The sequence below is a fragment of the Cellulomonas phragmiteti genome, assembly GCF_016862775.1.
Taxonomy (GTDB): domain Bacteria; phylum Actinomycetota; class Actinomycetes; order Actinomycetales; family Cellulomonadaceae; genus Cellulomonas; species Cellulomonas phragmiteti.
Genome location: NZ_BONP01000017.1, coordinates 1 through 57,671, shown reverse-complemented (window position 1 = coordinate 57,671; position 57,671 = coordinate 1). Strand labels below are relative to the sequence as shown.

Here is a 57,671-nt window from a genome sequence, read left to right as displayed (position 1 = left end):
GGACGGCTGGGGCGCCGAGCTCGCGGCGGACGCCGTCGCCTGGCTGGTCCGCGCCGCGGACGTCCCGCCGGAGGCGGGAGCGGTGCTCGTCGGATGGGGCTCGGACGCCGTCCCGCTCGACCGCTCGACGACGACGGAAGGACTCTTGGCGGTCAACGCGGCGTGGTGAGGCGGGCGACCCGTGCCAGCGTGCTCGGCGCCACGTCGCACAGGTCCGCCGGCGATGCGGTGCTGACGGCACGGGAACGGTGGCCCAGCGCGGGTCGGGCCGCCGCGCGTCCCAGCCGGCGTCGAACGGCCAACCGGCCTCGCGTGCGTCCTGGAGCAGCCGTGCGCCCATCCTGCGCACGTGGGCAGCATGGGTCTCGGTCGAGCGGCGGCACTGCACCAGGCGAGGCGCGGCCGGCTTCCGTGATCGACTGCACGTATGGCCGACGAGGAGTTCAGGGATCCCCAGCTCGCTTCGATCTACGACGCTCTCGACCCCGACCGGGACGACCTCGACGCCTACGTCGCGCTGGCCGCCGAGCTCGGCGCGCGGCGCGTGCTCGACGTCGGCTGCGGCACCGGGACCTTCGCGCTCCTGCTCGCCGGGCGTGGGTACGACGTCATCGGCGTCGACCCGGCCGCAGCGTCCCTCGCGGTGGCACGCAGCAAGCCGGGGGCCGCCCGGGTGCGGTGGGTCGAGGGCACTGCCGGCAGCGTCCGCGTGACCGACCGGGACCTGGTGACGATGACGGCGAACACCGCGCAGTCCATCGCCGATCCGGCCGGGTGGACCGACACGTTGCACGCCTGTCACCGCGCCCTGCGGCCCGGGGGGCACGTCGTGCTCGAGACCCGGCGCCCCGAGGACCGGGCGTGGGAGCGGTGGACCCGGACAGCGACCCGGGCCACCACCGAGGTGGAGAACGTCGGTGAGGTGACCCGCTGGGTCGAGGTGGTGGCCGTCGACGGTGCACTGGTGACGTTCCGCTGGACCTTCGTGCTCACCGCTCAGGGTGCGACGCTGACCTCGACGTCCACCTTGCGCTTCCGTACCCAGGAGGAGGTGGAGGACGACCTGCGCCGTGCCGGCCTCGTCACGGTCGAGGTCCGGGACGCGCCCGACCGTCCTGGCCGCGAGATGGTGGTCGTGGCTCGCCGCGCACCGTGACGTCGCACCCTCCCGACCGGTGATCGACGCTCCTCGATGCGCGTCGTGGGCCGTGCCGAGGTGCGGCACACTCGGCTCGTCACGCCGCACGACGACGCACCGGGAGGCAGCCGACGTGGATCTCGACGTCCCCGAGCCGTCCGACAGGACCCGGATCAGCACCGGTCTGAGGCCGTACCTGTGGGCTCTCGGACTGACCTGGGCTCTCCCGGCCGTGCTCGTCCTCGTCGGCTGGGTGGTCCTGTCGCTCACCGAGGACGCCCCCGCGTGCCCGGACCCGACCAACTGCCTCGGCATCGAACCCGCGAACGGGATGCTCCTCGTCGCCGCGGTGTTCCTGATGCCCGTGTGCGCGGTGGCCGGCCTGCTCGCGGTCGCCGTCATCGCCGTGCGGAAGGCGGCGCGACGCCGCCAGGCGTCCTAGCGTCGACACGTCCCCCGCCTGCCTCGTCGAGGGCGGCGCGCTCGACCAGCTCGCACCGCCGTGCTGGCCAGGTCGCGGACGTCGCGACCGTGCGCCATGATCCGGGTGCCCCCAAACCGGGACGCATCGGACTCTCCGGCAGGCCTGCCGGACCCTCCCCCTGGAGTGCCCATGCTCGCGATCGTCGCTGCCGTGATCTTCGGCCTCGCCCTGCTCCTCGATCTCCTCGAGGCGAACCTCGGGGACGCCTTCACCCCGCAGACGCTGATGTTCGCCGGCCTGTTCTGCCTCGCCCTGCACCTGGGTGGGGTCGGCGGCGCGTCACCGGTCAACGGCGGCTGGCGGGGGCGTGGGGGGCGTACCCGCCGACGGTAGGCCCGTACCACCCACTCGTGTCATCCCGCAGGAGTGCACCAGGAGGCCACGACGCGATCCACGCGTTCGTGGCCTCGTGCGTGCGGAGGACGATGGCCCTCCCTCGTCGGCCACGCGGTCCGGAGGCACCGACGGGCGCTGGACGTCGTGGCTCGACACCCACCCGCGCGACGAGACCGTGTCAACCGACCTGCAGCAGTCCCCAGGCGCCGACGCGCGTGGTGGCGACGTCAGCGGGTACGCGGGCTGCGGGGCGTGCCGCTCACCGGGCGGACGCGATCGCGGCGATCAGCAGGCGCACCAGCTCGTCGCCGTCGACCGTCCACTTCTCCTTCGACAGGTGCCCGCTGACCTCCAAGCCGGCGATCCCGTGCGCGCTCGACATCAGCAGGGCGGCGTAGCTCAGGGCCTGCGAGGGCCCGACCACGTCGGCGACGATGTCGAGGAAGGCGCGCTGCAGGCGGCCCGCGGCCTGCGCGGCCTGCGGCTCGTCCGCGGGGGTGCTGAACATCAGCGCGTAGAGGTGCGGCCGGCGACGAGCGACCCCGACGAGCGTCGAGACCGCGCCCTCGAGCCGGGCCGCCGGGGTGGGACCTGGTGCCGCGCGCAACCGTTCCACCTCCTGCGCGAGCGACGTCCAGGCGTCGATCGCCAGCCGGGCCAGCAGCGCCTCCTTGTTCTCGAAGTGCCCGTAGGGGGCTCCGCGCGAGACGCCGACGCGCGCGGCGACGGCGCGCAGCGTGACGGCGTCCGGGCCTCCTGTGTCGAGCAGGTCCGACGCGGCAGCGAGAAGCGCCGTGCGGGTCGTCGCAGCAGCCTCGGCTCGCGTCACCATGCCAGAGACTCTACTTGACACTGTCACATGAAAGGTCCATGGTCGTTCACATGACATCGTCATATGAAACCGCGACCGACACCCCCGACCTCGGCACCGCCGCCCTCCGGCGGCTGCAGGACCACGCCGACATCAGCGCGGTCCAGCTCCGCTACGCGACCGGCACGGACACCCACGACTGGGACCTCTTCCGCAGCTGCTTCACGGACGAGGTCGAGGTCGACTTCAGCGACGGCTTCGGCCAGCCGGTCGCCCGGGTCAGCGCGGACGACTGGGTGAGCGGGACCGCGCCGCGGATGGAGTCGTTCGCGGCGACCCAGCACATGATCACGAACCTGGTGATCACGTTCGACGACGACGACCACGCCACCTGCGTCGCCTACGTCCGCGCCAGCCACCACCGGCCGAACAGCACCGGTGACAGCGACCAGACGGTCTACGGCTACTACACGAACCGCTTCGAGAGGACGCAGAGCGGATGGCGGATCGCCAGGGTCAAGCTGACGGCGCTGTGGATGACCGGCAACTTCGGCATCTTCCAGGCCGCGCTCTCCTAGGTCGACGTCACGGCGTCCGTACTGTCGGGGCATGGCAGAGCTCGGGCGCGTCACGTGGCCGCCTGGACCGATCGCAACCGCTCGGCTCCTGCTCCGCCCGGCCGAGCCGCGCGATCGCGCGGCTCGGCCTCCGGGGGCACGCTCTGGCGGTGGTTGCCGTGTCGACAGTCACGACGCCGACCACCACACCCGGGCTGCGGGTGGGGACCGGTCCACGGCCGGGCGCACAGTCCGTTCATGTCGCTGCAGAGCAGGGAGCCGACGATGAGGTGGTCCGCCGAGGCTCGTCTGGCCGAGCTCGGGATCGTCCTGCCGGGAGTGAGCTCGCCGCAGGCTGCCTACACGAACTGCGTGCAGGTGGGATCGCTGCTCTTCGTCGCGGGCAAGGGGCCGAGCGACCCGCACACCGCGGGGAAGCTCGGCCGTGAGCACACGACCGCCGACGGGACGGCGCTGGCTCGAGGCGTCGGCCTGGAGGTGCTCGCCGTCGTGCGCGAGTTCCTCGGCTCGCTGGACCGGATCACGCGCGTGGTGCGGGTCCAGGCGTTCGTGAACGCGACCGAGGACTACGCGGAGCACCACCTCGTGCTGGACGGGCTGTCCACGCTCTTCGTCGACGTCTTCGGTGACGCGGGCGTCCACACCCGGTCGGTCCTGGGCGCGGTCTCGCTACGAGGCGGTCTGCCGATCATCACCGAGTGCCTCTTCGAGATCACCGGGTAGGAGCACCCTGCGGCCGGCGGCGGCACAGGTCCGCCCGCCGTCGAGATGCGTCGCGCGGCGGGCGGCTCGACGCGACCGACGCGTGATCAGGGCGACCCGTGCGCATTCCGCTGCTCTGACCACTGCGCGACGACGTGCAGGTGACGACGTGCAGGTGACGACCCGCTGACGTCTTCCCCCGTCGTGCCACGCCCAGACCGCGCGGGCGTCCTCCGGCAGCTGCACACCGTGCTCCGCGGTGGTCGCGTCGATCTGCTCGGGCAGCGGGCCCGGGCGATGGGACGATGGCGCGATGGTTCTCGACGACCGGCCAGATGCCGCCGCGCAGGAGCTGGAAGGCGGCAACGTCAACGCCGTGGTGCGCGTCGGTGACACCGTCCGGCGGACGGCCGGCCCGTGGACACCGGCCGTGCACGCCCTGCTGGCGTGGGTGCGGGAGCGCGGCGTCACGTCCGTCCCGGCGCCGCTCGGGCTCGACGACGAGGGTCGGGAGATCCTGAGCTGGGTGCCCGGCGAGGTTGCCGGATGGCCCGTACCCGACTGGCTCTGGACGGAGCAGACCCGGGCACAGGCCGGGGCGATGCTGCGTGCCGTCCACGACGCCACCATCGGGTTCGACCTCACGGGCCGCGTCTGGCGGTCTCCGACGCACCACCCGGTCGAGGTCGTCTGCCTGAACGACGTCGCGCCGTACAACATGGTCTTCGACGGGTCGGAGCTGATCGGCTTGATCGATGTCGACATGGCGTCGCCCGGTCCCCGAGCGTGGGACCTTGCCTACCTCGCCTACCGGCTGTGCGGCTGGTGCGAGGACATGCCGGCTCCGGACGACGCCACCCCGCTCACCCGCGTCGCCCATCTGCTGTCGAGCTACGGGGAGGACGCCGCTCCTCCGATCGAGGACGTCCTGTCCACCATCGTCACGCGGCTGCACGACCTGGCGGACTGGACCGACGACCACGCACGCGTCGCCGGCCGGCCCGACCTGCACGACCACGCCGCGATGTACCGGCGCGACGCGACGCGACTGCTCGAGCAGCAGGCCGAACCGGGACACGTCGGGTAGTCGAGCCATCCGGCCCCGAGGTCCACAGAACCCTGCATCTCGACAGGGATCTCGACAGCTGTGCTCAGTGGGTGCCGGCTGGTCGCTCGTCCCCGCGGGTGTGCGGACGGACTGCCGTCAGCGGGACCGACGCGTGATCAGGGCGACCAGCTCCCGGCTGCAGCCCAGCGCGTCCGCGATCGCGGAATAGCTCCAGCGGGCGGTGTCCTCGGCGCGGAGCTGGAGGACGAGGCGGTCGCGCTCCGCCCGGTACCGCGCGGCGACCTCGTCCGCCTCGACAGCCTTGCGGTGGAGCTCGCGGGCGCGGGCGGCCCGCGGGTCCGAGGTGCCCCGGGGGGACGGCCGCAGGGGTGTGCCGGGAGGAGCGGACGCTTGCCCCACGGTCGCCGGTCGCCCAGACGCCGACCGTGGGGCGGCACCGTGGTCGGTGCCGCCCCCGGCCGGCGCGTCGGGCCCGTGCAGGCCTCTAGAGGCCACGCGCGAACTCCGTGATGAGCGAGGGCACCGCGCCGTCGAAGCCGACGACGTCGAGCATCCCCGCGTCCGACGGGTCGGCGATCGAGAAGCCCGTCGCCGTCATGCCGACGACCACGAGCCGCGCGTCGATCCCCGACCGCCGCCGGTACTCGGCGAGGGCCTGGTGCGGGTGCACCTTGCCCGCCCAGGTCTCGTTGTCCGTGTAGACCACGAACGTGTCGACCTCGGCGCCCTGCTCGGTCGCCCACACCATCGGCAGCGCGCAGTCGGTCCCGGACATCGGCATCGCGTCGACCACGCGCAGGGCGTCGTCGAGCCGCTGCCGCGGCGAGATCGCGAGCGGCCGCAGCGCGCTGTCGTGCCAGCCGCCGCCGCCCGACCGCGTGGTGAACCCGACGGCGGAGGCCGCCGGCTCCGTCGCGAGCTGCACCAGGGCCAGCGCGGCGGACGCCTCGCGGGCCGTGATCGGCATGCCCGAGATCGGCGCCGTCATCGACCCGGAGACGTCGACCGCCAGCAGCGTGCGCTTGCCGGAGGGCTCGACGGACCCGAACGCCGCGTAGAACGCGGCGTCGAGGGCGTCGGTCACCTTCCGGCTCGGCGACCACTCGCCGGCGCCGCGGGCCGACCGCCCGGAGGCGTACGTCCGCTGCGCCACGAGCACGTTGACCGGGTGGACGCGCGCCGACCGCAGCCGGCCGGGGTCGACCAGCTGCGCGACGACCTCGTCGGTCCGGCCCCCGAGGTCCGGGAGCATGCCGAGCCGCGTGAGCCGGGGCAGCTGGCGCATCAGCGCCGTCTGCGGCACGCCGACGTCGAGCAGCGCGTCCCAGACCGCCGCCTCGCCCAGCGCCGCGTCGGGGAGCATCTCCCACGACAGCCGGTGCCGCTGGACGAGGTCGACCCACACCGCGGTCTGCGTGGCGGCCTGCGCCGCCACGAAGCCCTCGACGAGTGTCGGCGTCGCGTCGCCGACCGAGCCCCGGACGATCCAGTCGAACGTCGCCCGCAGCTCCGGCGAGGCCGTCGTCGGGTGTGCCAGGCGCAGCAGGTCGCGGTGCGACCAGCCCTCGCGCTGGCGGTACTTGACCGCCTGGTACGCGAGGGCGTCGGCGTCCTTGGACGTGTACCAGCCGCCGACGGCGCGACGCAGGCCCCGGCCCCAGCCGCGGAACTGCTCGACGTAGCCCGCGAACAGGAACAGGTGCGTCCCGGTCCGGGCCACGGCCGGCAGCGCCGCGAGCGCGAGCTGTGCCGACTCCGGCACCGACGCGGCGTACGCCAGGGCGAACAGCGCGGGGTTCTGGCGCGGGGCGGCGCCACGGACGGACACGTCGACGATGGTCCTGACCAGCGTCTCGGGGTCCTCGTGGGCCATCCGCCCGACGACCTCGGCGTTCTCCCGGGCCAGCTCGCGCGGCGCGGCGTAGTACGTACCGCCGTCCACGCCGAGGGTCAGGAAGCGCCGCAGCCGGGCGACGTCGTCGAGCACGAACGCGTAGCCACCGGCGGCGTTCAGCTCCTGGCGGGTGTCGGCGCGCTCGCTCTGCGGCGTGCGCCGCAGTCCGAGCGTGCGCAGCACGTCCATCGGTCGTTCCTCTCGGTCGGTCGTCGGGGCGGTGGCGGGCGTGGTGCGCGCACCGGGTGGACCCGGCGAACCGGGCTGCCCTCCTCGCGAGGGCGTCCTGAGAGAGAGGAGAACCGATCCGCTCCGGCCCGCCACCGCTCCGACGTGGGTGGAGCGGGCGACCCGCACTGCCATCACCAGGTCACCGAAGACACTCCGGCCCGCTCCGGGGAGGCTCGGGTGGGCGTGTGATGACGCCGGAGTCCTGCTCTGCCATCTGAGCTACGTCACCGAGGTGACGGCGGGACTCGAACCCGCGACCTGGCCATTAACAGTGGTAACCGACAGTCTCCGGCCCACCCGATTCTCCCCGTGTGCTGTTGTCGTCGAGGACTGTAGGGGTCTACACAGGGCGGCTGCTAGCGCTTTTTCGACGGTGTCACCGAGGCGGGTCAGCGAACCGCGTGCACGGGGGCCCGGGCGGGCGTGGGGTGGCCGCCGGAGAGCGACCGCCCCTGACGGGACGGTGCGCAGCCCGCTGCTCTTCCGACTGAGCTACGACGTCGAGACGCCGGAGGGACTCGAACCCTCGACCCGCGGAACCAGGTAACCGATGACCTTCGGCCCGCCCGGGCCGAGGCGACAGTATGCCGTCCACGGGGGGCGCGGCGCGCGCATTGACCCCGGACGTGCGCCGGGGGGGCGGGCACGGCCGCCCCCCCGGCGGCCACGCGGCGATTTCCTGGGTACCTGCCCGCGTGACGGCCCACTCCACCCGGCGCGAAACGCCGAGCGGCCCCGCGAGCCACCGACCTGCGCCGTCGGCTGGGATGAGCCGGTTTGGCGAGCGGGTTTTCGCCAGCAGGCCGCCGGGATTTCGCCGATGTGGTTGCCGAAATGGTCGCGGACGACTTTTGTGCGCGTGGCCGAGTTCCAGCGGACGACGAACGTACCGCGGCGGCGGTAGAGCTCGACGAGGTAGTCCGCGGCGCACTCGACCTCCTCGGTCTTGCGCGGGATGTCCGCGTGGCGCGAGCGCTCGTACTCGCCGATGACAGTCCCGTCCAGGGTGATCTCCAGGCGGAAGAGCGTGTCGGACATCGGCTGAGCCTCAACCATGAGGGCCGTGGCGCTCCGATCGGTTCTCGATCTATGTCCGCCTCGACAGCCGTAGTCTGATTATCGGTGCCGTTCAGTCGAACCATCTGTTGCCCTGCTTGGCGGAGATCGCTCTGGCTCTTGCTGGGACTCCGTACATACGATCTCGGGTTCGGATGTTTGAAGTGCGGTCGCTCACCGCGACACGTGGCAGCCGGCGTCCGCAACCGTGCGTGCGACCGACGGGACGTGGCACGGGTGGTGCCACGTCCCGTCGGGCTGCCGTCAGCCGCGGACGTCGACGAGGACGCCCAGCGTGGGAGCCGGGTTGGCTCCGCTTGTCGTGTCGAGCAGCACCGCGGCCGCGACGTCCGGTCCGCCGCGCGCCGGGTCCCATACCTGGATGCGGGTACGGGCGGGGAATCCGTCGACCAGCGTGATGCGCTGCCGGTAGCCCGTGCGGCCGTTGACCAGGACGCGGGACTCGACGACCGCGGTCGCCCCCGTGACCTCGAGGCGCTCGACACGTTCGCCGACCACGGTGAGCCTTGCGTTGGTCGCGCGGACCACGCTGGCGCCGAGCGGACCGCTGTGCCCGGGCACGGTTCGGGCGTCGACCGCGACGTGCACGATGTCGGACTTCTTCGCCCCGGTGGTGCGCAGAACGCCGGCGGCCGTGGCGCTGGCCCGTGAGGTGGTCGCCCCCTGGACCGTCACGGTGCCGGCCGGGGAGGTCGCGGAGCCGTCGGGGCCCACGACCGTCACGCTCACCTCGTAGGTCCCCGGGGCGGTGTACACGTGGGTGCCGACGACGGCTGGTGTCTCACCTGCGGTCACGACCCCGTCGCTGACGGCGCCGTCGCCCCACGACCACTGCGCGGTCATGTTGCCGCCGTCGCCCGCGGTCGTGGAGAAGGTGAGCGACGCCGCGACATCGGTCCCTACGGTGACCGGTGACCTGGGCAGCGAGGGTGCCGTGGTCAGCTCCGGTGCACCTCCGACGACCTCGAGGTACGTCTCGTAGGTCGCCTCGGGCTCGGGGTCGACGGTCTCCTCCGGCAGGTCGAGCATGGAACCTGGCATGCCGATCGCGCCGCCGGTGAACACCAGGTTGCGCCAGTCGTTGTGGCCCTGCAGGACGTCCCGATCGCCGTCGCGGTTGATGCTGGTGGCCACGCTGGGCTCGATGGTGCCGTCGCAGTCCCAGTCGATCGGCTGGGACTTCAGCGCCGTGAGCGAGTTGCCCTGCCCGTTGCAGCGGTACTTCGGGCGCAGCCCGAGGTCTGCCGTGATCCCGATGCCGACGTTCTCGTCGAGGTCGTTCTCGTCGAGGTCTGCCAGGCGCGTGAACGAGTAGTCGAACACCGGGCCTGGATAGCCCGTGGGGAGCCTGAACTGGTGGTCGTAGTTCATGACCGACAGGTAGTTCGGCTTGCCGTTGACGTGGTCGTCGCCGCCGTGCCCGAGCCCGAGGTTGTGCCCGAGCTCGTGCATGAACGTGCCGGCGCCGTACCCGGGGGAGGTGATGTTCCCGAGGCTGACGATGAAGTCGCTGCCGCCCTCAAGCACTCCGCGGGACCGGCCACTGGAGTAGCCCTGACCCTGGGGGACTTCCTCCATGCGGTGGACCCAGAGGTTGTAGTGGAAGATCGCGGCGCGTGCCGGGTCGAAGTTGTCCATCTTGACGGCGTCGAAGGCACGCCAGCTGTAGCTGTTGCTCAGGAAGCCGTTGGAGCCGAAGTGCTCGCTGTGCGGGATCTGGTCGGCCTGGCTGAGCTCGCCCCACACTGCGCCAGGCTTGCCGTAGGTCAGGGGTGCGAAACGTCCGTAGTCGACGTGCAGCTGGATCCCGGACCGCGCGAAGCTGTCGACGATCGCGGCGATCTCGGCCGGACGTGGGGCGTGCGAGTGCGTGGCGTCGGACATGTAGTCGATCTCGACGAACACGTCCTTGACGAGCGGGTCCGCACCCATCGCCGGCAGGTCGACGGACCACTGCTCGCCGCCGACGGTCATGGCGAAGCCGTTCTCCTCCCACTCGTCGAGCAGGCCGTCGCCGTCGGAGTCCTCAGAGGAGCCGAACCGGCACAGCGCGTCCTCGGAGAAGAAGACGTTGTCGATGAACGCGGCCGAGTCGAGCACGGAGTCCCCGAGGTCCTGAATGGTGAGGAACACGGTCACCTCACGCCCGCCGAGCACCGGCGCCGCCGACCGCAGCCGCGCGGTGGCGCCGTCGTAGGTGCTCGCGGTCGACTCCTGCAGGTCGAACGCGGCGTTGACCGTCAGCGGGTTGCCCTGCGAGTCGCGCGCGAAGTTGCCCGGGGCGTCGACCGCCCCGTCGACGATCCACATGTCGCCGCTGCCGAGCTGAGCGGTGAACGCGTCGTTGAACGAGCCGCCCACGAAGTCGGGGTACTCGTCGGACAGGAACGCCACGTCCATCGCGAGGCAGCGCGCGTCCTGGGGCGCCTGGAGCACGAGCTCGATCTGGACCTTGTCGTTGCCCTGCTCGTTGTCGAGCCCATCGAGGACGGTGCTGGCACCGCTGGGCGACGGCGGCAGCATCGCGTGCGAGGCGTCACCGGTCGAGAGCACGAGGAAGGTGCTGCCCCGGCTCGGGAACGGCAGGGGGTCGCCCGCGGCGGCGGCCTGCACTGTGGGGGCACCGGGGGCCATGAAGACGACTGGGCCGTCGGGGTCCGGGTCCGGTGCCGCGATCGGCACGCCGTCGGAGATCGCGACGCCGCGCGGGTCGGACTCCCCGATGGACGCGCTGACGAACCACGCCGGCGGGATGTCGAGGGCCGCGGCGATCTCGGCGCCTGACGGTGCGGAGGCGGCCGCAGTACGTGCGGCGGAGGGCCCGGACGGAGGTGTGTCGGGCGTGGGGCGGGCCGGTGCCTGACCTGCCGGTGGTGTCGGGTCGCTGGCAGGTGGTGCCGGGTCCCCGGCCGGTGGTGACGGGTCGGGGGTCGCCGCGCCGGCGGGCAGCGCGGAAAGCAGGACGGCGAGCGTCGCCGAGGTGGCCACGGCGAGCCATGGTCGTGCGGGCATGCTGGTTCCTCTCGTGGGCGTGCGTCACCCACCGGACGGGTGCCGGTCGGGTCGTGCGGGTGGCAGGTGGCGGGGTCGGGGCGTCAGTCCTGGCGGGGGGTGGCCGCCGCCGGCGGGTCGCACACGAACGGCGGGCAGAGCTCGCTCTCGCCGCCGCACTCGGGCTCGACGACCGTCACCCAGTACTCGTAGGCGACCCCGGGCTGCTCGGCGGGACGGGTGTCGACGTAGGTGAAGTCGTCGTCGAGGCGCTCGATCTCCTCGACCCGCTGCCACTGCGCGGTGCCGGAGGGGCGGCGGTGGACGACGTACGTGCCCGGTCCGCCGAACGTCGCTGCGGCGTCCCACGTGACGAGCACGCCCTCGGGGGTCTGCTCGACGTCGACCCAGTTGACCTGGTGGACGGCGTCGCAGTAGTCCTCGATCGTGGCTTCTTCGTCGCTGCTCGGGGCTGCGACGGGTGGCCGGGTCTCAGGTGTGTCCCCTGTGCCGTCCGGTCCGCACGCCGCAACGACGGCAACGACGAGCAGGGCGAGCGCGGTACCGACCGCTGGCCGCATGCTGCCCCCTTGCTCGCGCTGCTGCTGCGCTGTCGGCTGGACCGTAGCCCGGTGCCGTTGCGCGAGTCCGGCGTTTCATGGTGAACCACCCGAACAGCGCAGTGCGCGAAGGGGTCTGCTGCACGAGTAGGTGACACCGAACCTGTAGCGCCGAGGGGGTCAACTGAGCACCTCGCGCGATCACGCTACGCCGGATCGTCCGACCGTCTCTCCGCCCGGCGCGGCGCGCTGGGCCCGTGCTGACAGTCCGTTGCCATGTTGGTGTGCGCCGATTGCCTGCCCACGGTCGCGAAGCCTGCGGGCTGGTGGCAGTCAGGCACCCGCGAGGGGTGCACGCCCCGACGGACAGCACGCCGCGGGCTGCCGATCGTTCACTCGCCGCGAGGTCGCCGACAGCCTACGAAACGTATCTGCACGATTGCGAAAACTAGGCTGCACGTCGACACGGGGCTACATCTGCATATCCACGAAACGCGAGTAGTGCCCCTGGAACGCGACGGTGATGGTGTCCGTCGGGCCGTTACGGTGCTTCGCCACGATCAGGTCCGCCTCCCCCGCACGCGGGGACTCCTTCTCGTACGCGTCCTCACGGTGCAGCAGGATGACCATGTCGGCGTCCTGCTCGATGCTGTTGTGGACGGCGATCCCGTTGGCGATGAAGTTGTGGGTGCCGACGACGGTGGCGTCGAACACCTGCTGCTCACCCATCGGCTCGATCGCCACGACCTCGTCCCACAGCAGGTCGTTGACCGCGTCCACGTCGAGGTCGGCGCGGTCGAGCACGTCGACGACCTGCGCGAGCGGGGCGCGGCCGTCGTCGAGTGTCTGGACGGCCGCAGCCGTCAGGACCGTGCGGACCTCGTCCCACATGCGGACGGGCTCCGCGGCCGTGCCGACGTCACGCGTCCGGACCCTCGCGAGCAGCTCATCGGCGGCGTGGGCGTGCCGGCCGTCGACGCCGATCTCCTGCAACAGGCGCCGGAGGTCGTCCTTCTCCACGACGTCGAGCCGCGGGCCCTGGGCCGTCGCGCGCAGCCGCGTGGAGATGCCGAACCGCAGCAGGAGTCGGCTCACCCCGTCGAGCACGCGACGGTCGTCGGCGGGCAGGCTCACGCGGCCTGTGGCGCCGTGGAGGACCACGGCGCCGTTGGCCGTCAGTAGCGTCCGCACGAACAGGGCGATCTGCGGCTTGGGCAGGTGGAACACCGATGCGGGTAGCCGCTCGCCCAGCTCGGTCCACACCTCGTCGTCCCACACGGCAGCACCGGGCGCCGTGCGTCCCGCCACCATGCGCGCGAGCATCGTGACGTCCCGGTCCTCCCACGCGGTCGTCATCTCCGGCCCCGGCACGTGCCGCGGCACACCCAGCCGCGACCCGATCTCCAGCTCTCCCAGCGGCGTCCACCCCTCGTACGTGAGGAACGGGTGGTTGGCGGTCGCGGTGACCTCCTTGCCCGACGCGAGCCGCAGCAAGTACACCGGCTTGACGCCCGTCGGGAAGACGTGGGTCAGGTGACGGCGCACGTACTGCAGCCGGTCGTCGAGCGCCCAGATCGGCACGTCCTTATGCCCCAGGGCGTACATCTCCCCCAGCGTCGTCTCCGCGCCGGTGTCGGCGCGCAGCACCCGGGTGTCCTCGGTGAGGCAGCCCGACTCACGCAGGTCGCTCATCTGCGGCTTCTTGTCGGTCCGCTGCTCGGGCCCACGGTTCAGCTGCGAGATCGCGATGACGGGGACCTCGATCTCCTTGGCGAGCAGCTTGAGCGCACGCGAGAACTCCGAGACCTCCTGCTGGCGGGACTCGACGCGCTTGCCGGACGTCATCAGCTGGAGGTAGTCGATGACGACGAGCTTGAGGTCGTGTCGCTGCTTGAGCCGCCGGCACTTGGCGCGGATCTCCATGAGCGACATGTTCGGGGAGTCGTCGATGAACAGCGGCGCCTCGCTGATGCGGCCCATCGTGGCCGCGATCTTGGCCCAGTCGTCCTCGCCCATCGCGCCGGTGCGCAGCTTCTGCAGGTGCACGCGCGCCTCGGCGGAGAGCAGACGCATCGTGATCTCGTTGCGGCTCATCTCGAGGGAGAACACCACGGCAGCCATGTTGTGCTTGATGGCGGACGACCGGACGATGTCGATGCCGAGCGTGGAGTTGTGGGTCGGGATCATCGACTCGCCCGCCAGGTACAGGTGCGTCGGGTGCGCGATCTCCACGCACCGCACCGGCACGGACTTCACCGGCTCCACCGACACGACGAACCGCTGGTGCAGCCGCGGCGTCGAGGGACGCCGCCGCTCCTTGTGGACGAGCTTCTTGCGCTCGAGTGCGAACACGTCGTCGTCCGTCGTGAACGTGATCGTGAAGCACGTCGACGACGCGGCGGACCGGCCGCGCACCGGCTTCACCGACCACCCTGTCCGGTACCCGAGCGAGTGCACGAGCTCCCGCACGTCCCGGGCGAGCCGCTCGTGGGTGACCGCGAACTGCACCGACCCGGTCGGGTTCACCGTGCCGTCGGTGTCGAGCAGTCCGGCCAGCAGGTCGCGACGCTGCGCCTCGCTCCCCCGCAGGTACTCGGCGGGGATGTGCTTGTCACCGAGCACCCCGATGGTGCGGAGCTGTGCCTGCACCGTGCCGACCCGGTCGTGGCAGTCCTGGCACCGGACGAGGCCGGTGGTCTCGATGCCACAGTCCGGGCACGTCGGGACGGCGACCGGGCCCGAGAGCGTCTTGACCCGCCCTCCGCAGGAGCGTCCACAGGTCCGGACCTGCGAGCGCGCCGGCGTGAACTCGGTCCCGCACACCTCGCACGCGCGCACGGCGACAGCCTCACGCGGGAGACGCACCGTGTAGAGGTCCGCTGCGCGCGTGTGGCCGGCGGCCCGGACCTCGTACCCCCGCCCCTCGATCCGCATCGCGATCTCCGGGTCCGCGCTGGTGAACCGCGCCGACGCCGCGTTCCCATCGCCGAGCCACACGCCGAGCACGTACGGGTCGACCAGCAGGGCCCGGTCGGGCAGGGACAGCGGTGCGGCCGTCGCCACGGAGTGGTTGGCCCGGGCGTCGGCCGTCGCGCACCGCACGGTCGCTGCCAGCTCCTCGGTGGTCCGCACCGCGCCGTCGTCGCCCACGCGCCGCTCGGCGCGCGTGCGCGTGACCCACTGGTGCTGGGCGTCGGCGACGATCGTGGACCCGTCGTCGAACGTCACGCGGTAGCAGGGACGGTCGACCATCACGTCGGTGGCGGCCACGACGCGCGTAACGGTGCCGTCGGCGGCGAGCAGGTGGTCGCCCACCTGCACCTCACCCATCGTCGTCCACCCCGTGGGCGTGGGCAGCGGGGTGTCGAGCGCGAGCGCCTTGCCGATGGCAGGCCGCGCCGCCAGCACGATCATCTGCCCCGGGTGCAGCCCGTTGGTCAGCCGGTCGAGGTCGGAGAACCCCGTCGGCACGCCCACCATGCCCTCACCGCGGTGCCCGGCGGCCTCGATCTCGTCGACGGTCCCGCCGATGACCTCGGACAGCGGCAGGTAGTCCTCGGACGCCCGCCGCTCGGTGACCGCGTACACCTCGGCCTGGGCGTTGTTGACGAGCTCGTCGACGTCGCCGCCGTCGGTCGCGTAGCCGAGCTGGACGATGCGCGTGCCGGCCTCGACGAGCTTGCGCAGGATGGCGCGCTCGCGCACGATCCGCGCGTAGAAGCCGGCGTTGGCGGCGGTCGGGACGCCCGCGATGAGGGTGTGCAGGTAGGCGGCGCCGCCGATGCGGCCCATCTCGCCGCGCTTGGTCAGCTCGTCGGCGACGGTGATGGCGTCGGCAGGCTCCCCCCGGCCGTACAGGTCGAGGATCGCGTCGTAGATTGCCTCGTGCGCGGGGCGGTAGAAGTCGGTGCCCTTGATCTGCTCGATGACGTCGGCGATGGCGTCCTTGCTGATCATCATGCCGCCGAGCACGGACCGCTCGGCCTCGAGGTCCTGCGGCGGGGTGCGGTCGAACCCGGCGCCACCGCTGCTGCGCCCGGTGTCCGGCGGCGCCCCGTACTCGAGGTCCTCGATGGTCACCTGTCACCCACTCCTGCTGGTCCTACCCGGCTGAACACGTGTTCTACCGGGAACGTCTGACAGTCACCGCTCGAGCGCGCCCCGCAGGCCGACGACGCCCGGTGGGACCTGCCCTCGCGAGGCTAGGCCCCGTGCGGCCGGGACCCAAACGGGTGTGTGCACGGACCGGTGGACGACCTGTGGACAACCCCCACGGGCCTGTGTGCACAGGTTGGGGACACACCTGTGGACAGAGCGGGTGAGCGCCCCCGACGCGCCCTCCCACCGGCGCATACGCTGTGCACGTGCTGTGGAGCGAGCAAGATTCGGGTGACGTTCACCTGGTGGACGCCTGAGCCGCCCGTCGGACACCCCGCGCCCGTCGTCGTCGGGTCCGGACGTGCCCGTTGAGCCACCCGGGCGACGCCCCGCCGTCCACAGCCGCCGTCCCGGGGGTGTGGACCGGCAGATCCTCACCCTCGCCGTCCCGGCCCTGGGTGCCCTCGTCGCCGAGCCGCTGTTCGTGCTCGTCGACTCCGCGATGGTCGGTCACCTCGGCACCGAGTCCCTCGCCGGCCTGGCCCTCGCGTCCACGGTGCTCGTCACCGTCGTCGGCCTGTGCGTCTTCCTCGCCTACGCCACCACCGCCGCCGTCGCCCGCAGGGTCGGCGCCGGGGACCACCGCGGGGCCCTGCAGACCGGGGTCGACGGCATGTGGCTCGGCCTGGCCCTCGGCGCCGCCCTGGCGATCGCGACGTGGGCGGCCGCCCCCTTGCTGGTCGCTGCGCTGGGCGCCGACGGCGACGTCGCAGCCCAGGCCGTCACCTACCTGCGCTGGTCCGCGCCCGGCCTGCCCGGCATGCTCCTGGTGCTGGCCGCCACGGGCGCGCTGCGCGGCATGCTCGACACCCGCACGCCGCTGGCCGTGGCCGCCTCCGGTGCCGTCGCCAACGCGGCCCTCAACGCCGCCCTCATCTACGGCGCCGGCCTGGGCATCGCCGGCTCCGGGCTCGGCACGGCCGTCGCGCAGCTCGGCATGGCAATGTGGCTCGTCGTCGTCGTGGCGCGCGGCGCCCGCGCCGCCGGTGCCCGCCTGACGCCCGCGGCCGGCGGCATCTGGTCCAGCGCGCGCGCCGGCGTGCCGCTGCTCGTGCGCACCGCGACGCTGCGCGTGGCGATCCTGCTGACCGTGTGGACCGCCACGGGCCTCGGCCCGTCCGCGCTGGCCGGGCACCAGGTCGTCAACGCCGTCTGGGGCCTGACGGCCTTCGCCCTCGACGCCCTGGCGATCGCCGCGCAGGCGCTCGTCGGCCAGTCGCTCGGCGCCCGCGACCTCGCCCGCACCCGGGCCGTCCTGCGGCGCACCCTGCAGTGGGGGGTCGGCGCGGGCGTCGTGCTCGGCGTCCTCGTCGGGGCCCTCGCGCCGCTCTACGTGCGCGTCTTCTCCCCCGACGCCGACGTGCAGCGTGCCGCCGTGCTCGGGCTGCTCGTCGCGGCCGTGGCGCTGCCCATGGCCGGGTGGGTGTTCGTGCTCGACGGCGTCCTCATCGGCGCCGGCGACGGCCGGTTCCTCGCGTGGGCCGGCGTCGCCACGCTCGTGGCGTACGTCCCCGCGGCCCTCGCCGTGCACGCCTGGGCGCCGCCCGGGGCCACCGGGCTGGCCTGGCTGTGGGTCGCGTTCGCCGTCGTGTTCATGGCCGCGCGCGCCCTCACGACGGGCCTGCGTGCCCGCGGGGAGCGCTGGATGGTCGTCGGCGCCTGACTCGCGGGTCGCCTCACCCCTGCCCGAGCAGCACGTCCGCGAACGTGCGGGCCAGCGCCGGCAGCTCCTCGGCCAGCTCGTCCGGGCCGGGCGCGTCCGGGTGGTCGTACGGCTGCCCCGGCAGGCGCAGCGGGTCGGACCCGGCCTCCTGCGCGAACGTCGTCCCGAAGAACACCGACGACGTGAACAGGTGGGCCACGGCCGCCTCGACCGCGTCGCGCCGGCCCTCGAAGCGCCGGGCCGCGAACTCGTCGCGTGGCCACGTCGCGCGCCGCGACGTCTCGAGCAGGATCCGGCTCATCGCCTGGTCCAGCGGCACCCCGTCACGCAGCACCATCGAGGCGGCCACGTACCCGTCGAGGTCCGCGACGTACGCGGCACGGCTGAAGCCGCCGTCCTCACCGCCGATCCCGGCGCGGAACCACGGCGCCACCCGCAGCCCGGGGTCCGTCGCACGGGCACGCGCGTACTGCTCCCACAGCAGCGCCAGGTCCAGCGCCCACCCGCCCAGGTCGCCCGCCCGGCAGACCTCCACCGGGGCGTCGTCCGGGTGGGCCAGCGCCGCGCGGCAGACCGCCGCCCAGCGCGCCACGTCCACGTCGTCGTCCTCGGGCGCCAGGCCGGGGTCCACACCGCCCACCTCGGCGGCACGCTCCTCGAACGCCGCACGCGCCGCGGACGTCGCGGCCTGGGCGTCGCCCGTCAGCGACCACTCGACCAGCGGCGCGTGCCCCGGCCACGGCGGGTCCCAGCGCGCGGGCCGCTGCAGGTGGTGCAGCACGAGGTCGGCGGCACCGGCCGCGGGCGCGACGTCGTTGACGCGGGTCACCGCCAGACACTCCTCCGCCCAGTGGTGCAGCGCCGTGAGCTGCAGGTGCAGCCGGCTGAACAGGGTGGTCCCGCTCACGCTGCGGGTGGGCACCGCACGCACGCCCGACGGCCCGACGGGCTCCGCGCGGGGCGACTGGATGTTGTTGTCGTACGCGAACGTGTCCAGGCCCGGCGTCCACCGGGTCTGGATCTGGTCGTACGCCCACCCCTGCGGCAGGGGGTACCCGAGGTTGCCGCTCCACCCCCGCGAGAGGCCGGCGACGAACGGCAGCTCCCCCAGGCCCGCCGCCGTCACCCGCGAGCAGACGTGCCGCGGGCCGTACACGCCGACGCGGTACTCGCCGGGGCGTGCGGCGCCCACGCCGTCGCGCACTCCCTCGAAGAACGGCAGGACGAGCGCCGCGACGTCGCCGTCGGTGGCGTCGAAGTCGACGGGGAAGTAGATGACCGCACCGGGCACGATCCCCAGCTGCCGCGCCCGGCGCACCGCCGCGACGCCCTGGGCCCGGCCCTTCGCGCGCGTGAAGTGCTCCGGCGCGTTGTTCCACTCCTGGTAGATCGGGACGAGCCCGAGGCCCGCGGCGTGGATCGCCTCGATCTCGCCCGCCCGCAGGTGCTTGTCCTTGCCGGTGAGGTACCGTCCGACCGTCTCGTACCCCAGGTCCCGCAGCGTCGCCGCGCGCTGGCCCAGCAGCGGCACGCTGGTGTCCGCCGCCGTGCCCTGCCGGCGCGGGTCACCCGTGCTGACCAGGAGCGACGCCCACGTCGGGTAGTCCCCCACGCCCGTCACCGGCAGGCACGCGAACTCCTGGAACGCGACCACCGCGTCGCGCGTCCCACCCCCGAAGGAGCCGTCGACCGCCACGTCGTGGCCGTTGAACACCAGCGCGGACTGGAACAGCTGGACGAACCGCCGGGTCCGGTCCACGTCACCCAGCCGCACCGTCCCGGACGTCTCGAGCCCGCTCTGCGTCCCCGGCCCGACGTTGCCGTTGGCCACGCCGTCGGCCATCCCGAGCTCGTACTGGATGCCCAGGACGAGCCCGCGCTGCACGTCCCGCGAGTACACCCCGTCGCACGGCACCAGGGCGTAGTCCCGACGCCCCACGTACGCGCGGTTCAGCGCCTGCTGCGCCGCACGCACGGTCGCGCGCCCGCGCGGGACCAGCACGTAGGCGTCCATGCTCAGGACGCCCTTCATCATCGTGACGTCGACGGTACTGCGCAGGCCCAGGCCCATGTCCGTCGCCAGGCGCCCCACCGACGCGGTGAGGGTGTCGTCCCAGACCCCGTCCGCCGCGTACCCGCCGGGGTAGCCCGAGCACCACAGGCCGCCCTGCAGGATCCGCACCAGGTTCCCCCGTGCCGTCGGGCCCAGCTCCCCGACCTGCGCGACGTACGCCGCGGTGGTCGCCGGGCCGAACGCGTCGGACAGCGCCGTCAGCCCCAGCTCGTGCTGCAGGGCGCGGCGCAGCGCCCAGATCGTGCGCCAGCCCGTCTCCCCGTCCTCCGTGACGCGGACGAAGCCGGCCACGGCGCCGTACGTGCCGTTGAGCCAGACCTGCGTCCGGTGCACCCAGTGGTCGAACATCGCGGGGACCGTCAGCCTTCGCTCGGCGGGATCGGACGCGGACCGGACGCAGCGCTGTCGACGGCCAGCGCGGCACCGGTCGCCCGCGCGTGCCCGGCGACGCCCGCGGCGGCGACGACGCGCACGGAGGCCGCCGCCGGCTCCGCGACGGGCTCGACCGCCGTCGCAGCGAGGTGCACGAGCAGGACCCGGCCCGCGGCGATCTCCGGGACGGGGACGTCCAGCACCGAGGTGACCGCGCCGCGCTCCAGGCGGCCCGACAGCGGCACGGGGACGCCGTCGAGCGTCGCCTCGGCCACCGCCAGGCCGCTCACGGCACGGTCCGTCTCCACCCGCACCAGGCTGCCGGCCGGGACGGGGTGCGGCCCGACGGACTCGACCCGCACGGCCGTCGGCACCCGGGTGGGCGTCGTGGTCGACGCGGCGAAGGCTGCGCTGACCTCGACGCCCCACACCGGCCCGGGGGTGAGCGTCTCGGGTGCGCGCCACACGCGGCTGCGGCGCTCCCGGCCGCCGTCGCGGGACAGCTCGACGGTGAGGGGGACGACGCGGCCGACGTTCTCGGCCGGGTACAGGCGCCGCGGGCGCAGCGGCAGCAGGACGACGGGCCCCTCGCCGGTGCGCGCACGCGCCGCCGGGCGCGGCACCTCGACGCGCAGGGTCGCGGCGTCCCCGGCGGTCTCGACGACCCGGGCGGCGCCGGTCGACCACCCCAGGCCGTCGGCGGCGGCCACCGCCTGCGGCGTCACCTCGAGCACCCGGCGGTCGAACGTGACCGTCAGCGTGAGGACGTCACGCGCGCCGGCGTAGCCGCCGAGGCGCAGCGCGACCGGCACGTCGAAGGACCGCGCGGCCGACCAGTCCGCCTCGAACGTGACGACCGGGAGCACCCCGGCGACCTCGAGGCCGAGGCGCGACCGTCGGGACGGCAGAGGGCGCGGCGCGGCGTGGGAGGGGGTCGCCGCCGCGACACCACCGGCGGCAGCGAGCATGCCGAGCACCGTGCGGCGCCCGATCTGCTGCCTGTGGACCACGACGTCCTGCCCCCTCGGTACGGCTGCACGGCGGTCGACCGCCGTGCGCAGGCAACGTAGCCGAGCCCTCGCGGGGGTGTCCACCGCCCGTGCGCGGAGCCACGGACGGCACCGGGCACGACGACGAGGCCCCGCACCGCCGGAGCGGTACGGGGCCTCGTGAGCTCGCGCGAGCGAGGAGATCAGGCAGCGACGACCTTGACGGTCACCGCGGCCGAGACCTCGGGGTGCAGACGGACGTGCACGGTGTACTCGCCCGTCGACTTGATCGCCTGGGCGACCTCGATCTTGCGCTTGTCGACGGCCGGGGCACCGGCGGCCTTGATCGCCGCGGCGATCTCGGCCGTGGTGACGGCACCGAACAGCCGGCCCGACTCGCCGGACTTGGCCGAGACGGTGACGGCGTTGGCCTGCAGGGAGTCCCGCACGGCCTTCGCGTCGTCGAGCGTGGCGATCTCGCGCGCCTTGCGGGCACGACGGATCGCCGAGACGTCCTTCTCGGCACCCTTGGTCCACGGCGTGGCCAGGCTGCGCGGGATGAGGTAGTTACGGGCGTACCCGTCCTTCACCTCGACGATGTCGCCAGGGGCACCGAGACCGGTGACCTCGTGGGTCAGGATGATCTTCGCCATGGGTCAGTCCTTTCTCAGCGAGCCGACGACGAGTACGGCAGGAGTGCCATCTCGCGCGCGTTCTTGACGGCACGGGCGATCTGGCGCTGCTCCTGCACGGAGACACCGGTCACGCGACGCGCACGGATCTTCCCGCGGTCGGAGATGAACTTGCGGAGCAGAGCCGTGTCCTTGTAGTCGACCGTGTCGATCTTGGCGGCCTTGAGGGGGTTCTGCTTCTTCTTGGGCTTGCGGACGACGGGCTTGGCCATCGTGGTGCTCCTTCATCTGTGGAGCCCCGAGCGTTGCCGTGCTCGGGGATGGAGTGTTCAGGTGTGCGGGGCGCCGATCAGAACGGGGGCTCGTCGGAGTAGCCGCCCCCGGACCCACCACCCGTGGGCGTCGCCCACGGGTCGTCGGTCTGGGCGCCGCCACCGGACGACGAGCCGCCGCCACCGAAGCCGCCACCGCCGGAGTTGCCGCCGCCACCGCCACCGAAGCCGCCACCGCCGGACCGCTGGGTCCGCGTGACCTTGGCGGTCGCGTACCGCAGCGACGGGCCGACCTCGTCGACCTGCAGCTCGTACACGGTGCGCTTCTCGCCCTCGCGGGTCTCGTACGAGCGCTGCACGAGGCGGCCCTGCACGATGACGCGGGTGCCCTTGGTGAGGGACTCGGCGACGGACTCGGCCGCCTCCCGCCAGATCGAGCACCGGAGGAACAGCGTGTCGCCGTCCTTCCACTCGTTGGACTGGCGGTCGAACGTGCGGGGCGTGGACGCGACCGTGAAGTTCGCGACCGCGGCGCCCGACGGGGTGAAGCGCAGCTCCGGGTCCCCGGTCAGGTTCCCGATCACCGTGATGGTGGTCTCGCCGGCCATGACGGCCTCCTCGCTCGTTCGTACGGATCGGCTGCGGCGTGGTGCCGCGGATGCTGGGGCCCGACGCTAGCGGCGGGCACCGACACGCAGGTCTCAGGCCTCGCGGCGCAGGACCTTGGTGCGCAGGACGACCTCGTTGAGGCCGAGCTGACGGTCCAGCTCCTTGGCCGTGGCGGGCGACGCGGTGAAGTCGACGACGGCGTAGATGCCCTCGCCCTTCTTCTGGATGTCGTAGGCGAGGCGACGACGGCCCCACACGTCCACCTTGTCGACGGTGCCCCCGTCGGTCTTGACGACCGTCAGGTACTTGTCGAGCGACGGGGCGACGGTGCGCTCCTCGATCTCGGGGTCGAGGATGATCATGATCTCGTACTGACGCAGGCTCATACCCACCTCCTCTGGTCTTCGCGGTCACGGTCGGTCCGTGACAGGAGGGTCTCAAGCGTCTCGGCGTGCCCGGTCCCGACGAGTGTCAGGGTGGGGGGCACGACGAACCGTCCGCGAGGGACGGCGGTCGCCCAGCGTACCGGTAGACGGGCCGTCGACCGAATCGTCGGGCAGGGGCGCCCGGGCGGCAGGACCGCCCGGGCGACCGGCGTCAGGGCGCCGGGGCCTCGCCGCCGCCCTCGGCCGGCGGGGTCCCCGACGGGCTCGGTGCCGGAGCGGGGGTCGCCGGCGGCGGGGGTGGCGGCGTCGGCGAGGGCTGCGGCGCTCCCGAGGAGACCACGAGCGTGACCGTCCCGCCCGTCGGCACGGTGGCGCCCTCGCCCGGCTCGACGCGGATGACACGTCCGGTCGGAACGGTCGTCGACCGCTCGGTGACGATGCGCGGGACCAGGCCGGCCGCCTGCAGGGCGCCGGAGGCGTCGGCCTCGGTGCGCCCGCCCAGGCCGGACGGCACGACGACGTCCACGGGGACCTCGGGCTCCTCGACGGGCGGGGGCTCCTCGGTGGGCTCCTCGGTCGGCGCCGCCGTCGCGACCCGTCCGACGTTCGCCCGCGGCGGGAACGCCACCTCCGGCGCGTACCTCGGCTGCTCGAAGACCTGCTTCATGTAGTGCGCCCACAGCAGCGCGGGGTGCGAGCCACCGGTCACCTGCCGCAGGCCGTCCCACGGCGTGATCGTGTCGAGGGACTTGCCGTCCTCCCCGTTCTGGAAGAACGAGACGGACGTGGCGAGCTGCGGCGCGTAGCCGACGAACCACGCCGACTTGTTGTCCTGCGACGTGCCGGTCTTGCCGGCGAGCGGCCGGCCGACGGGCTTGACGTTGTTCCGGCCGGAGCCGCGCTCGACGACCTGGGTGAGCGCGTACGTCGTATCGGCCATGACGTCCGCCGCGAACACCTGCTCGCCCGTGGTGTCGGGCGACCAGGCCACGATGCCGTCGTCGTCCAGCACGGTCTGCACGACGTGCGGGTCACGGTGCACGCCCTGGGCGGCGAAGGTCGCGTACGCGCTGGCCATGGCCAGCGGGTGGACCATGTCGGTGCCGAGCACGTTGGACGGCACGACGGTCGGCTCGGTCGTGGCCCCCGCGGCGGCCGCGACCCGGGCCGTCTCGGCAGGGCCGACCTCGAGGTTCAGCTGGGCATACACCGTGTTCACGGAGTCGGCCGTCGCGGCGGCGAGGTCGATGGTGCCGAAGTTGTTGGAGTTGGCGTAGTTCTGCACGCGCCACGGCTTGGCCTCGCCGATGTCGAACTCCTGCGGCGAGGCGGCGTCGTACGTCGTGCCCAGGCCGATCCCCTGCTCGAGCGCCGCGACGAGCGTGAACGGCTTGTACGTGGAGCCGGCCTGGATCTTCTCGAAGGTCGCCGTGTTGCGGGCGTCGACGAGGTAGTCCGGGCCGCCGTACAGGGCGACGATGCCGCCGGTCGCCGGGTCGATCGTCACGATCGACATGCGCAGGCGCTCGTTCGGGACCTCGCCGTCGGTCAGCTCCCCGGAGTACAGGGCCTGCGCGGACTGCACCGCGAGGTCCTGGACGGTCTTGTCGATCGACGTGATGATCGACAGCCCCTTGGTGCGCAGCTCGCCCTCGGTCCAGAACTTGGTGGCCAGCAGCTCGTTCTCGACCATCTGGAGCAGGTACCCGTTGGGACCGCGGTACGTCTCGGACTTCTGGTAGAGCACCGGCTCCGGGAAGACCTGCGCGGCGCGCTCCTCGGCGGTGAGCCAGCCCATCTCGACCATGCGGTCGAGGATGATCCCCCACCGCTGCTCCGCCTTGGCGCGGTTGTTGGCGGGGTCCCAGTTGTTGGGCGACGGGATGACGGCGGCCAGCAGCGCCGACTGCGCGACCGTGAGGTCGGCGGCGTTCACGCCGAAGTACGACTGGGCGGCGGCCTGGATCCCGTACGAGTCGCGACCGAAGTAGATCGTGTTGAGGTAGCGCCCCATGATCTGCTCTTTGGACTCGTTCTGGGAGATCTTGATCGCGAGGATCGCTTCCTTCGCCTTGCCCCAGTAGTCGGTCGTCGTGTTCTGGTAGTAGCGCTCGACGTACTGCTGGGTCAGCGTCGAGCCACCCTGCGTCGGCTTGCCCTGCACGTTGTTGATGAACGCGCGCGCCATGCCCGTGAGCGAGACGCCCCGGTTGGTGAAGAACGTCTTGTCCTCGCCCGCGGCGACCGCGTACCCGATGTGCTCCGGCAGCGCGCCGTACTCGACGAGCTCGCGGCGCTGGTCCGCGAACGTGCCCATGACCTCGCCCGGGGTGCCCGGCTCGGCGCCCGCGTAGTACACGGTGGTGGTCTGGAAGCGCGCCTCCGCGAGCGCGTCCGGCGGGTGGATGAACGCGAACGCCGCGGCGCCGGCGCCCAGCACGAGGAAGACGCCGGTGATGAACGTCCCGAGGATCACGCGCCACGACGGCAGCCAGCGGTGCAGGCCCGTGTGCTCGCGGCGCGGGTAGTTCCAGAACCCGCCGCGCTCCCGGGCGGAGGAGGCGGGTCGACGCGTCGCGCGCCGGGCGCGCGACGGCGCTGCGCGGCGGTTGCTGGCTGCCAACGGGGGACCTCTCGTGCCGACGACGGTGCTGCGGCGACCCCCGGCGGTCCTGCTGGCGAGCGTGCCGGGCGGCGCTGCCGGGGCTCAGTATGGACGAACCGCCTGAGCGCGCCAGTCCCGGACGTGCCCGGGACGTCCGGATCGCGGTGTCCCTTCACACGATCGGCACCGCGCGGCGACGGCACGCCGACCTCGTCGCGACGTCGCGGTGAACGCGGCGCCGCCGGGCGGTGGACGCACGTGTTGTGCGGAACCGCGCATCCGACATAGTCTCCGGATGTATCGAGTTGATACATCGGAGCCGACAGCCGCCGGCTCCCCGGGTCGGGACCGACGAGCACGGGAGGCGAGATGCGCGGACGCACGGACGTGCTCGAGCCCGCGATCCTCGGCCTGCTCGCGGAGTCCCCCATGCACGGCTACGAGCTGCGCAAGCGCCTGAACCTGGTGCTCGGCTCGTTCCGTGCGCTGTCGTACGGCTCGCTGTACCCGTGCCTCAAGGGGCTCGCGGACCGCGGCTGGATCGTCGGCGTGGACGCCCCGGGCGACCGCACCGTGGCCAGCAAGCGCGCGCGCATCGTCTACCAGCTCACCGCCGAGGGCAAGGAGCACCTGCAGCAGGTGCTCTCGTCCTCGGGCCCGGCGGCCTGGGAGGACGAGAACTTCGACGTCCGCTTCGCATTCTTCGCGCAGACCGACGCCGAGACCCGCATGCGGATCCTCGAGGGCCGGCGCATCCGGCTCACCGAGCGGCTGGAGACGTTCCGCCAGTCGTTCGCCCGGACCCGCGAGCGCATGGACGAGTACACGCTCGAGCTCCAGCGCCACGGCCTCGAGCAGGTCGAGCGCGAGGTCCGCTGGCTCGACGACCTCATCGACAACGAGCGCGGCACGCGCCGCGCTCGCCCCGAAGGCGGTGGCCGGCCGGCCGCCGCTGCAGACGACGCCGAGGGAACCACCGAGGCGCGAAACGAGAAGGAGCGAGGATGACCTCCATCCGCGTCGCCATCGTCGGCGTCGGCAACTGCGCCGCATCGCTGGTCCAGGGCGTGCAGTACTACCGGGACGCCGACCCCGCGGGCAAGGTCCCGGGTCTGATGCACGTGCAGTTCGGTGACTACCACGTGCGGGACATCGAGTTCGTGGCCGCGTTCGACGTGGACGCCAAGAAGGTCGGCTTCGACCTCTCCGAGGCGATCTTCAACTCGGAGAACAACACCATCAAGATCGCCGACGTCCCGCCGCTGGGCGTCCCGGTGTCGCGCGGTCACACGCTCGACGGCATCGGCAAGTACTACGCGCAGATGATCGAGGAGTCGGACGCCGAGGCGGTCGACGTCGTCCAGACGCTCAAGGACCAGCAGGTCGACGTCATGGTCTGCTACCTGCCCGTCGGCTCCGAGGCCGCGGCCAAGTTCTACGCGCAGTGCGCGATCGACGCGGGCGTCGCCTTCGTCAACGCCCTGCCGGTCTTCATCGCGTCGGACCCGGAGTGGGCCGCGAAGTTCGAGGCCGCCGGTGTGCCGATCGTCGGCGACGACATCAAGTCGCAGGTCGGCGCGACCATCACGCACCGCGTGCTCGCCCGCCTCTTCGAGGACCGCGGCGTCATCCTGGACCGCACGTACCAGCTGAACGTCGGCGGCAACATGGACTTCAAGAACATGCTCGAGCGCGAGCGCCTGGAGTCCAAGAAGATCTCCAAGACGCAGGCCGTCACGTCGAACCTCAACGACGGCCCGCTGGCCGGCAAGAAGGACGACCGCAACGTCCACATCGGCCCGTCGGACTACGTGGCGTGGCTCGACGACCGCAAGTGGGCGTACGTGCGCCTCGAGGGTCGCGCGTTCGGCGAGGTGCCCCTGAGCCTGGAGTACAAGCTCGAGGTCTGGGACTCCCCGAACTCGGCCGGCATCATCATCGACGCGCTGCGCGCGGCGAAGATCGCCAAGGACCGCGGCATCGGCGGGCCCCTGCTGTCGGCGTCGACGTACTTCATGAAGTCCCCGCCGGTGCAGACCGAGGACACCGAGGGCCGCGCCAAGGTCGAGGCCTTCATCCGCGGCGAGTTGGAGCGCTGAGCCGGAGTGCAGCGGAGGGTGCCGGCCCGGCGCGCAGCGTCAGGCCGGTGCCCGCAGCGCAACGCAGGCCCAGCGCGACCCCAGGTCGAGCGCTGACCTCCGCCACCGCATGTTCGTGAGGGGTTGCCGTCGCATCGCGACGGCAACCCCTCACGTCGTTCCCGGACGGCGCCCCCGGGCCCGCGTCCTCAGCCCGTGACCGTGACCGCGCGGCCCGGGACCATCGTCGAGTCACCCACGGGACCGGCCGGCAGGACCGTGGTCGTCCCGGTGACCGTGTCGACGACGACCGTCTCGCTCGGCCCCGCGTCGCCGTCCGGCGCGCACGAGACGAACCGCAGGACGTGCACCACGTCCCCGACCACCCCGATGACGGTCGTGTGCGGCAGTCGCGCGTCGCCCGGCGCGACGAGCGAGGAGACGGTGTCCCCCGTGCGCAGCTCCGTGGACGTGGCGCACTCGATGACGTCGTCCCCGAGGGGTGCGCCGGCCAGGGCGACCGTCCCGGGTCGCACCGGCAGCACACGACCGGGCACGAGCTCCCCGGTGCGGATCTCGCGCACCTCGGGCGACCCGGAGCCGTCCGCGGCCACGAGCACGTAGCGCGGGCGGGAACCGGGGTCGGCCAGCAGGTACGGCAGGAAGCCGCCGTCGTCCGCGTCCGTCGGGTCGGTGCACAGCAGCCCGACCCTGGCCGCGTCGGCCCAGCCGAGCACGCTGCACCGCAGGCCGGCGACCCCGACGTCCGTCCGCGCGCCCGTGCGCAGGTCGACGACCACGGGCCGGCCGTCGAGGTCGACCGCCGCCCCGCGGGCGCCGTCGGGTGCCAGGTCCAGCCGCAGACCGGCGGTGCCGGGCACGGCACGCGCGTCACCGGAGGCGGGGACCACCCACGTCGTGCCATCGGACGCGCTCCACAGCTCACCCGCGGCGTGCGGCCCGTACGCGTGCGCACCGGAGGGCAGCCCTCGCGGGTCCGCTGCGAGGGCACCGGTCCGCAGGTCGAGCGATGCGCGCCCGTCGGGGCCGGCGACGACGGCCGTCGGACCGCCGTCCCACGCCAGGACGTCGAGGCGACCGGCGGGCTCCTGGGCGACGTGGAACAGGTCGCCTCCCGGGGAGGCGAGCACCACCTGCGCGGGGACGTCGGCTCCACCCTGGTCCTGCGGACCGTAGGTGACCAGCGTCCAGCCGGGGCCGACGGCCGCGAGAGTGGCGTCGTCGAGCTCCCACATCGGCGGCATGCCGGTGATGACCACGGGTGCGCGCACGACCTCGGGCGCGGTCGGCCCGGGAGCGGCGTCCGGCGTGGGCGTGGCGGTCACGGTAGGGCTCGGCGACGGCGTCTGCGCTGGCGGGACGTCGGGTGCGACGTTCAGCCCGAACCAGCCGATGGTCGCGACGGCGACGCCGGCAGCGGCGACGGCGCCCACGGACCGCAGGTGACGCGCGGCACGGTGCCGTCGCACGTCCCGGTACAGGCGCGCGAGCTCGACCTCGTCGGGCCGGGTCTCGGCCTCGCGCTCCTCGTAGGCGTCGCGCGTGGCCCGGAGTCGGGTTGCCAGGTCGTCGGTCATCAGCGGGTCTCCTCTCCGGGCACGAGCCGGACGTCGACGACGTCGGACGGTGCCGACGTCGTGCCCAGGCGGGCGTTGAGGCGGGCGATCCCGTCCGCGGTGTAGCGCTTGACCGCGCCCTCGCTGAGGTTCAGCGTCCTCGCGGTCTCGGCCACGGACAGGTCGTCGAGGTGCCGCAGCAGCACGCAGGCACGCTCGCGGGGTGCCAGGTCCGCGAGCGCCGCCACGACGTCGACGCCGAGGACGTCGGGGTCGGGGTCGACCACGGACGTCGGGGTCATGGCCTGGAGCCGCTCGACGGCCCGGCGCTCGCGGATCCCGCGCCGCACCCGGTCGACCGAGCGCGTCGTGATGGCCCGGCACACGTACTGCTCGGCCTGCGCGACGCTGCTGAACGCGGCGCCGGCGCCGAAGGTCGCGACGAGCGCGTCGTGGACGAGGTCGAGCGCGTCGGCGCGGGTCCCCGTCACGAGCGTCGCGCGGGCGACCAGCGCGCCGTACCTGTCCTGCACCAGTGCCTGCAGCACCGGCTGCCACCCCGGTCTCCTCACGACCCCACCGCCCGTGTCCTCACGTCCATGCGAGTTAGACGCCGCAGGTTCCCACGGGGTTGGGGTGGTCCTCGACGTGAGGGGTTGGGCGTCGTCTCCCGACGGCAACCCCTCACGACTCGGTCGGCGTCGTCCACAGATGGGTGGTCGACCGGCCCGTCGGGGGGTCGGTGCGGTGGGATGGGGTGTGGCCGTTCCTCTCGACGCCCGCCGGGTCGACGTGCGGGGTCTTCCCGACGTCGACTCCTTGCCCGAGCCGCTGCGCAGCCGCGTCGTCCGGCACGACGGGGTCACGACCACCGGGATGCTCGCCCGGGCCGGCGTCACCGACACCGTGACCGCGCGACGTGTGCGCGCGGGCGCCTGGCAGCGGCTGCACCGCGGCGTCGTGCTGCTGCAGTCGGGCGTGCCGTCGTGGCGGCAGCGCGCGCAGGGCGCCGTGCTGGCCGCCGGGAGGGACGCCGCCCTGTCGCACCGGTCCGCGGGGTACGCGCACGGGCTCGTGACGTCGCCGGGGCCGGTCCTCGTCGTGAGCGTCCCCGCGGAGCGCACCGTCGACGCCCGGGCCGGGCTGCGGGTCCACCGACGTCGGGAGATGCCTCGCGCGTCCGGGTCGCTGCGCTGCACCGACGTCGCCGGCACCGCGGTCGACCTCGTGGCGCACGCGCTCGACGACGACGCCGTGGTGGCGGTGCTGTGCGAGGCGGTGCGGCTCGGGGTGCCGCGGCACCGGCTCCTCGCCGTGCTCGACGGCCGTGCCCGGCTGCGGCACCGACGTCTGGCGGCAGGCCTGCTGGGCGATCCGGACGCGCGCGTCGAGTCCCCGCTGGAGCACCGCTACGACCGGGACGTCGAGCGTGCGCACGGACTGCCGCGCTCGCAGGCGCAGGTGCGCGAGCGGCTCGACGGCGGGTGGGTCCGCGCCGACCGTCGCTTCGAGCGGCTCGGCATGCGGGTCGAGCTCGACGGGCGCCTCGCGCACGCGGGCCGCGCCGACGGCGACGTGTGGCGGGACAACGCCGTGCGGGTGGCCGGCGGGGACGTCACGCTGCGCTACCGCTGGCGCCACGTCGTGACGACCCCGTGCGCGACGGCGGCCCAGCTGGCGGCAGCCCTCCACGCGCGCGGCTGGCGCGGCACCCTGCTCCCCTGCGGCCCCGGGTGCGCAGCGTGAGGGGTTGCCGTCGCCTGACGACGGCAACCCCTCACGTTCGCGGAGTGGGCCGGGGCGGGGCAGGTGTCAGGAGCGTTCGACCGCGGCGTAGGCGCCGATGCCGAGGTCCGACTCGACGGCGGGGCCGACCAGGCGGGTGGCGCCCGTCGCCTCCTCGACGGTCCACCACTGCGAGCCCGTCGTCTCCTCGTAGCAGAGGTCACCGGTACGCAGCAGCAGCCCGGCGCCGCCGGCGCGGACCTCGCACACGTCGTCGCCCAGGTCGACGGACGTGGTCACCTCCCGCACGTCGCTCCCGGTCCACAGGTACGCGCCGCCGTAGCAGAACTCGTAGCAGTCGGTGCTCGACAGCAGCGGCGCCGACGACGCCACGAGGACCCCGTCGCGCACGTGCTGCCCGGTCCACGGCACGACGCCGTCGGGACCCAGCGTGGTCAGCGTCCGCGCCGGGCCGCCCGTGACGTCGAGGCGCACGACCTGGCCGCCGTGCTCGTCGTGGTTCCAGCGCGACGTCGGCGGGTCGGGCTGCGGGTCGACGCACGACGCCATCACGCCCGTGGCGTCGAGCCACCCGACCACGTGGCACGTCTGGCCGGGCGGCGTCGCCGGGGTCGTCCGGCGTCCCGTCGCGACGTCGACGGCCTCGACGACGCCCCCCGGGCCGGCGCCGACGACGGTCCGCCCGTCGGGCGCGACCGTGGCGCTCCACAGCGCGACGTCCAGCCGGCGCCCCGGTCCCTGGGCCGGCAGGACGTGCAGCGTGCCGTCCGTCGCGTCGTCCCACGACGCCGCCAGCCACAGCTCGTCCGCCCCCGACATGCCGACCCACTCGGCGCTCGCGGGGAGCCTGTCGTCCACCACGACGTCACCCGTGCGCAGGTCGACCGTCCCGACCCGGGACTCGCCCTGCCCGTCCCAGACGACCGCGCGGGCCGTCCCGGGCGCGGACCAGCGCACGGGCGTCACACCACCGGGCGCGACGTCGAGCAGGTGGTAGAGCTCCCCGGTCGGCGCGGACACCACCAGCGCGTGGCGCTCGCCGTCACCGGCGGGCGGCTCGTACAGCCCCGACGCGTACGCGAGGAGGAACCAGCCGGGCCCCGTCTGCTCGAGGAGCCCCTCGGGTGCTCGGAACATCGGTGGCAGGCCGGGCAGCGCCACCGGCTCGAGCGGCGCCGCGGAGGCGACCGCGCTCGGCGCGGGCGTCGGCGCAGGGGTCGGTGCGGCCGTGACCGAGGGGGTCGGGGTGTGCGCGGGCTGCGGGACGGTGCGGGCCTGCAGCCCGAACCACCCGGCGACGCCGAGCACCCCGACCACCGCCGCCGCGACGGCCGCGTGCGACGCGAGGCGCCCCCGCCGGCCGCGGGCGACGCGGTCGTGCAGGTCCGCGAGCGCCGCGGCGTCCGGCCGGACGTCGCCCTCGTGCTGCTCCTGCAGGCCCAGCGCGCGCTCGAGGCGGGCGGTCAGGTCATCGGTCGTCACGACGCACCTCCTGGCGGTCGACGAGGGTGACGGACATCGGCTCGGCCGTCGGGGAGCGGGTGCCCAGCAGGGCGTTGAGGGTCGCGACGCCGTCGGAGACGTACCGCTTCACCGCGCCCTCGCTGAGTCCGAGCAGCCGGGCGGTGTCCCGGACGGACACGTCGTCGAGGTGCCGCAGCACCACGCACGCCCGCTGCTGCGTGGACAACCGGGCCAGCGCGGCGGCGACGTCCGCGTCGAGCAGGTCCGAGCGCAGCTCCGTCGACTCCGGGGTGGCGTGCGCGAGGCGGACCACCGCGGTGCGCTCGCGTCCACCACGTCGGGCGCGGTCGACGAACCGCGACGCGATCGCGCGCCGTACGTAGGCCTCCGCCTGCGGGACGGACCCGAACGACGCCCGCGCCGTGTACGTGCTGACCAGCGCGTCGTGCACGAGGTCCTGCGCCACCGACCGGTCGGCCGCGAGCACCGTCGCGTACGCGACGAGCCCCCCGTACCGCTCGTGCACGAGCCGGTCGAGCGCCGGTGCCCACCCCCGGCTCACGTCGTCGCCGCCATCGTCGTCACCTCTCCACCACGACCCTGTCACGGCTACAACGCCGCAGCACCGTGCGGGGTTGTGGGCGGGGCCGGGTGGACGGGGCGTCAGCGGCCGGGGACGACCGACAGGCCGGTGACGCGCCACACGTCGTCCTCGACGACCTGCTCGACGCCGCGCCGGGGCTCGAGCCACGCGAGGGTGCTCGTCTCCCCCGTCGTCAGGTCGACGCGCACGTCGCGCTGCGGGTCGGCGCGGCCGGTGCCCGGGTAGCACCCGTTGAGCGACGTCCAGGCGGCGCCGCCGGTGAACGTCAGCCACGTGCCGTGGTCGTACGGCGACCAGGCGTCGGTGAGGGAGCGCACGGCACCGTCCTGGAGGACCGCCGGGTCGGACACGACGTCGCACGGCGCGGGCAGCACCACGCGGCCCAGCCCCACGCGCCCGTCGCCGAGCGGCCAGGCGTCCCGCACGGGCACGTCGCTCGTCGCCAGCCGCGTGGCGCCACCGTCGGCGAGGTCGACCGCGTCGAGCTGCCACGCGCCGTCGGCGCCCGGGCACGTGCTGAGCACGGCGTGCGCGCCGGCCCACCCGGCGAGCCGGCACGCGGGGTCCGTCGGCGCGCCCGCGACCGGCCGGGTCGTGCCCGCGCGCAGGTCCACCCCCTGCAGCCCGCCGTCGGGTGCCTGCAGCGCGAGCCACCGGCCGTCCGGACTCATCGGGGGCAGGCGGTGCGGCAGGCTCACGTCGCCGAGGTCCCGCAGGGCCCCGTCGGGCGCGACGAGCCAGAGCCGGCCCGCCAGGTGCGGCACCGTCGTGGGGTCCCCTCCGGGCTCCACGACGGACTCGGGGTCGAGCGCCACCATGCTGCCGGGCGCCGCGGGGCGCAAGTGGCTGCGTGCCTCGTCGTCCAGCGCGGCGAGGTCCGCGGGCATCTCGGCGACCAACCACACGGACTCGCCGGTGGCGGCGGTCCCCAGGGCGTGGTGCACCCAGGGGAACGGCACCGGGGTGAGCTGCCCGGTCCGCAGGTCCAGCGTGCCGGACACGAACCCCGCGTCGACGTCGACGCTGCCGGAGGCCTGCGCGACCGGCGCCCCGGCCCGCCAGTCCACGATCCCGAGCGACGTCGTGCCCGCGACGTCGAGCAGGGTGGTCCGCTCGCCCGTGGGCGACATCAGGGCGATCACGCTGCGCAGGTCACCGGGCTGCATGACGTCCTGCGACGCGCCGACGCGCTCCTGAGTGACGGTCACCAGGCTCCACCCCGGCCCGGCGGCCGCGAGCAGGTCGGCGACGGGCACGTCCCGGGGCGTGGCGACCTGCACGGGCGCGCCGAGGGTCAGGGCGACGCTCTCGGGCACGTCCGGGCCGGTGGTGGCCGTGGGCGTCGGGCCGGTCGACGGCGTCGGGACGACGTCCGCGGGCGGGGTGGGCCGCGCCTGCAGCCCCCACGTCGTCAGCCCCGCGACGGCGACCACCGCGAGCGCGCCGGTCGCGCCGTCGCGCACGTGACGCAGGAGACGGCGACGACGCACGGTGGCGCGCGTGCCCGCGAGCACCTCGGCGGGGGTCGCGGCGCCCGTGTGCGCCTGCTCGACGTTCTGCTCGACGCTGCTCAGGAGGTGTCCCAGGTCAGTCACGTCGCACCTCCGGTGCGGTGGTCGTGAGCTCGACGGGCACGGTGTCCCCGCCCGCGGCGCCGGCACCCAGCGCGGCCTGCAGGCGCGCCGTCCCGTCGGAGGTGTACCGCTTGACGGCGCCGGCGCTCAGCCCGAGCGCGGCGGCGGTCTGCTCGACGGACAGGTCGTCGACGTGCCGCAGGACGACGCACGCCCGCTGCCGGGGCGAGAGCGTCTGCAGCGCCTCCACCACGTCCCGGTCGAGGCCCGTGGGCACGAGCTCGTCGTCGACGACGGGCCAGGCGCCCCGGCGCTCGAGGGCGCGGCGCTCGGCGGCGGCGCTGCGGTACCGGTCGACCGAGCGCGTGACGATCGCGCGGCGCACGTACTGCTCGGCCTCGGCCGCCGAGGTGAACCGGGCCCGGCCCGTGAAGGTCGCCACCAGGGCGTCCTGCACGAGGTCCTCCGCGTCGGCACGCGTGGGCACGAGCAGCGCGGCCCGTCCCAGCAGCCGCGCGTACCGCTCGCGCGCGACCTCCTCGAGCAGCTGTTCCCAGCGCCTGCCCACCCGTGCCTCCTCGTCCGTGGCCCCCGCCCTGGAGAACGGAGCAGCCCCGCGGCGGGTTGGGGGCCGTCGGCGCGGTGTCCGTACCGGGACGTAACCTTGGCAGGTGCAGGTGATCTCCGACCTCCGGGCCCTGTGGCCCCTGACCGGCTTCCGCCGGCTCTTCGCCGTGCGCCTGGTCAGCCAGGCGTCGGACGGCATGTTCCAGGTCGGGCTGGCCACCCTCTTCTTCTTCTCCCCCGAGAACGCGTCGACGGCCACGGGGGTCGCCGCGGCGTTCGCGGTGCTGCTGCTGCCGTTCACCATCGTCGGGCCCTGGGCGGGCGTGCTGCTGGACCGCTGGCGGCGCCGGCAGGTGCTGCTGGTCGGCAACCTCGTGCGGGTCGCGCTCACCCTGGTCATCGCGGCGGTCATGCTGACCAGCGGGGTCGGGCCGGCGGTGTACGTGCTGGCGCTCGTCACGCTGTCCGTCAACCGGTTCCTGCTCGCCGCGCTGTCCGCGTCGCTGCCGAAGGTCGTCGACGGGCCGCTCCTGCTGACGGCGAACTCGCTGACCCCCACGCTCGGGGCGGCCGCCGCGGGGCTGGGCGGCGCCGTGGGGTTCGCCCTGGGCCTGCTGCTGCCGACGGGCCGGGTGCGCGACGCGATCTCCCTGCTGGTCGCGGCCGCCGTCATGGCGTGCGCGTCGGCCCTGGCCACCCGCCTGGCGCCGGACCAGCTCGGTCCCGACGAGCGCGCCGCCCGGGGGGACGTGCGCGACGCGCTCGGCGAGCTCGCCCGCGGGCTCGTCGCCGGCGCCCGCTACCTGGTCGCGCGCCGCACCCCCGCGTACGCGCTGGGCATCATGGCGCTGCACCGGTTCTGCTACGGCGCGGTGTTCATCTCCAGCATCCTCATCGCCCGCAACCTGCTGTCCGACCCCGCGGACGCCGCCGCGGGACTTGCGACGTTCGGGTACGTCCTGGCGGCCAGCGCCGTCGGGTTCGCGCTCGCGGTGGTCCTGACGCCGGTGCTGAGCCCGCGGGTCGGGCCGCACGTGTGGGTGGTGCTGTGCCTGCTGCTGGCCGTCGCGAGCCAGGTGGTGCTCGTCGTCACCGTGACGCTGCCGGCCGTGCTGGGGGCGGGCGGCGCGCTGGGCCTGGCCGCGCAGGGCGCGAAGATCGCCGTCGACACGATCGTCCAGCGGGACACCGCCGACGCGTACCGCGGCCGGGCGTTCTCGCTGTACGACGTCCTGTACAACGCCGCGTTCGTCGGCGCGGCGGCGCTCGCGGCCGTCGCGCTGCCGGACACGGGGTGGTCGCCGCCGCTGTTCGCCGCCCTCGCCGCGGTGTACCTGGCCGGGGCGGTCGGGTTCGCCCGCAGCCCGCGCACCCCCGCGCCCGTCGCGCGGCCGGCCCTCGGGGTCCGCACGTGACCGAGGCGGGGACCCTCACGCCGGACGACGCCGCGCGGCAGCCCGACGAGTGCCCCCTGCCCGACGACCTGCTGACCGAGCCCCTGGCCCGGGCCATCCTCGAGGCCGGGCCGCTGGCCATGACGGTCTCGGACCCGCGCCTGCCCGACGACCCGGTGGTGTGGGCCAACGCCGCGTTCACGTCCCTCACGGGCTACGGGATCGAGGAGGTCCGCGGCCGCAACTGCCGGTTCCTGCAGGGCGAGGGCACCGACCCGCGGGCCGTCGACCGGCTGCGGGCGGCGCTGGCACGCGGCGAGGACGTCCAGGAGGTCCTGCTCAACGTCCGCAAGGACGGCTCCGGCTTCTGGAACCAGCTGGCGATCACCCAGCTGCGCGACGACGAGGGCCGGGTCACCCACCGGGTCGGCGTCCAGGTCGACGTGACGGCCGAGGCGGTGGGCGAGGCCGCGCGCACCCTCGAGCTGTCGCTGATGCACCGCACCGCGGACCGGCTCGAGCTGCTCGCGCGCATGGGCGAGGAGCTGTCCCGGCACCTGGAGTACGACGACGCCGTCGACGCGCTGGCCGACCTGGTGGTGCCGCGCCTGGCGACGTGGGGGTTCGTCGCGATGCGCGCCGAGTCCGGGCAGATGGAACGCATCCACGTCGTCACGTCCGACCCGGAGCACCGCGAGGTCGCCCACGCGCTGGGCACGCAGGGCACGTCGTGGCTGACCCGCTCGCCCCGGGTGGCGCAGACCCTCGCCGCGGGCGCGAACCATGTGCCGATGCCGCTGCCCGTGGACCTGGCGTCCCTGCCGGACCGCACCACGCCGTCCGAGCTGGCGCTGCTGCGCACGCTCGGGCTGGGCAGCGCGCTGCTGGTCCCGCTCACCGGGCGCGACCGCGTCCTGGGCGTCCTGTGCCTGGTGCACCGGGACGCCGACGGGTTCGACCGCGAGACCGTCGTCACGTCCGCGCACCTGGGCCGCCGCGCCGGGGTGCTGCTGGAGAACGTGCGCCTCTACCTGGCGGAGCGGGACGCCGCCCTGACGCTGCAGCACTCGCTGCTGCCGGTCATCGGCGACGTGGCCGGCCTCGACGTCGCTGCGACGTACCTGCCGTCGGGGCGACGCGCCGAGGTCGGCGGCGACTGGTTCGACGCGTTCGTCCTGCCGGACGGCACGGTGAGCCTGGCCGTCGGGGACGTCGTGGGCCACGACCTGCGGGCCGCGGCCTCCATGGGTCAGCTGCGGTCGCTGCTGCGCGCATCGGTGTGGCGCGGCGACCGCCCCGGTGAGGCGCTCGAGCGTCTCGACGACCTCGTGCGCGCGCTGGACGTCGCGGACGTCGCCACGTGCGTGCTGGTCCGCTGGGAGTGCACCGCGGACGGCGCGCACCTGACGTGGGCGAGCGCGGGCCACCCGCCGGTGCTCGTACGGCTGCCGGACGGTCGGGTCCACAGCCTCGACGGGGCCCGCACCACGCCCGTCGGCCTGCCGTCGGCGCACCCGGGTGCCGTCCCGGAGGCCTCGCACGACCTGCCCCGCGGCGCCCTGGTGGTGCTGTACTCCGACGGCCTCGTCGAGCGCCGCGACCGCGGGCTGCGCGAGGGCATCGCCGCGCTGTCCGCCGCGCTGGCGGACGTCCCGCAGGACGCCACGGCGACGCAGGTGCGCGACGCGCTCACCAGCGCGCTCGTCGACCGGCAGCAGGAGGACGACGTGTGCCTGCTGGTGGTCCGGGTCGACTGACGCCCGTCAGCGCCCGGGGGTCACGTCGACCAGCCCGATGGGTGCGTCGCTGCCCACCGTCGGCGGCAGCAGCACCTCGACCGCACCGGTCACCAGGTCCAGCGCCCACACCCCCGAGCGGGCGCCCTCCTCGCACCCGGTGGACCCCGCCACGAGCAGCCGGTCCCCCGCCGTGGTCGCGCCCCCCGGGTGCAGGCGCGCGGGCGGGACCTCGCCCAGCGGGGCGACGTCCAGCCCGTCGGCCGTGCCCAGCCGGGTCCGGCAGGGCTCCGCGCGGGGCACGTCGCCCGCGGGCGCGAGGGCGACGACGGCACGACCGTCCTGCGTGCGGACGACGAGCTCGACGGGCCGGTCCTCACCGGCGGGGACGTGGCGGTGCTGCGTGACGGCGCCCGTCGCGGCGTCCACGAGCACCGTCGTCGCACCGGGCTGCCGGGTCAGGTCGAGCGTCACCGGGTCCAGCGCAGGGCAGTCGAGCAGCAGCTGCGCGGCGTCGACCCAGACGACGGGCCGGCACCCCCGCGCGGGCAGGTCGTGCACCAGGACGCCGTCGGGCGTGCGCACGCGCAGCGTCGCGTCGGTCCGCCAGGCCTGCTGCGACCCGTCGGGTGAGACGACGTCGTCCGTCAGCTGCTCGTCGGCCGTCCCGACGACCCGCCCGGTGAGCAGGTCCACCACCGGGACACCGCCGGTGCTCTCCCCCAAGGGCAGGATCGCGGCGGTCGCCGCCGCCCGGTCCCACGCGAGCACCAGGCCCGCTCCCTGCGGCGCCGGGGCCACCTGCAGGACCTCCCCGTCGGGCCGCAGCAGCAGCAGGTGGGCGTCGCCGATCGGCAGGTGCGGCGTGACGTCCGCCCAGGTGCTCTGGCTCCACATCACGAGCATGCTGCCGTCCGGTGCGCCGCGGACCTCCTCCTCGGTGGCCTGCCGCAGCGGCGGCAGACCGGGGACCGAGGCCCCCGCGGACGGCGTCCCGGCGGGGGTCGGCACGGGACCTGCCGGCGGCACGGCCGCCGGGGGCGTCCACGCCACCGCGCCGGCGACGAGCACGGCCACGGCGGCCGCGGCACCACCCACGCCCAGCACGGCCCGGCGGGTGCGGGCCCGGCGCAGCGCGGCGTGCGCGTGGCGCAGCGGCGCGTCGGTCGGGGTGGCGGCCAGGCCGCGGACCCGCTCGGACTCGGCGGCGCGCAGCAGGTCGGTGAGGTCGTGCAGTCGCTCAGCCACGGCGGTCCTCCTGGGCGGGCACGAGGTGCACGGGCACCTCCGGGTGGTCGGGGGCGGGCGGGCGGGCACCGAGCAGGTCGCCCAGCGCCCGCACGCCGTCGGACGTGTAGCGCTTGACCGCGCCCTCGGACAGGTGCAGCAGCGCGGCGGTCTCGCGCACCGACAGGTCCTCGAGGTGACGCAGCACGACGCACGCCCGCGCCCGCGGCGCGAGGGCCGCGAGCGCCGCCTCGACCTCGTCGGCGAGTCCCGTCGGGGTGTCGGCCGGGTCCGGGGCCACGTCGGCCGGGAGCGCGGCGAGACGCTCGACGCCGAGGCGCTCCCGCCCCCGGCGGCGCAGACCGTCGACGTAGCGGGTCGCCAGCGCCCGGCGCACGTACTGCTCCGCCGCCGGGACGCTCGTGAACCGGGCGCGCCCGACGAAGGTCGCGACGAGCGCGTCCTGCACGAGGTCCTGCGCGGCCGTCGGGTCGTGCACGAGCAGCCGGGCGCGGGCGAGCAGCGCCGGGTACCGGTCGCGGACGAGGCGGTCGAGCACGTCGTCGGAGCGGCGCGTCATCGCCCGCCTCCGGGTCGGGTGGTCGTCACACCCTGAACAACGCCCGCACCGGCGGGCGGGTTGGGGGCCTCAGGCCGTCCGCTGCGCCCACCACGCCAGGAGGACCTCGCGCGCGCGGTCCTCGCCGAGCGGGCCGTGCTCCATGCGCTGCTCCAGCAGGTACCGGTACGCCTCGCCCACGTCGCGCCCCGGACGCAGGCCGAGGACCTCCATGATCTGCGTGCCGTCGAGGTCCGGGCGGATCGACGCGAGCTCCTCGGCCTCGCGCAGCGTCGCGATGCGCTGCTCGAGGTCGTCGTAGGCGCCCTGGAGGCGTGCGGCCTTGCGCTGGTTGCGGGTCGTGGAGTCCGAGCGCGTCAGGCGGTGCAGGCGCTCGAGCAGCGGGCCGGCGTCGGTGACGTAGCGGCGGACCGCGGAGTCGGTCCACTCGCCCTCGCCGTAGCCGTGGAACCGCAGGTGCAGCTCGGTGAGGCGCGCGACGTCCTGGACGGTCTGCTTGTCGAAGCGCAGGGCCTTGAGCCGCTTGGACGCGAGCTTGGCACCCACCAGCTCGTGGTGGTGGAAGCTCACGCCGCCGCCGGGCTCGAAGCGGCGGGTGCGGGGCTTGCCGATGTCGTGCAGCAGGGCGGCCAGCCGCAGCACGAGGTCCGGACCCGGCACGGGCCCGTCGGGGCCCGTCTCCAGGGCGATCGCCTTGTCCAGCACCATGAGCGAGTGCTGGTAGACGTCCTTGTGGCGGTGGTGCTCGTCGATCTCGAGGCGCAGCGCCGGCAGCTCGGGCAGCACGTGGTCCGCCAGGCCGGTGTCGACCAGCACCTCGAGGCCCGCGCGCGGGTGGGGGGCGAGCAGCAGCTTCGTCAGCTCGTCGCGCACGCGCTCGGCCGAGACGATCTCGATGCGCGCCGCCATGTCGACGATCGCGGCGCGGGCGTCGTCGTCCAGCCGGAACCCCAGCTGGGCGACGAACCGCGCGGCCCGCATCATGCGCAGCGGGTCGTCGTCGAACGACCGTCGCGGGTCGATCGGGGTGCGCAGCACGCCGGCGGCCAGGTCCGCCAGGCCGTCGAACGGGTCGACGAACACGAGGTCCGGGACGCGCACCGCCATGGCGTTGACCGTGAAGTCGCGGCGCGACAGGTCGCCCTCGAGGGTGTCCCCGAACTGCACGAGCGGCTTGCGGGACGTCGGGTCGTACGCGTCCGTGCGGTAGGTGGTGACCTCGACGACGACGTCCTGCGACCCGGCACCGCGCCGGCCCGCGAACCGGCGCGCCCCGACGGTCCCGAACTCCCGGCCGATGTCCCAGTGCGCGTCGCCCCAGGAGGCGATGAGCGGCTCGGCCTCGTCCGGCGTGGCCGACGTCGTCAGGTCCAGGTCGTTGCTGACGCGGCCCAGGAACGCGTCGCGCACGGGGCCGCCGACGAGCGCGAGCTCGTGACCCGCCGTGCGGAACCGCGTGCCCAGGTCGATCGCGTCGGGCGCCATCGCGGCGAGCGACGCCAGCGCACGGCGTCGCAGCTGCTGCACGGCCGCCGCGTCGGGCTGGTCGGCGGGCCGGGGGGTCGCCGGTGCGGTCGTGGCTGCGGTGGTGGGGTCGGTCGGGACGTCGGGCACCCGGCAAGCCTGCCAGAGGTCGCCGACCGGGCGTGCGGACGTGGCGCCGCGCTGACGGAGGCATGACCAGGGCGTGGGCGTGACGTGACCGCGCGTCGACGCGTGCACGGAACGGGTCAGGAGGAGTCGTTACAGTGTCGACATGTCCACCGCCGCCCCACAGCCCGGCTCCGGGCGTGTGCCGGCGCCGCCGGGTGGGCACCCGCTGCGCATCGACCCCGCGCGCGCGCACCGCACGCACGCCGTCGCGCTGCCCGTCGTGGACGAGACGTCGGCCGGCGGCCTGGTCGTCGCGCGCCAGGACGGGCACTACGCTGCCGCCGTGATCGCGCGCCGCAACCGCGCCGGACGTCTCGAGTGGTGCCTGCCCAAGGGGCACCTCGAGGGCGACGAGACGCCCGAGGAGGCGGCCGTGCGCGAGATCGCGGAGGAGACGGGCATCACCGGCCAGGTGCTGCGCCGCCTCGGGGTCATCGACTACTGGTTCTCGGGCGAGGAGCACCGGGTCCACAAGGTCGTGCACCACTTCCTGCTCGGGGCGCTGCACGGCGACCTGACCGTGGAGAACGACCCCGACGGGGAGGCCGAGGAGGTCGAGTGGGTCCGGGTGGTCGACCTGTCCGAACGTCTCGCCTACCCCAACGAGCGCCGGCTCGCGGGGATGGCGCTCACGGTCCTCGACGACTGATGGCCCCACGCCTCCGCCGGTCGGCGTCCGGGCTGCTCGCCGTGCTGGTCACGCTGCTCGCCCTCGCCGGTCTCGCGGCCCCGGCGGCGTCCGTCGTGCCGGGCGCCGTCCCGGCGAGCCGCACGACGCCCACCCCGTCACCGACCGCCGCGGACGCCTCACCCGTGCGCGTGCAGATCACCGAGGTCACCCCCGCGGTGCTGCGCCCCGGCGAGGACCTCGTCGTGCGGGCACGCCTCACCAACACCACCGGGGACGAGATCGCCGACCCGCGCGCCGTCGTCCAGCTCGAGCGCATCCGCCCCAGCACCCGCGCCGACCTGCAGACGTGGCTCGACGAGCCCGTCGACAGCTCCCGCTCCGGCCGCAGCCTCGCCACCGTGCCCGCCGAGGCCCCCCTGGCACCGGGCGCGTCCGTCGAGCTCGAGGTGACGGTGCCCGCGGACGCCGTCGGCCTGCTGGACCGGCCCGACACGTGGGGTGCCCGTGGCCTCGCCGTCGCGGCGACCGACGGGCGGCGGCGCGTCGGGCTGCAGCGGTCGTTCGTGCTGTGGGCGACCGAGAGCGACGACGTCGCCCAGGCGCGTGTGTCCCTGCTCGTCCCCGTGGTCGGGCCGGCCGCGGTGCCCTCCGGGTCCGAGGTCACACCCCCCGGCCCGACCCTGACCGAGCTCGTGCAGCCCGGCCGGCGCCTCGACGACGCCCTCCAGATCGCCCGCAGCAGCGCGGACGTCGCGCTCGTCGTCGACCCTGCGCTCGTCGCGAGCGCGCGCGCCGGCGGCGACGCGTCCGACTGGGCCAACGCGCTCTCCGCAGCGGCCGTGGGGCGGGACGTCGTCGCGCTGCCCTGGTCGGACCCCGACCTGACGGCCCTCGCGCACGCCGACGCCGACGGGCTGCTCGACGCCGCCGTCCAGGCGTCCGCGACGGCCGCCGTCGAGGGCGCCCGCCCGCTGGCCGCCCGGTCGGACGTCCTGTGGTCGTCCGGCCCGACGACCGACCAGGCGACGGTCGACCTGGCCGCGCGCAGCAGCGCGTCCGTCCTCGTCCTGGCCCCGGACGACCTGCGGGCCGACGGCGACGTGGCGGGCGCGCGGACCACGCTCGAGTCGCCGGCGGGCAACGTCGTCGGGCTCGTGCCCGACGCGACCCTCACGACCCTGCTCGCCGACCCCCAGCAGCTCGACCCCGACGCGACCACGGCCACCGTCGTCCAGCGGGTGCTCGCCGAGCTGTCGGTGCTGGCCCGCGGCTCCGGCGAGGGCCTGCAGCACGTGCTCGTCGCGCTGCCGCGGGAGGCCGACCCTGACCCCGCGCTCGTCGGCGCGGTGCTCGCCGGCGTCCAGGGCGCCCCGTGGTCCCGCACCGCTCCCCTCACGGCGCTGCTCGGGTCGCGCGGGGACGACGCCGACCGCGCGCCCCTCGCGGCGACGGCCGTCACCGCGGACACCCTCGACCCGGCCGCCGTGGGGCGCCTCGCCGTGACCCGCGACGCGACGATCGCGTTCGCCGGCGTCACCGACGACGCCCCGTCCCTGCTCGCGGGGGTCGACGCGGACGTCCTGGCCCCGCTCGCCACCGGGTGGCGCAAGGACCCCGTGCGGCGGCTCGTGCTGGTCGACGCCGTCGTGGCGCAGGTCGACGCCCGGCGCGTCGGCCTCACGCTGGCGCAGACCAGCAGCCGCAACATCATCAGCGCGGACAGCGAGGTGCGGTTCTCCGTCCGCAACGACCTGCCCGCCGCGGCGTCCGTGCGCGTGCAGACCACGCCGCGCAAGGCGTGCCTGCGCACCGAGCCGAGCGCCACCGTCGTCGTGCCCGCCGGCGGCGAGGAGGTCGTCCCCGTCGCGGTGCACGCGATCGCCAACTGCGAGGTGGTCGTGGAGGCCGTCCTGACCAGCGTCGACGGCGCCCCGCTGGCCGCCCCTGTGTCCTTCGTGGTGCGCGCGTCCCCGACGATCGAGTCCGTCGGCACCGCCGTCGTCGGCGTCCTGCTGGCCGTGGGCCTGGTGCTCGGCGTCGTGCGCACCGTGCGACGCGGGCAGAGCGCGCGGCGCGGCGCACGACGCGTCCACGACGACGCCGGCACACGCCCGCTGCCCGTGCTGGGCGGCACGCGGGACGAGGACGACGCGTGAGCGGGACCGCACCGCCGCCGGGCGACCCGCAGGACGTGCCCGGCGACGCGGCGAACCCGGGCGAGCCGCTCACGGTCGACACCGGCGAGCGCCGCGGTGGGCGGACCGCCGGGGAAGGCACCGGGGTCCGCCGCGGCGCCGCGCTCATGGCCGGCGGCACGGCCGTGTCCCGGCTCCTGGGGTTCCTGCGCGCGATGGTGCTGGTCGCGGCGATCGGCACGACCGGGCAGGCCGCCGACGCGTTCTCGGTGGCGAACAAGATGCCGAACGTGCTCTACATGCTGCTGGCCGGCGGCGTGCTCAACGCGGTGCTCGTGCCGCAGGTCGTGCGGGCCTACCGGCGCGACGCCGGCCAGGAGTACGTCGACCGGCTGCTGACGTTCGGGTTCGCGCTCCTCGCCGGCGTCACCGTCGTCCTGACGCTCGCCGCGCCGCTGCTCGTCCACGTGTGGGCCGACTCCGGCAGCACGAGCCAGTTCGCCCTCGCGACGACGTTCGCGTACTGGTGCATCCCGCAGCTGTTCTTCTACGGCGCGTACGCGCTGCTCGGCCAGGTCCTCAACGCGCGCGGGTCGTTCGGCCCGTACATGTGGGCCCCCGTCGTCAACAACCTCGTGTCGATCGCCGGGTTCGGGCTGTTCTTCGCCCTGGTCGTGCGGCCCGCGGGCACGGTGCCCGGCGCCACGGGGTGGACGCTCGGGCAGGTCGCCCTGCTGTGCGGGTCCGCGACCCTCGGCATCGTGTGCCAGGCGCTGGTGCTCGTGCCGTTCCTGCGGCGCGCGGGCGTGCGGTACCGCTGGCGGTGGGGGCTGCGCGGGTCCGGCCTGGGACGCGCCGGCACCGTGGCCAAGTGGACGTTCGTGGGCCTGGCGATCGGCCAGCTCGGGTACGTCGTCGTCTCCCGCGTCGCGAACGCCGCCCCGGGCGCCGACGGCACGCCGAGCACGCAGATCGCGGGCAACGCCGCCTACGACCTGGCCTTCATGGTGTTCATGGTCCCCCACTCCCTGGTCACCGTGTCCCTCGCGACGGCCCTGTTCACGGGCCTGTCGGCGCGGGCGCACGACGGCGACGTCGCGGGGGTGCGGGCGAGCCTGTCCGTCGGCATGCGCGTGGTCGCGGTGTTCACGATGATCGCCGCCGCGGGCCTGGTGGTGCTCGCGCAGCCGGTCGTGCGCCTCTTCGCGCTGCGCGAGCCGCAGGGCGTCGTCGACGCGGTCGCGGCCGTCGTCGTCGCGATGGCCGTCGGGCTGCCCGCGTTCGGCGCCTGGTCGATGTGCCAGCGGGTCTACTACGCCTACGAGGACGCCCGGGGCATGGTCCCCGTGCAGGTCGCGATGGCGGCCGTCGTCGTGGCCGGCACCCTGCTGGGCCGCGCGCTGCTCCCGAGCAGCGCGTGGGTGGTGGGGGCCGCCGTGTCGATGAGCGTGTCGTACGTGCTCGGGACCGTGCTCGCGCTGCGCGCGCTGCGCGGGCGGCTCGGTGGCCGCGTCGACGGCACCCACGTCCTGCGGACGCACGCCCGTACCGCGCTCGCGGCGCTCGTCGCGGGAGGCGCCGGGTACGGGACGCTGCTCGTCGTCCAGGGCGCCGGACCGGCCGGGGCGCCGGGTGCGCTGCTGCAGTGCGTCGTCGTCGGCGGTGTCATGGGTCTGGTGTACCTGGGGGCGCTGCGGCTGCTGCACGTGCGCGAGCTCGACCAGCTCCTGGGCCCGGTCCTGCGGCGCCTGCGGGGGCGGCGGCGTCCGTAGGCCGTCTAGCATGCTCACGGGGCCTGCGACCGCGGGTCCGGACGTCGGGGGCGGGTACGGAGGTGGCACGGTGACGGAAGAGGTCGGCCGGGGCACGGTGCTCGCCGGGCGCTACCGGGTCGTCGACCCCTTGCCGTCCGACCTCGACGGCGTGTCCGTGTGGCGCGCCACCGACCAGATCCTCGACCGGCCCGTCCGCGTCCGGGTGCTGCAGTCCGGCGCCGTGGCCCCCGCGCTCGACGCCGCCCGCCGCGCCGCCCTCGTCACGGACTCGCGCCTGGTGCGCGTGCTCGACGTCGGCATGCACGAGGGCGTCGGGTACGTGGTGTCCGAGCAGATCACCGGGGCGTCCCTCGCGCAGCTCGTCGAGCGCGGCGCCCTGACGCCCGACCAGGCCCGGGCCGTGGTCGGCGAGGCCGCCGCCGCCCTCGAGGTCGCCCGCCGCCGCGGCGTGCACCACCTGGCGCTGCGCCCGTCGGTCGTCCACGTCTCCGCCGACGGCCGGGTCCTGGTGTCCGGGCTGGCGATCGACGCGGCCCTGCTCGGCACCGCGCAGAGCGACGCGCGCGCCACCAGCCGGACCGACGCCGTCGACCTCGTCCGGCTGCTCTACACGGGCCTCACGGGCCGTTGGCCCGCCGGCCGCGACGACGTGCGCTCTACCACCGTGCAGCCCGCACCGGTCCTCGACGGCGCGCCCGTGCCGCCCGCGGAGATCAGCCCGGGCGTCCCCAACGACCTCGACACCCTGTGCGCGGTGACCCTCGGCCCGCACGAGGACGGCCCCCACGCCCCGGGCGACCTCGTGCACGAGCTCGAGCCCTGGGGCGAGATCCGGATCGGGCGCACCGCGGACGAGACGGACGGCCGCGCGGGCGCCGCCGGGGCCGTCGCCGCGGGAGCCGCTGCGGCCGGCGCAGCGGCCGGTGTCGCGGGTGACGAGCCCGAGCGCCCCGCAGCACCCGTGCGGGTCGCGCGCCAGTCCGTGCGGTCCGCCTTCGACGAGCTGCCCGCCGGCACGCCCCGTCCCGGCACGCCGCCGCCCGCGACCCCGTCGCGCGGCGGGATCCCCGGGCGCGTCGAGCGCACCGGCGTGCTACCCGTCGGAGCCGCAGGAGCCGCCGGCACGGGCGGCCCGCCGCCGCCCGTCGTGCCCGCCTCCCTGCCGCCCCTGTCCCCCGCGCCCGAGCCCGACCTGTGGGACGACGGGATCGGGTTCGCCGACGACCCGTTCGCGTTCGTGGAGGACGAGGAGCCGCGCCGCCGGTTCGACCCCACGGCCCTGGTCCTCGTGCTGGTCGGGGTGGCCGTGCTCGTCGGCCTGGTGTTCGCGGCACGCGCGCTGTTCACGTCGCCCGTCGCCGACCGCGAGCCGGGCACCGGCCAGACCACCCAGCAGGAGCCGACCGAGCCGGACGAGGCCGCCCCGCCCGCGGCGGAGGAGCCCGTCGAGGAGGAGCCGGCGGCGGGACCCCCGCCGGCCATCGCGTCGATCCGCACGTTCGACCCGACGAACCCGGAGGGTGAGCGCGTCGAGAACGTCGAGCTCGCGATCGACGGGGACCCGTCGACCTTCTGGTTCTCCTACACCTACAACCGCCCCGACTTCGGCGGGCTCAAGGAGGGCATGGGCCTCGAGCTCACACTCGCCGCGGAGTCGACCGTCTCCGGGGTGACCCTCAACGTCAACGGCACCGGGGGCAACGTCGAGGTGCGCGCGACGACCGGTGCGACGCCGACGGAGGGCGAGCTGCTCGCGTCGAGCACCCTCAGCCAGACCACGGACCTGACGTTCGCGCAGCCCGTCCAGGCCTCGACCATCGTTCTGTACTTCACCGAGCTCCCGACCAACGCCGCGGGCCAGTTCCGCATCGAGGTCACCGAGATCACCGTCTCCTGAGCGGGCGGCCGCCACCGCCGGTGGACGGCGCCCGCGGTGGGGAACAGAAGCGTCCTACCATCGGTTGGACGAGCCAGATCCCGGGCCGCACGGCGGCCCCGTCGCCGCGACCACGACGACGTCGACCGACCCAGCGAGGCACCCTGTGACCGAACCCGACGTGCAGACCACCTCCACCGACGTGCGTGACCTCGTCGTCGTCGGGTCCGGCCCGGCTGGGTACACCGCCGCGATCTACGCCGCGCGCGCCGGCCTGGCACCCGTCGTCGTCGCCGGCTCGGTGACGGCCGGCGGTGCGCTGATGAACACGACCGAGGTCGAGAACTTCCCCGGCTTCCCCGACGGCATCCAGGGCCCCGAGCTCATGGACTCCATGCAGAAGCAGGCCGAGAAGTTCGGTGCGCAGGTCCTGTGGGACGACGCGACGTCGCTCGACCTGACGGGCGACGTCAAGGTCGTCACCACCGGCAACGGCGAGGTCTTCCGCGCCCGCGCCGTGATCCTCGCGACCGGCTCCGCGTACCGGGAGCTCGGCCTGCCGGACGAGAAGCGCCTGTCCGGGCGCGGCGTCTCGTGGTGCGCGACCTGCGACGGCTTCTTCTTCCGCGACCAGGACATCCTCGTCGTCGGCGGCGGGGACTCCGCGGTCGAGGAGGCCACGTTCCTGTCCCGCTTCGGCAGGACGGTGACGATGGTGCACCGCCGCGACCAGCTGCGGGCCTCGAAGATCATGGCCGACCGCGCCGCGGCGGACCCCAAGATCTCCTTCGCGTGGAACTCCCAGGTCGTGGCGATCCACGGCGAGGAGAAGGTCACGGGCGTGACGCTGCAGGACACGGTGACCGGCGAGACCCGCGAGGTCTCCGCCGGTGGGCTGTTCGTCGCGATCGGGCACGTCCCGCGCACGGACCTGCTCATCGGCCAGGTGGACCTCGACGAGAACGGCTACGTGCAGGTCCAGGGGCGTTCCACGCGCACCAACCTCACCGGCGTCTTCGCGTGCGGCGACGTCGTGGACCACACCTACCGGCAGGCGATCACCGCCGCCGGCTCGGGCTGCTCCGCGGCGCTCGACGCCCAGCACTACCTGGCAGGCGTCACGGACGTCGTCGACCCGGTCTCGCCCGGGTCGGCGCTCGTGGTCGACGAGCGCACGGAGGAGGAGCGATGAGCACGGTCGACGTCACCGACCTGACCTTCGAGGCGGAGGTGCTGCGCAGCGACGTGCCCGTCGTCGTGGACTTCTGGGCGCCGTGGTGCGGGCCCTGCCGGCTGGTCAGCCCCGTGCTCGAGGAGCTGTCCGAGGAGTACGCGGGCCGGGTGAAGGTCGTCAAGGTCAACGCGGACGAGAACCCGGGCCTCAGCGAGGACTTCAAGGTGCAGTCCATCCCGTTCATCGCCTTCTTCACCGGCGGCGAGATGGAGAACAGCCTCGTGGGCGCGCGCCCCAAGGTCGTCCTCAAGGAAGCCGTCGAGGAGCTGCTCGCCGCCCAGGGGTGACCGCGCCGGCGGCGGGTGTGCGGGCGCGTCGGAATGCCGTGGCCGGGCACCGCCCGGTCCGTGCCAGACTCGGCGGATGACCACACCGCCCGCGCCCGACCGCACGACGTCGGGCACCCCCACGTCCGCGGCCGCCGCCGGCACCCGTCTCGACCCGTGGCTCGCGTCGTACGCCGCCCGGACGGGCGGCATGCGCGCCTCCGAGATCCGCGCGCTGTTCGCCGTCGCCAACCGACCCGAGGTGGTCTCGCTGGCCGGCGGCATGCCGTACCTGGCGCGGCTGCCGATGGACCAGCTCGCGGACATCGCGGGGCGCGTGGTCGCCGAGCGCGGGCTGGTCGCGCTGCAGTACGGGTCCGGTCAGGGCGACGAGACCCTCCGGGAGCAGATCCTCGAGGTGATGCGGCTGCAGGGCATCGAGGCGCACCCCGACGACGTGGTCGTGACGACCGGCTCGCAGCAGGCGCTCGACCTGGTGACCCGCGTGTTCGTCGACCCCGGTGACGTCGTCGTCGCGGAGGCGCCGTCGTACGTCGGCGCCCTGGGCGTGTTCCGCGCGTACCAGGCCGATGTCGTCCACGTCCCGATCGACGCGGACGGCCTGGTCCCGGCCGCGCTGGACGAGACCCTGACGGAGCTCGCGGCTGCGGGCCGGCGCGTGAAGCTGCTGTACACCGTCCCCAACTTCCACAACCCCGCCGGGGTGTCGCTCGCGTCCTCGCGCCGGCCGCAGGTCCTCGAGATCGCCCGCCGCCACGGGGTGCTCGTGGTCGAGGACGACCCGTACGGGCTGCTCGGGTTCGAGGGCGAGCCGCGCGCCGCCCTGCGGTCGATGGACGACGAGGGCGTGCTGTACCTCGGGTCGTTCTCCAAGACCTTCGCTCCCGGCTACCGCGTCGGCTGGGTCGTGGCACCGCACGCGATCCGCGAGAAGCTCGTCCTGGCCAGCGAGTCCGCGATCCTCTCCCCGTCCAACGCCTCGCAGCTCACCGTCTCCTGCTACCTCGCGACGTACGACTGGCGGTCGCAGGTCAAGGACTACCGCGAGATGTACCGCGAACGTCGCGACGCGATGGTCGGCGCCCTGGCCGACCACCTGCCGTCGGCGACGTGGACGGTGCCGGAGGGCGGCTTCTACACCTGGGTCCGGCTGCCCGAGGGTCTCGACGCCCGGGAGATGCTGCCGCGCGCCGTGACGGCGCTCGTCGCCTACGTCCCGGGCACGGCCTTCTACTTCGACGGGCGGGGGGCGGACCACATGCGGCTGTCGTTCTGCTACCCCACGCCGGACCGCATCCGGGAGGGCGTCCGTCGGCTCGCCGGCGTCGTGACGGCCGAGCGTGAGCTCGTCGAGCTCTTCGGCGCCACCGGCGGCGGTGGGTCGCCCGCGGTGCAGGCCCCCGGCCCTGACGTCGCCTGATGGCTGCCCCGCTCGTCGTGCCCGGCGCAGGTCCGGGTGGCCGCGCTCCGACCGTCGCCGTCCTCGCCGGCGGCCTGTCGCACGAGCGCGACGTCTCGCTGCGCTCGGGCCGTCGCGTCGCCGAGGCGCTGCGCGGCACAGGTGCGGAGGTGACCGTGCACGACGTCGACGCGGACCTCGTCCCCGCGCTGCGTCAGCTGCGCCCGGACGTGGTGTGGCCGTTGCTGCACGGCGCGACGGGTGAGGACGGGTCCGTGCGGGACGTGGTCCGCATGCTCGGGCTGCACCTGCTCGGGTCCGGGCCGCGCGCAAGCCGGCTCGCGTGGAGCAAGCCCGTCGCCAAGACCGTGATGGCACGCGCGGGTGTGGCGACGCCCGAGCACATGGCCCTCCCCCAGGCCCTGTTCCGGGAGCTCGGGGCACGGCCCGTGCTCGACCTCGTCGTCGAGCACCTCGGCCTGCCCCTCGTGGTCAAGCCGTCGCGCGGCGGCTCCGCGCTCGGGGTGACGCTGGTGGCGTCGCGCGACGAGCTGGCGGGTGCGATGGTCGAGTGCTTCTCCTACTGCGGCACCGCGCTCGTCGAGCGCGCGGTGGTCGGCACCGAGGTCGCCGTCAGCGTGCTCGACACCGGGACGGGGCCCGTGGCGCTGCCCGCCGTCGAGATCGTCACCGACGGTCCGTACGACTACGACGCCCGCTACAACCCGGGGCGGACCGAGTACTTCGTCCCGGCCCGGCTCGACGCCACCGCGCAGGCCGCGGTGGCCGAGCTGGCGATCGCCGTCCACACCACGCTCGGCCTGCGCCACCTCTCGCGGACGGACCTCGTCGTGGACGACGACGGTGTGCCGTGGTTCCTCGAGGTCAACGTGGCTCCCGGCATGACGGAGACGTCGCTCCTGCCGCAGGCGGTCGAGGCCGCGGGCCACGACCTGGGTGCGGTGTACCGCGCCCTGGTCGACGCGGCAGCATCCGGAGCCTGACCGGTCGGCCGGCCGTCCTGCGCGTGCCGCAGGAGCCGGGAGCCCGGTATGCGCCGGTGTCGCATACTTTGCGAAGTCTCCCGGAGCGGGTTCGAGAGCCGTCTCGGGAGCGGGCCGGGCTGCCGGGGACGTCGTCCTCAGCGCGCTGAGGGGCTCCTGACGAATCATTGAGTCAGGCTCATGACCCCATTATGTGGCGGTTGCTGCCGTGCAACGGGTCGCCGTTCAGCCCTTGAGGACGCCCGGGTCCTCGGGAGCCAGGGCGCCGAGGATCCGGTTGAGGTCCTGCACCGACGCGAACTCGACCGTCAGCTTGCCGCGGCTCTTGCCCAGGTCGACCTTCACGCGGGTCTCGAACCTGTCGGACAGGCGGGCCGCCAGCTCGTCGAGCGCCTCGTTGCGGATGCCCGCCCGCGGGCGCTGCCGACGCGTGGGCGCCGCCTCGTCGCCGCCGAGCGAGACGATCTCCTCCACGGCGCGGACCGACAGGCCCTCCGACACGATCCGCTGTGCGAGCCGCTCGATCGCGGCCCCGTCACCCAGGCCGAGGAGCGCGCGGGCGTGACCGGCGGAGAGCACGCCGGCCGCGACGCGGCGCTGGACGAGGGGCGGCAGCCGCAGCAGGCGCAGCGTGTTGGAGATCTGCGGACGGGAGCGGTGGATGCGGGTCGCGAGCTGCTCGTGGGTGCACCCGAAGTCGTCGAGGAGCTGCTGGTAGGCGGCGGCCTCCTCGAGGGGATTCAGCTGCGAGCGGTGCAGGTTCTCCAGCAGCGCGTCGCGCAGCAGGTCGGAGTCCTCGGTCTCACGGATGATCGCGGGGATGGTCTCGAGGCCGGCCTCCTGGGTGGCCCGCCACCGCCGCTCCCCCATGATGAGCTCGTAGCCGTCGTCGACCGCTCGCACGACGACCGGCTGGAGCACCCCGACCTCGGTGATCGAGCCGACCAGCTCGCTGAGCGCGTCCTCGTCGAAGACGGTCCGCGGCTGCCGCGGGTTGGGACGGATCGCCCCCACGGGCAGCTCCGCGAACCGCGCGCCCGGCACGGGCAGGAGGCCGTCGGCGTCGGGAACGGGAGCCGACCGCGGCTCCGCTGCGGCTGACGCGACCTCGTCCGCGCCCTCCCCCGCCTGCGCGGTGGTGGTGTCCGCCGAGGCTCCGGCCGGCGGTCCGGCCGGTGCGGCCGTCGACGACCCGCCGGTCGCCGCAGCCTCGACGGCAGCCGCCTCGACAGCGGCGGCCTCGACGGCCGCGGCCTTCACGGCGTCGGGGAAGAAGACGTCCACGGGACGGTCTCCGGTGCTGCGGGGGGTGTCGAGGCCGGTCGGGATGAGTGCTCCCAGACCACGGCCGAGACCGCGACGCTTCTCGCTCACTGCTGGTCCTCCTGTGCAGGTCCGCCCGTTGCGCCGGCGGTGATGGGGGTGGTGGCGCCCGGGACGGCGCGCTCGGCGAGCTCGCGGGCGGCCTCGAGGTACGCGAGCGCCCCCGACGACCCGCCGTCGTACGTCATGACCGTCTGGCCGTAGCTCGGCGCCTCCGAGATGCGGACCGAACGCGGGACCGTGGTGCGCAGCGTGCGCTCGGGGAAGTGCGTGCGGACCTCCTGCGCCACCTGCTGGGCGAGGTTGGTCCGTGCGTCGTACATGGTGAGGAGGATCGTCGAGACTGCGAGCTCCGGGTTGAGGTGCGCCTGGATCAGCTCGATCGTCTTCAGGAGCTGCGAGAGGCCCTCGAGCGCGTAGTACTCGCACTGGATGGGGATGAGGACCTCGCGCGCCACGACGAACGCGTTGACGGTCAGCAGGCCCAGGCTCGGCGGGCAGTCGACGAACACGTAGTCGATCCGCTCGAGGCCCTGGGTGTCACGCCAGTCGAGGTACGCGTCCAGCGCCGTTCGCAGTCGCGTCTCCCGCGCGACCATCGAGACGAGCTCGATCTCGGCCCCGGAGAGGTCGATGGTGGCCGGCAGGCACCACAGGCCGGGGACGTCCGGGCTCTCCTGGACCGCCTCGTGCATGGGCGAACCGTCGACGAGCACCTCGTAGATGGACGGTGTGCCCGCGCGGTGATCCACGCCCAGCGCGGTGGAGGCGTTGCCCTGCGGGTCGTTGTCCAGCACGAGGACCTGCAGGCCGGCCTGCGCGAGAGCGGCGGCCAGGTTGACCGTGGTGGTCGTCTTGCCGACGCCACCCTTCTGGTTCGCCACCGTGATCACGCGGGTCCGCTCGGGTCGCGGGAACTTGCGCCCGCGCAGCTCGATGCGGCGACGAGCGTCGATCTGCAGCTCCGCCAGCAGCGGGGTGTCCGCCGACGGCCGCGGAAGGCTGTCCACGAGCGCCGCGCGGCGGGCCTCGTCCTGGTCGCCGTGCGCCCCACGCGCCGACGACACGTCGGTCCCGCTCTGCGGGTCCGGCAAGTCCTCCACAGTTCCTCGCTCGTCGTCCTGCGTCCCCACGGACGCGCTCCTCGTCACTGCGCCATCGACCCGGCCGATCCGCTCATCGAACGGCGTCGCCGTGGCAGTCGGTGCGTCGGAGCTTGCTGCGTCGGTGCCTGATGCTTCGGGGCCTACTACGACGCCGTCGGCGGCATCGGCGCCTGCGGGAGAGGCGGTCGGTGTCCCGGCGCCCGCAGCGTGGGCACTTCCCGCGGGGGCACTCCCCGCTTGAGGACTCCCGGCCTCGGTAGCCGCGAGCCTCTCGGACGCCGCTTCGGCGACACGCGGCTCCGTCGGCGACTGCGCCGCGATGCTCGACGTGTCTGCGCTCGAGGCGCTTGCCTGCCACGGGTACGCCGCGCCCATGTCGGCGACGGACACCGGCGCCGGCCGGCCGGAGCGCCGAGCGCGCGGCTCGGCGTCCTCCGCAGTCGCAGGCTCCCCCGGGGTTCCACGTGAAACAGCCGAGTTGGCCCCTGCATCGGACGGCTCAACGGCACCCGTGGGCTGAGGCGTGACGGGACCCGTCGGGGCAGACGTTTCACGTGGAACGGGAGCTGCCGAGCCCGGCGTCTCACGTCCAGCCAGTCCCGCCGGGTCAGTCGTTTCACGTGGAACAGCGCCCTCAACGTGGGCGAACGCCGGGAACTGCCCCGGCGCTGGCGCACGATCGGTCACCGTTTCCCCTCCCGAGGTCGGCGCGGCTGGTGCCACGGCACCCCGGGCAGTCCCCGTCGCTCCCAGGGCCGTCACGGGTGTCGTCGTCGCTCCATCGGATGCGCTGGCAGGCCTGAACGAGTTCTCGTCGCCCGCTCCCCCGGCTGGCGGTCGCCACACGCCGGCGGAGTCCGGCGACGCGCCGCTTCCCACCTGTGCGCTGCCCAGGTCCTGGGCCGACCAGCGTGCAGGTGCCGGGTCGGTGATCCTGGTGGAGGTGCCTGCAGGCGCCGCGCTCTGGGGCGCGGCGAACGTGCTCGTCGCCTCCGGCGCCTGGATCTCCGGGGTCGTGCTCGACGAGCGGACCGGATCGGGCGTGGCTTCGACGGCGGGCTGTGCCGCCGCCCGCTCGGCCGCTTCCCGCTCCTCGCGGCGCTTCTTCCTACCGAACACGCGTACCTCTTCCTCGGACAGCCGATACGACCCGCGTGGGCTCGGTCCCGGCGATCGTGGTCGCCTCGTGCACACGCCCGTCGGAGAGGCCGACGGAGCGCATGACCTTGCCTGCTGCTGCGAGCTCGTCGGCAGCCCGCGCACCCTTCATCGCCAGCAGCGCTCCGCCCTCCCGCACCAGAGGCGCGCACCACCGGAAGAGCTTGTCGAGCGACGCGACAGCGCGAGCGGTGACGACGTCCGCCTCGAGGGCACCGTCGAGCTCCTGCGCACGTGCTCGCCTGACCTCGACGTTCGCCAGCTCCGTCCGCTCGATCACGTCGAGGAGCCACGCGACCCTGCGCTCCATGGGCTCGACCAGAATCACCTGCGCACGCGGGCGCATGGCGGCGATGACCACGCCCGGCAGGCCGGCGCCCGACCCGACGTCCACGACCACTCCTTCGTCCGGGATGAACGGGACGACGGCAGCCGAGTTCAGAAGATGCCTCTCCCAGAGCCGCGGCAGCTCACGCGGACCGAGGAGACCTCGGAGCTCTCCCTGGTCGACGAGGAAGGCGTGAAATCGCTCGATCGCCGGCCACGCGTCCCCGAAGTAGGCGGGAAGTCGCGCGTCCCCGTTCCAGGGGTCGACCGACGCGTCGACCTCAGAGTCGGCGCTCGGCTCTTCTGACACCCGATGGCTCCTGTTCCACGTGAAACGAACACCGGTGGCCCGGACGCCGAGCTCCACAGTCGTTGCGGGCATACGGTACCCCGCGCGGCGCCGCCGCGGCGGTGCCCCACTCCGCGCGGTGGACAAGCTGTGCGCGGGTCAACCTGTCGCTGTCCGCCCGGCCGTCACGAGGACCGCGGACCATGAGCCAGCGAGCCCGACAGCGCGTCCGAGGTCCCGCACGAGACGCCTCTGCTGCTGGGAATGGCACGGCGATCGTCCCGCGCGGCCCAGCACCCGGTCACGCCATGGGCGCGGCGAGCCACGGTGGCCGCGCCGCCGGCTCGCCGCGCATGTAGCACCGCGACGTCGGGTACGCCGCGCAGTGTCCGGCACGACTCACGCCCGCACACGTCACTCTCCGACGGTCGCGGTCGCCCCCAGCCTCCCCGCGTACCGACCGGTCCTCACCCCACCTCGGCGCCTCTCAGCACCAGCCATGCCCGGACCACCGTGCGGGACGGTCGGCCCAGCGTCGGCTGCTCCCCCAAAGCCCGGTTCGTCACGCCACGCCACGTCCGTCGCGCATGGTCGGACGACGCGCCGGTCGTTCCCCCGCCGTCGCCGGTCTGTCGCGCGTGAGCCCCTGCCGCACGGGTCGTCCACCCCATCGTCTCCAGCCCCGGGCATCGGCCGCCCGGGGTTCCCCCCACGTGGACACGCCCACCACGCGACGCCGTCGCCGCCGCGCGGCTCGTGGCCCACGTCTTCCTGCCTCACCCGGCATTCCCGCGCCGACCGCGCCTCGCTCAGGCGCACCGGTCGGAGGTCGTGCGCCATCCGAAGCGCGGCCTCACACTGGGCCGCGTAAGAGGTCCCCGCCGCGCCCGCCAGACCCGCTCACGTCCGGCCCCGCGCCCCTGCGCGCGACCAGGCTTGCGCCGAACCAGAGGGGAAGTCGCCAGCCGCAGACATTGCCTGCTCGGCGGCTACTCCCCCAGCGGCAGAGTCTCTCGCCTCCGATCGCACGACCCACGGGTGTCGGTTCCACGTGAAACAGCCGCGCGGAGCATCCGGCACCCCGACACCAGTGCGTCAAGGACGTCGCGAGCCTCCCGCCGACCGGCCGCGTCACACCGTCCTGGCATCACACGCCATAGCGCATCTGGGCGAGATCTTTGGCGCACGCAGGGCGGCGGCGCATCGCCTCCGCAGCTGCCCTCTCGACTGAGCACCTGGCTGGGCCGACGCCACGACCCGTCCACGCGCCCGTTCTCGGCCGGCCGGTCGTCTGGT

47 protein-coding genes (1 of these 47 running past the window's edge) are annotated in these 57,671 nt (G+C 74.3%); 21 read left to right on the top strand and 26 right to left on the bottom strand.

Annotation, left to right across the window (positions count from 1 at the left end; all coding sequences use genetic code 11):
- The 4 genes from Cph01nite_RS13640 to Cph01nite_RS13625 all read left to right on the top strand — a co-directional run.
- Positions 1–169: the final stretch of a hypothetical protein gene (locus tag Cph01nite_RS13640; RefSeq protein WP_203675072.1), read on the top strand. 200 nt of this gene lie to the left of the window's left edge; the window shows 169 of its 369 coding nt (coding positions 201–369); its start codon lies beyond the left edge, outside the window; its stop codon occupies positions 167–169.
- Positions 170–427: 258 nt separating this feature from the next.
- Positions 428–1,156, top strand: a complete 729-nt coding sequence (locus tag Cph01nite_RS13635; RefSeq protein WP_203675071.1) for a class I SAM-dependent methyltransferase — start codon at positions 428–430, stop codon at positions 1,154–1,156.
- 115 nt (positions 1,157–1,271) lie between these two features.
- Positions 1,272–1,580: a hypothetical protein gene (locus tag Cph01nite_RS13630; RefSeq protein ID WP_203675070.1), complete on the top strand. Its 309-nt coding sequence runs from the start codon at positions 1,272–1,274 to the stop codon at positions 1,578–1,580.
- Between the two features lie 171 nt (positions 1,581–1,751).
- Positions 1,752–1,955 (top strand): hypothetical protein, encoded by a 204-nt coding sequence (locus Cph01nite_RS13625; RefSeq protein ID WP_203675069.1) that lies wholly within the window; start codon positions 1,752–1,754, stop codon positions 1,953–1,955.
- A 262-nt stretch (positions 1,956–2,217) separates the two neighbouring features.
- On the opposite strand, the gene Cph01nite_RS13620 is transcribed toward Cph01nite_RS13625, so the two are convergent.
- Entirely contained in the window at positions 2,218–2,790 is a 573-nt protein-coding gene (locus tag Cph01nite_RS13620) for a TetR/AcrR family transcriptional regulator (RefSeq protein ID WP_203675068.1), read from the bottom strand.
- Between the two features lie 38 nt (positions 2,791–2,828).
- Here Cph01nite_RS13620 and Cph01nite_RS13615 point away from each other — a divergent pair, with 38 nt between their 5' ends.
- The 3 genes from Cph01nite_RS13615 to Cph01nite_RS13605 all read left to right on the top strand — a co-directional run bounded on the left by Cph01nite_RS13615 (position 2,829) and on the right by Cph01nite_RS13605 (position 5,136).
- Positions 2,829–3,347 carry a nuclear transport factor 2 family protein gene (locus tag Cph01nite_RS13615; RefSeq protein WP_203675066.1) on the top strand — a complete coding sequence of 173 codons (519 nt, stop codon included), beginning with the start codon at positions 2,829–2,831 and terminating at the stop codon, positions 3,345–3,347.
- Between the two features lie 237 nt (positions 3,348–3,584).
- The gene (locus Cph01nite_RS13610; protein ID WP_239069262.1) at positions 3,585–4,070 is read left to right on the top strand and encodes a RidA family protein; all 486 of its coding nucleotides are present in this window, start codon (positions 3,585–3,587) and stop codon (positions 4,068–4,070) included.
- A gap of 292 nt (positions 4,071–4,362) precedes the next feature.
- On the top strand, positions 4,363–5,136 hold the full coding sequence (locus tag Cph01nite_RS13605) for a phosphotransferase (RefSeq protein WP_203675064.1): 774 nt from the start codon (positions 4,363–4,365) through the stop codon (positions 5,134–5,136).
- Positions 5,137–5,253: 117 nt separating this feature from the next.
- Here the strand turns inward: Cph01nite_RS13605 and Cph01nite_RS13600 are convergent, their stop codons facing one another.
- From Cph01nite_RS13600 to dnaB, 6 genes are all read right to left on the bottom strand, one after another.
- Complete coding sequence (locus Cph01nite_RS13600) at positions 5,254–5,517, bottom strand: hypothetical protein (protein WP_203675062.1); 264 nt, start codon at positions 5,515–5,517, stop codon at positions 5,254–5,256.
- Between the two features lie 85 nt (positions 5,518–5,602).
- Complete coding sequence (locus Cph01nite_RS13595) at positions 5,603–7,201, bottom strand: TROVE domain-containing protein (RefSeq protein ID WP_203675060.1); 1,599 nt, start codon at positions 7,199–7,201, stop codon at positions 5,603–5,605.
- 534 nt (positions 7,202–7,735) lie between these two features.
- Entirely contained in the window at positions 7,736–8,281 is a 546-nt protein-coding gene (locus Cph01nite_RS13590) for a hypothetical protein (protein ID WP_203675058.1), read from the bottom strand.
- Positions 8,282–8,563: 282 nt separating this feature from the next.
- Positions 8,564–11,332 (bottom strand): choice-of-anchor L domain-containing protein, encoded by a 2,769-nt coding sequence (locus Cph01nite_RS13585; protein WP_203675056.1) that lies wholly within the window; start codon positions 11,330–11,332, stop codon positions 8,564–8,566.
- A gap of 83 nt (positions 11,333–11,415) precedes the next feature.
- Positions 11,416–11,892 carry a fibronectin type III domain-containing protein gene (locus Cph01nite_RS13580; RefSeq protein WP_203675054.1) on the bottom strand — a complete coding sequence of 159 codons (477 nt, stop codon included), beginning with the start codon at positions 11,890–11,892 and terminating at the stop codon, positions 11,416–11,418.
- Positions 11,893–12,342: 450 nt separating this feature from the next.
- Positions 12,343–15,951, bottom strand: a complete 3,609-nt coding sequence (gene dnaB / locus Cph01nite_RS13575) for a replicative DNA helicase (protein ID WP_203675052.1) — start codon at positions 15,949–15,951, stop codon at positions 12,343–12,345.
- Between the two features lie 379 nt (positions 15,952–16,330).
- Here dnaB and Cph01nite_RS13570 point away from each other — a divergent pair, with 379 nt between their 5' ends.
- Positions 16,331–17,692 carry an MATE family efflux transporter gene (locus Cph01nite_RS13570; RefSeq protein WP_203675050.1) on the top strand — a complete coding sequence of 454 codons (1,362 nt, stop codon included), beginning with the start codon at positions 16,331–16,333 and terminating at the stop codon, positions 17,690–17,692.
- 13 nt (positions 17,693–17,705) lie between these two features.
- Here the strand turns inward: Cph01nite_RS13570 and Cph01nite_RS13565 are convergent, their stop codons facing one another.
- The 7 genes from Cph01nite_RS13565 to Cph01nite_RS13535 all read right to left on the bottom strand — a co-directional run bounded on the left by Cph01nite_RS13565 (position 17,706) and on the right by Cph01nite_RS13535 (position 25,649).
- Positions 17,706–20,114: a glycoside hydrolase domain-containing protein gene (locus Cph01nite_RS13565; protein WP_203675048.1), complete on the bottom strand. Its 2,409-nt coding sequence runs from the start codon at positions 20,112–20,114 to the stop codon at positions 17,706–17,708.
- Positions 20,115–20,125: 11 nt separating this feature from the next.
- Positions 20,126–21,148, bottom strand: a complete 1,023-nt coding sequence (locus Cph01nite_RS13560) for a hypothetical protein (RefSeq protein WP_203675046.1) — start codon at positions 21,146–21,148, stop codon at positions 20,126–20,128.
- Positions 21,149–21,330: 182 nt separating this feature from the next.
- Positions 21,331–21,780: a 50S ribosomal protein L9 gene (rplI, locus tag Cph01nite_RS13555; RefSeq protein WP_203675044.1), complete on the bottom strand. Its 450-nt coding sequence runs from the start codon at positions 21,778–21,780 to the stop codon at positions 21,331–21,333.
- 14 nt (positions 21,781–21,794) lie between these two features.
- Entirely contained in the window at positions 21,795–22,031 is a 237-nt protein-coding gene (gene rpsR, locus Cph01nite_RS13550; RefSeq protein WP_062101988.1) for a 30S ribosomal protein S18, read from the bottom strand.
- A gap of 77 nt (positions 22,032–22,108) precedes the next feature.
- A complete protein-coding gene (locus tag Cph01nite_RS13545; protein WP_203675042.1) occupies positions 22,109–22,639 on the bottom strand; it encodes a single-stranded DNA-binding protein in 531 nt (176 codons plus the stop codon).
- Positions 22,640–22,732: 93 nt separating this feature from the next.
- Positions 22,733–23,026 carry a 30S ribosomal protein S6 gene (rpsF, locus tag Cph01nite_RS13540; protein WP_203675040.1) on the bottom strand — a complete coding sequence of 98 codons (294 nt, stop codon included), beginning with the start codon at positions 23,024–23,026 and terminating at the stop codon, positions 22,733–22,735.
- A 211-nt stretch (positions 23,027–23,237) separates the two neighbouring features.
- The gene (locus Cph01nite_RS13535; RefSeq protein ID WP_203675038.1) at positions 23,238–25,649 is read right to left on the bottom strand and encodes a transglycosylase domain-containing protein; all 2,412 of its coding nucleotides are present in this window, start codon (positions 25,647–25,649) and stop codon (positions 23,238–23,240) included.
- 351 nt (positions 25,650–26,000) lie between these two features.
- Here Cph01nite_RS13535 and Cph01nite_RS13530 point away from each other — a divergent pair, with 351 nt between their 5' ends.
- Together Cph01nite_RS13530 and Cph01nite_RS13525 are read left to right on the top strand one after the other, a co-directional pair.
- A complete protein-coding gene (locus Cph01nite_RS13530) occupies positions 26,001–26,639 on the top strand; it encodes a PadR family transcriptional regulator (protein WP_203675036.1) in 639 nt (212 codons plus the stop codon).
- Positions 26,636–27,730, top strand: a complete 1,095-nt coding sequence (locus tag Cph01nite_RS13525) for an inositol-3-phosphate synthase (protein WP_203675034.1) — start codon at positions 26,636–26,638, stop codon at positions 27,728–27,730. Before Cph01nite_RS13530 ends, Cph01nite_RS13525 begins: the two co-directional genes overlap by 4 nt.
- Before the next feature lie 188 nt (positions 27,731–27,918).
- On the opposite strand, the gene Cph01nite_RS13520 is transcribed toward Cph01nite_RS13525, so the two are convergent.
- Complete coding sequence (locus Cph01nite_RS13520) at positions 27,919–29,307, bottom strand: hypothetical protein (RefSeq protein WP_203675032.1); 1,389 nt, start codon at positions 29,305–29,307, stop codon at positions 27,919–27,921.
- Positions 29,307–29,858 carry a sigma-70 family RNA polymerase sigma factor gene (locus Cph01nite_RS13515; RefSeq protein WP_203675030.1) on the bottom strand — a complete coding sequence of 184 codons (552 nt, stop codon included), beginning with the start codon at positions 29,856–29,858 and terminating at the stop codon, positions 29,307–29,309. The genes Cph01nite_RS13520 and Cph01nite_RS13515 overlap by 1 nt, the downstream gene beginning before the upstream one ends.
- 187 nt (positions 29,859–30,045) lie before the next feature.
- On the opposite strand from Cph01nite_RS13515, the gene Cph01nite_RS13510 reads away from it, so the two are divergent.
- Positions 30,046–31,032 carry a hypothetical protein gene (locus Cph01nite_RS13510; protein ID WP_239069261.1) on the top strand — a complete coding sequence of 329 codons (987 nt, stop codon included), beginning with the start codon at positions 30,046–30,048 and terminating at the stop codon, positions 31,030–31,032.
- Between the two features lie 66 nt (positions 31,033–31,098).
- Here the strand turns inward: Cph01nite_RS13510 and Cph01nite_RS13505 are convergent, their stop codons facing one another.
- From Cph01nite_RS13505 to Cph01nite_RS13490, 4 genes are all read right to left on the bottom strand, one after another.
- On the bottom strand, positions 31,099–32,514 hold the full coding sequence (locus Cph01nite_RS13505) for a hypothetical protein (RefSeq protein ID WP_203675028.1): 1,416 nt from the start codon (positions 32,512–32,514) through the stop codon (positions 31,099–31,101).
- Positions 32,501–33,058 carry an RNA polymerase sigma factor gene (locus Cph01nite_RS13500; RefSeq protein WP_203675026.1) on the bottom strand — a complete coding sequence of 186 codons (558 nt, stop codon included), beginning with the start codon at positions 33,056–33,058 and terminating at the stop codon, positions 32,501–32,503. The genes Cph01nite_RS13505 and Cph01nite_RS13500 overlap by 14 nt, the downstream gene beginning before the upstream one ends.
- Before the next feature lie 101 nt (positions 33,059–33,159).
- Positions 33,160–34,695, bottom strand: a complete 1,536-nt coding sequence (locus Cph01nite_RS13495) for a hypothetical protein (RefSeq protein WP_203675024.1) — start codon at positions 34,693–34,695, stop codon at positions 33,160–33,162.
- Positions 34,688–35,242: a sigma-70 family RNA polymerase sigma factor gene (locus Cph01nite_RS13490; RefSeq protein WP_203675022.1), complete on the bottom strand. Its 555-nt coding sequence runs from the start codon at positions 35,240–35,242 to the stop codon at positions 34,688–34,690. Before Cph01nite_RS13490 ends, Cph01nite_RS13495 begins: the two co-directional genes overlap by 8 nt.
- Before the next feature lie 103 nt (positions 35,243–35,345).
- Between Cph01nite_RS13490 and Cph01nite_RS13485 the strand changes: the two genes are divergently transcribed.
- Together Cph01nite_RS13485 and Cph01nite_RS13480 are read left to right on the top strand one after the other, a co-directional pair.
- Positions 35,346–36,656, top strand: a complete 1,311-nt coding sequence (locus tag Cph01nite_RS13485) for an MFS transporter (protein ID WP_203675020.1) — start codon at positions 35,346–35,348, stop codon at positions 36,654–36,656.
- Positions 36,653–38,392 carry a SpoIIE family protein phosphatase gene (locus Cph01nite_RS13480; RefSeq protein ID WP_203675018.1) on the top strand — a complete coding sequence of 580 codons (1,740 nt, stop codon included), beginning with the start codon at positions 36,653–36,655 and terminating at the stop codon, positions 38,390–38,392. Before Cph01nite_RS13485 ends, Cph01nite_RS13480 begins: the two co-directional genes overlap by 4 nt.
- A 6-nt stretch (positions 38,393–38,398) precedes the next feature.
- Here Cph01nite_RS13480 and Cph01nite_RS13475 read toward each other — a convergent pair whose 3' ends face one another.
- From Cph01nite_RS13475 to Cph01nite_RS13465, 3 genes are all read right to left on the bottom strand, one after another.
- Positions 38,399–39,619: a hypothetical protein gene (locus Cph01nite_RS13475; RefSeq protein ID WP_203675016.1), complete on the bottom strand. Its 1,221-nt coding sequence runs from the start codon at positions 39,617–39,619 to the stop codon at positions 38,399–38,401.
- On the bottom strand, positions 39,612–40,178 hold the full coding sequence (locus Cph01nite_RS13470; protein ID WP_203675014.1) for a sigma-70 family RNA polymerase sigma factor: 567 nt from the start codon (positions 40,176–40,178) through the stop codon (positions 39,612–39,614). The genes Cph01nite_RS13475 and Cph01nite_RS13470 overlap by 8 nt, the downstream gene beginning before the upstream one ends.
- Before the next feature lie 69 nt (positions 40,179–40,247).
- Positions 40,248–41,792 (bottom strand): CCA tRNA nucleotidyltransferase, encoded by a 1,545-nt coding sequence (locus Cph01nite_RS13465; RefSeq protein ID WP_203675012.1) that lies wholly within the window; start codon positions 41,790–41,792, stop codon positions 40,248–40,250.
- A gap of 142 nt (positions 41,793–41,934) precedes the next feature.
- On the opposite strand from Cph01nite_RS13465, the gene Cph01nite_RS13460 reads away from it, so the two are divergent.
- From Cph01nite_RS13460 to Cph01nite_RS13425, 8 genes are all read left to right on the top strand, one after another.
- Positions 41,935–42,480 carry an NUDIX hydrolase gene (locus tag Cph01nite_RS13460; protein ID WP_203675010.1) on the top strand — a complete coding sequence of 182 codons (546 nt, stop codon included), beginning with the start codon at positions 41,935–41,937 and terminating at the stop codon, positions 42,478–42,480.
- Positions 42,480–44,618 (top strand): DUF6049 family protein, encoded by a 2,139-nt coding sequence (locus Cph01nite_RS13455; protein ID WP_203675008.1) that lies wholly within the window; start codon positions 42,480–42,482, stop codon positions 44,616–44,618. The genes Cph01nite_RS13460 and Cph01nite_RS13455 overlap by 1 nt, the downstream gene beginning before the upstream one ends.
- Positions 44,615–46,369: a murein biosynthesis integral membrane protein MurJ gene (gene murJ / locus Cph01nite_RS13450; RefSeq protein WP_203675006.1), complete on the top strand. Its 1,755-nt coding sequence runs from the start codon at positions 44,615–44,617 to the stop codon at positions 46,367–46,369. The genes Cph01nite_RS13455 and murJ overlap by 4 nt, the downstream gene beginning before the upstream one ends.
- A gap of 70 nt (positions 46,370–46,439) precedes the next feature.
- Entirely contained in the window at positions 46,440–48,269 is a 1,830-nt protein-coding gene (locus Cph01nite_RS13445; protein ID WP_203675004.1) for a protein kinase family protein, read from the top strand.
- A 145-nt stretch (positions 48,270–48,414) separates the two neighbouring features.
- A complete protein-coding gene (gene trxB, locus Cph01nite_RS13440) occupies positions 48,415–49,440 on the top strand; it encodes a thioredoxin-disulfide reductase (RefSeq protein WP_203675002.1) in 1,026 nt (341 codons plus the stop codon).
- Positions 49,437–49,769, top strand: coding sequence for a thioredoxin (trxA, locus tag Cph01nite_RS13435; RefSeq protein WP_203675000.1), 333 nt, complete (start codon positions 49,437–49,439; stop codon positions 49,767–49,769). Before trxB ends, trxA begins: the two co-directional genes overlap by 4 nt.
- A 76-nt stretch (positions 49,770–49,845) precedes the next feature.
- On the top strand, positions 49,846–51,189 hold the full coding sequence (locus Cph01nite_RS13430; protein ID WP_203674998.1) for an aminotransferase-like domain-containing protein: 1,344 nt from the start codon (positions 49,846–49,848) through the stop codon (positions 51,187–51,189).
- Positions 51,189–52,172, top strand: coding sequence for a D-alanine--D-alanine ligase family protein (locus tag Cph01nite_RS13425; RefSeq protein ID WP_203674996.1), 984 nt, complete (start codon positions 51,189–51,191; stop codon positions 52,170–52,172). The genes Cph01nite_RS13430 and Cph01nite_RS13425 overlap by 1 nt, the downstream gene beginning before the upstream one ends.
- 225 nt (positions 52,173–52,397) lie before the next feature.
- On the opposite strand, the gene Cph01nite_RS13420 is transcribed toward Cph01nite_RS13425, so the two are convergent.
- The 3 genes from Cph01nite_RS13420 to rsmG form a co-directional block, all read right to left on the bottom strand.
- Positions 52,398–53,546, bottom strand: a complete 1,149-nt coding sequence (locus tag Cph01nite_RS13420) for a ParB/RepB/Spo0J family partition protein (RefSeq protein WP_203674994.1) — start codon at positions 53,544–53,546, stop codon at positions 52,398–52,400.
- Positions 53,543–54,628, bottom strand: a complete 1,086-nt coding sequence (locus Cph01nite_RS13415) for a ParA family protein (protein WP_373307584.1) — start codon at positions 54,626–54,628, stop codon at positions 53,543–53,545. The genes Cph01nite_RS13420 and Cph01nite_RS13415 overlap by 4 nt, the downstream gene beginning before the upstream one ends.
- Before the next feature lie 1,081 nt (positions 54,629–55,709).
- Positions 55,710–56,396, bottom strand: coding sequence for a 16S rRNA (guanine(527)-N(7))-methyltransferase RsmG (gene rsmG / locus Cph01nite_RS13410; protein WP_239069260.1), 687 nt, complete (start codon positions 56,394–56,396; stop codon positions 55,710–55,712).
- Between the last annotated feature and the right edge of the window lie 1,275 nt (positions 56,397–57,671).

Excerpts from the sequence above, each read along its gene's own strand:
- Cph01nite_RS13635 (WP_203675071.1), top strand. The coding sequence starts at position 428 with ATGGCCGACGAGGAGTTCAGGGATCCCCAGCTCGCTTCGATCTACGAC.
- rplI (WP_203675044.1), bottom strand. The coding sequence starts at position 21,780 with ATGGCGAAGATCATCCTGACCCACGAGGTCACCGGTCTCGGTGCCCCT.
- Cph01nite_RS13520 (WP_203675032.1), bottom strand. The coding sequence starts at position 29,307 with ATGACCGACGACCTGGCAACCCGACTCCGGGCCACGCGCGACGCCTAC.
- Cph01nite_RS13430 (WP_203674998.1), top strand. The coding sequence starts at position 49,846 with ATGACCACACCGCCCGCGCCCGACCGCACGACGTCGGGCACCCCCACG.
- trxA (WP_203675000.1), top strand. The coding sequence starts at position 49,437 with ATGAGCACGGTCGACGTCACCGACCTGACCTTCGAGGCGGAGGTGCTG.
- Cph01nite_RS13565 (WP_203675048.1), bottom strand. The coding sequence starts at position 20,114 with ATGTTCGACCACTGGGTGCACCGGACGCAGGTCTGGCTCAACGGCACG.
- rpsF (WP_203675040.1), bottom strand. The coding sequence starts at position 23,026 with ATGAGCCTGCGTCAGTACGAGATCATGATCATCCTCGACCCCGAGATC.
- Cph01nite_RS13615 (WP_203675066.1), top strand. The coding sequence starts at position 2,829 with ATGGTCGTTCACATGACATCGTCATATGAAACCGCGACCGACACCCCC.
- Cph01nite_RS13460 (WP_203675010.1), top strand. The coding sequence starts at position 41,935 with ATGTCCACCGCCGCCCCACAGCCCGGCTCCGGGCGTGTGCCGGCGCCG.
- Cph01nite_RS13580 (WP_203675054.1), bottom strand. The coding sequence starts at position 11,892 with ATGCGGCCAGCGGTCGGTACCGCGCTCGCCCTGCTCGTCGTTGCCGTC.
- Cph01nite_RS13605 (WP_203675064.1), top strand. The coding sequence starts at position 4,363 with ATGGTTCTCGACGACCGGCCAGATGCCGCCGCGCAGGAGCTGGAAGGC.
- Cph01nite_RS13455 (WP_203675008.1), top strand. The coding sequence starts at position 42,480 with ATGGCCCCACGCCTCCGCCGGTCGGCGTCCGGGCTGCTCGCCGTGCTG.
- Cph01nite_RS13625 (WP_203675069.1), top strand. The coding sequence starts at position 1,752 with ATGCTCGCGATCGTCGCTGCCGTGATCTTCGGCCTCGCCCTGCTCCTC.
- Cph01nite_RS13610 (WP_239069262.1), top strand. The coding sequence starts at position 3,585 with ATGTCGCTGCAGAGCAGGGAGCCGACGATGAGGTGGTCCGCCGAGGCT.
- Cph01nite_RS13530 (WP_203675036.1), top strand. The coding sequence starts at position 26,001 with ATGCGCGGACGCACGGACGTGCTCGAGCCCGCGATCCTCGGCCTGCTC.
- Cph01nite_RS13470 (WP_203675014.1), bottom strand. The coding sequence starts at position 40,178 with ATGACGCGCCGCTCCGACGACGTGCTCGACCGCCTCGTCCGCGACCGG.
- Cph01nite_RS13585 (WP_203675056.1), bottom strand. The coding sequence starts at position 11,332 with ATGCCCGCACGACCATGGCTCGCCGTGGCCACCTCGGCGACGCTCGCC.
- rpsR (WP_062101988.1), bottom strand. The coding sequence starts at position 22,031 with ATGGCCAAGCCCGTCGTCCGCAAGCCCAAGAAGAAGCAGAACCCCCTC.
- Cph01nite_RS13525 (WP_203675034.1), top strand. The coding sequence starts at position 26,636 with ATGACCTCCATCCGCGTCGCCATCGTCGGCGTCGGCAACTGCGCCGCA.
- Cph01nite_RS13620 (WP_203675068.1), bottom strand. The coding sequence starts at position 2,790 with ATGGTGACGCGAGCCGAGGCTGCTGCGACGACCCGCACGGCGCTTCTC.
- Cph01nite_RS13595 (WP_203675060.1), bottom strand. The coding sequence starts at position 7,201 with ATGGACGTGCTGCGCACGCTCGGACTGCGGCGCACGCCGCAGAGCGAG.
- Cph01nite_RS13545 (WP_203675042.1), bottom strand. The coding sequence starts at position 22,639 with ATGGCCGGCGAGACCACCATCACGGTGATCGGGAACCTGACCGGGGAC.
- Cph01nite_RS13425 (WP_203674996.1), top strand. The coding sequence starts at position 51,189 with ATGGCTGCCCCGCTCGTCGTGCCCGGCGCAGGTCCGGGTGGCCGCGCT.
- Cph01nite_RS13590 (WP_203675058.1), bottom strand. The coding sequence starts at position 8,281 with ATGTCCGACACGCTCTTCCGCCTGGAGATCACCCTGGACGGGACTGTC.